The organism is Providencia sp. PROV141 (assembly GCF_028481645.1).
GTDB lineage: Bacteria > Pseudomonadota > Gammaproteobacteria > Enterobacterales > Enterobacteriaceae > Providencia > Providencia rettgeri.
In genome coordinates, this window is record NZ_JAMPPR010000008.1 from 1 (window position 1) to 57,671 (window position 57,671).

The 57,671-nt window shown below is 39.3% G+C and carries 53 protein-coding genes (1 of these 53 running past the window's edge); 38 read left to right on the forward strand and 15 right to left on the reverse strand.

The window, feature by feature from the left end:
* The first annotated feature begins 269 nt into the window (after positions 1 to 269).
* Both rimJ and murJ read left to right on the forward strand, forming a co-directional pair.
* Positions 270 to 857: a ribosomal protein S5-alanine N-acetyltransferase gene (rimJ, locus tag PSF09_RS06375; RefSeq protein ID WP_272664990.1), complete on the forward strand. Its 588-nt coding sequence runs from the start codon at positions 270 to 272 to the stop codon at positions 855 to 857.
* Between the two features lie 83 nt (positions 858 to 940).
* Positions 941 to 2,479, forward strand: a complete 1,539-nt coding sequence (gene murJ / locus PSF09_RS06380; RefSeq protein ID WP_272683635.1) for a murein biosynthesis integral membrane protein MurJ — start codon at positions 941 to 943, stop codon at positions 2,477 to 2,479.
* 233 nt (positions 2,480 to 2,712) lie between these two features.
* Here murJ and argS read toward each other — a convergent pair whose 3' ends face one another.
* Positions 2,713 to 4,443, reverse strand: coding sequence for an arginine--tRNA ligase (gene argS / locus PSF09_RS06385; protein WP_272683636.1), 1,731 nt, complete (start codon positions 4,441 to 4,443; stop codon positions 2,713 to 2,715).
* Between the two features lie 166 nt (positions 4,444 to 4,609).
* On the opposite strand from argS, the gene PSF09_RS06390 reads away from it, so the two are divergent.
* From PSF09_RS06390 to PSF09_RS06410, 5 genes are all read left to right on the forward strand, one after another.
* Complete coding sequence (locus tag PSF09_RS06390; RefSeq protein ID WP_272664987.1) at positions 4,610 to 5,164, forward strand: VOC family protein; 555 nt, start codon at positions 4,610 to 4,612, stop codon at positions 5,162 to 5,164.
* A 190-nt stretch (positions 5,165 to 5,354) separates the two neighbouring features.
* Positions 5,355 to 6,116 carry a copper homeostasis protein CutC gene (gene cutC / locus PSF09_RS06395; protein ID WP_210835595.1) on the forward strand — a complete coding sequence of 254 codons (762 nt, stop codon included), beginning with the start codon at positions 5,355 to 5,357 and terminating at the stop codon, positions 6,114 to 6,116.
* A 291-nt stretch (positions 6,117 to 6,407) separates the two neighbouring features.
* On the forward strand, positions 6,408 to 8,831 hold the full coding sequence (locus PSF09_RS06400) for a DMSO/selenate family reductase complex A subunit (RefSeq protein ID WP_272664985.1): 2,424 nt from the start codon (positions 6,408 to 6,410) through the stop codon (positions 8,829 to 8,831).
* 10 nt (positions 8,832 to 8,841) lie between these two features.
* Entirely contained in the window at positions 8,842 to 9,459 is a 618-nt protein-coding gene (locus PSF09_RS06405; RefSeq protein WP_272683637.1) for a DMSO/selenate family reductase complex B subunit, read from the forward strand.
* A gap of 1 nt (position 9,460) precedes the next feature.
* On the forward strand, positions 9,461 to 10,237 hold the full coding sequence (locus PSF09_RS06410) for a dimethyl sulfoxide reductase anchor subunit family protein (RefSeq protein ID WP_272683638.1): 777 nt from the start codon (positions 9,461 to 9,463) through the stop codon (positions 10,235 to 10,237).
* Positions 10,238 to 10,298: 61 nt separating this feature from the next.
* Here the strand turns inward: PSF09_RS06410 and cmoB are convergent, their stop codons facing one another.
* The 5 genes from cmoB to PSF09_RS06435 all read right to left on the reverse strand — a co-directional run bounded on the left by cmoB (position 10,299) and on the right by PSF09_RS06435 (position 13,540).
* Entirely contained in the window at positions 10,299 to 11,270 is a 972-nt protein-coding gene (cmoB, locus tag PSF09_RS06415; RefSeq protein WP_210835603.1) for a tRNA 5-methoxyuridine(34)/uridine 5-oxyacetic acid(34) synthase CmoB, read from the reverse strand.
* A 2-nt stretch (positions 11,271 to 11,272) separates the two neighbouring features.
* Positions 11,273 to 12,022 carry a carboxy-S-adenosyl-L-methionine synthase CmoA gene (gene cmoA / locus PSF09_RS06420; protein ID WP_210835605.1) on the reverse strand — a complete coding sequence of 250 codons (750 nt, stop codon included), beginning with the start codon at positions 12,020 to 12,022 and terminating at the stop codon, positions 11,273 to 11,275.
* 131 nt (positions 12,023 to 12,153) lie between these two features.
* A complete protein-coding gene (locus PSF09_RS06425; RefSeq protein ID WP_004255048.1) occupies positions 12,154 to 12,552 on the reverse strand; it encodes an MAPEG family protein in 399 nt (132 codons plus the stop codon).
* Between the two features lie 151 nt (positions 12,553 to 12,703).
* Positions 12,704 to 13,108: an NUDIX hydrolase gene (locus PSF09_RS06430; RefSeq protein ID WP_272664982.1), complete on the reverse strand. Its 405-nt coding sequence runs from the start codon at positions 13,106 to 13,108 to the stop codon at positions 12,704 to 12,706.
* Positions 13,109 to 13,216: 108 nt separating this feature from the next.
* Positions 13,217 to 13,540: a DUF4377 domain-containing protein gene (locus tag PSF09_RS06435; RefSeq protein WP_210835609.1), complete on the reverse strand. Its 324-nt coding sequence runs from the start codon at positions 13,538 to 13,540 to the stop codon at positions 13,217 to 13,219.
* 494 nt (positions 13,541 to 14,034) lie between these two features.
* Between PSF09_RS06435 and aspS the strand changes: the two genes are divergently transcribed.
* The 6 genes from aspS to ruvB all read left to right on the forward strand — a co-directional run bounded on the left by aspS (position 14,035) and on the right by ruvB (position 19,593).
* The gene (aspS, locus tag PSF09_RS06440; RefSeq protein ID WP_210835611.1) at positions 14,035 to 15,804 is read left to right on the forward strand and encodes an aspartate--tRNA ligase; all 1,770 of its coding nucleotides are present in this window, start codon (positions 14,035 to 14,037) and stop codon (positions 15,802 to 15,804) included.
* 5 nt (positions 15,805 to 15,809) lie between these two features.
* A complete protein-coding gene (nudB, locus tag PSF09_RS06445; RefSeq protein ID WP_272664979.1) occupies positions 15,810 to 16,241 on the forward strand; it encodes a dihydroneopterin triphosphate diphosphatase in 432 nt (143 codons plus the stop codon).
* 30 nt (positions 16,242 to 16,271) lie between these two features.
* Entirely contained in the window at positions 16,272 to 17,015 is a 744-nt protein-coding gene (locus tag PSF09_RS06450) for a YebC/PmpR family DNA-binding transcriptional regulator (RefSeq protein WP_210835615.1), read from the forward strand.
* Positions 17,016 to 17,284: 269 nt separating this feature from the next.
* Entirely contained in the window at positions 17,285 to 17,806 is a 522-nt protein-coding gene (ruvC, locus tag PSF09_RS06455) for a crossover junction endodeoxyribonuclease RuvC (RefSeq protein WP_102140267.1), read from the forward strand.
* Positions 17,807 to 17,948: 142 nt separating this feature from the next.
* Entirely contained in the window at positions 17,949 to 18,566 is a 618-nt protein-coding gene (gene ruvA, locus PSF09_RS06460) for a Holliday junction branch migration protein RuvA (RefSeq protein ID WP_210835616.1), read from the forward strand.
* Positions 18,567 to 18,582: 16 nt separating this feature from the next.
* Positions 18,583 to 19,593 (forward strand): Holliday junction branch migration DNA helicase RuvB, encoded by a 1,011-nt coding sequence (gene ruvB / locus PSF09_RS06465; RefSeq protein WP_272664977.1) that lies wholly within the window; start codon positions 18,583 to 18,585, stop codon positions 19,591 to 19,593.
* Positions 19,594 to 19,698: 105 nt separating this feature from the next.
* On the opposite strand, the gene znuB is transcribed toward ruvB, so the two are convergent.
* Together znuB and znuC are read right to left on the reverse strand one after the other, a co-directional pair.
* On the reverse strand, positions 19,699 to 20,484 hold the full coding sequence (gene znuB / locus PSF09_RS06470; protein ID WP_115167306.1) for a zinc ABC transporter permease subunit ZnuB: 786 nt from the start codon (positions 20,482 to 20,484) through the stop codon (positions 19,699 to 19,701).
* A complete protein-coding gene (znuC, locus tag PSF09_RS06475) occupies positions 20,477 to 21,244 on the reverse strand; it encodes a zinc ABC transporter ATP-binding protein ZnuC (RefSeq protein WP_272683639.1) in 768 nt (255 codons plus the stop codon). The genes znuB and znuC overlap by 8 nt, the downstream gene beginning before the upstream one ends.
* A gap of 76 nt (positions 21,245 to 21,320) precedes the next feature.
* Here znuC and znuA point away from each other — a divergent pair, with 76 nt between their 5' ends.
* The 9 genes from znuA (at position 21,321) to PSF09_RS06520 (ending at position 32,339) form a co-directional block, all read left to right on the forward strand.
* Entirely contained in the window at positions 21,321 to 22,280 is a 960-nt protein-coding gene (gene znuA / locus PSF09_RS06480) for a zinc ABC transporter substrate-binding protein ZnuA (RefSeq protein WP_210840342.1), read from the forward strand.
* Between the two features lie 19 nt (positions 22,281 to 22,299).
* Complete coding sequence (gene mepM, locus PSF09_RS06485; RefSeq protein WP_272683640.1) at positions 22,300 to 23,640, forward strand: murein DD-endopeptidase MepM; 1,341 nt, start codon at positions 22,300 to 22,302, stop codon at positions 23,638 to 23,640.
* Between the two features lie 118 nt (positions 23,641 to 23,758).
* Positions 23,759 to 24,733 carry a lauroyl-Kdo(2)-lipid IV(A) myristoyltransferase gene (gene lpxM, locus PSF09_RS06490; RefSeq protein ID WP_272664976.1) on the forward strand — a complete coding sequence of 325 codons (975 nt, stop codon included), beginning with the start codon at positions 23,759 to 23,761 and terminating at the stop codon, positions 24,731 to 24,733.
* 1,205 nt (positions 24,734 to 25,938) lie between these two features.
* Entirely contained in the window at positions 25,939 to 26,796 is an 858-nt protein-coding gene (locus PSF09_RS06495; RefSeq protein WP_272664974.1) for a LysR family transcriptional regulator, read from the forward strand.
* Positions 26,797 to 26,985: 189 nt separating this feature from the next.
* Positions 26,986 to 27,507: a fimbrial protein gene (locus PSF09_RS06500; protein ID WP_272664973.1), complete on the forward strand. Its 522-nt coding sequence runs from the start codon at positions 26,986 to 26,988 to the stop codon at positions 27,505 to 27,507.
* 57 nt (positions 27,508 to 27,564) lie between these two features.
* Positions 27,565 to 28,227 (forward strand): fimbrial biogenesis chaperone, encoded by a 663-nt coding sequence (locus PSF09_RS06505; protein WP_272664972.1) that lies wholly within the window; start codon positions 27,565 to 27,567, stop codon positions 28,225 to 28,227.
* An 11-nt stretch (positions 28,228 to 28,238) separates the two neighbouring features.
* Positions 28,239 to 30,725 carry a fimbria/pilus outer membrane usher protein gene (locus PSF09_RS06510; protein WP_272683641.1) on the forward strand — a complete coding sequence of 829 codons (2,487 nt, stop codon included), beginning with the start codon at positions 28,239 to 28,241 and terminating at the stop codon, positions 30,723 to 30,725.
* 8 nt (positions 30,726 to 30,733) lie between these two features.
* Complete coding sequence (locus tag PSF09_RS06515) at positions 30,734 to 31,750, forward strand: fimbrial protein (protein WP_272664969.1); 1,017 nt, start codon at positions 30,734 to 30,736, stop codon at positions 31,748 to 31,750.
* 160 nt (positions 31,751 to 31,910) lie between these two features.
* On the forward strand, positions 31,911 to 32,339 hold the full coding sequence (locus PSF09_RS06520; RefSeq protein WP_272664968.1) for a DUF7832 domain-containing protein: 429 nt from the start codon (positions 31,911 to 31,913) through the stop codon (positions 32,337 to 32,339).
* A 52-nt stretch (positions 32,340 to 32,391) separates the two neighbouring features.
* Here PSF09_RS06520 and pyk read toward each other — a convergent pair whose 3' ends face one another.
* Complete coding sequence (pyk, locus tag PSF09_RS06525; RefSeq protein ID WP_109913282.1) at positions 32,392 to 33,834, reverse strand: pyruvate kinase; 1,443 nt, start codon at positions 33,832 to 33,834, stop codon at positions 32,392 to 32,394.
* Between the two features lie 200 nt (positions 33,835 to 34,034).
* Positions 34,035 to 34,880, reverse strand: coding sequence for a MurR/RpiR family transcriptional regulator (locus tag PSF09_RS06530; RefSeq protein WP_210839284.1), 846 nt, complete (start codon positions 34,878 to 34,880; stop codon positions 34,035 to 34,037).
* A gap of 472 nt (positions 34,881 to 35,352) precedes the next feature.
* On the opposite strand from PSF09_RS06530, the gene zwf reads away from it, so the two are divergent.
* Positions 35,353 to 36,828 (forward strand): glucose-6-phosphate dehydrogenase, encoded by a 1,476-nt coding sequence (gene zwf, locus PSF09_RS06535; protein WP_004910705.1) that lies wholly within the window; start codon positions 35,353 to 35,355, stop codon positions 36,826 to 36,828.
* A gap of 88 nt (positions 36,829 to 36,916) precedes the next feature.
* Here zwf and pdxK read toward each other — a convergent pair whose 3' ends face one another.
* Positions 36,917 to 37,765 (reverse strand): pyridoxine/pyridoxal/pyridoxamine kinase, encoded by an 849-nt coding sequence (gene pdxK / locus PSF09_RS06540; RefSeq protein WP_272683642.1) that lies wholly within the window; start codon positions 37,763 to 37,765, stop codon positions 36,917 to 36,919.
* A 634-nt stretch (positions 37,766 to 38,399) separates the two neighbouring features.
* On the opposite strand from pdxK, the gene mdtJ reads away from it, so the two are divergent.
* Entirely contained in the window at positions 38,400 to 38,828 is a 429-nt protein-coding gene (gene mdtJ / locus PSF09_RS06545; RefSeq protein ID WP_272683643.1) for a multidrug/spermidine efflux SMR transporter subunit MdtJ, read from the forward strand.
* A gap of 1 nt (position 38,829) precedes the next feature.
* Positions 38,830 to 39,162, forward strand: coding sequence for a multidrug/spermidine efflux SMR transporter subunit MdtI (gene mdtI, locus PSF09_RS06550; protein ID WP_112307026.1), 333 nt, complete (start codon positions 38,830 to 38,832; stop codon positions 39,160 to 39,162).
* A 115-nt stretch (positions 39,163 to 39,277) separates the two neighbouring features.
* Here the strand turns inward: mdtI and PSF09_RS06555 are convergent, their stop codons facing one another.
* Positions 39,278 to 39,625, reverse strand: a complete 348-nt coding sequence (locus PSF09_RS06555) for a RidA family protein (RefSeq protein WP_004254978.1) — start codon at positions 39,623 to 39,625, stop codon at positions 39,278 to 39,280.
* A 149-nt stretch (positions 39,626 to 39,774) separates the two neighbouring features.
* Between PSF09_RS06555 and PSF09_RS06560 the strand changes: the two genes are divergently transcribed.
* The 9 genes from PSF09_RS06560 to PSF09_RS06600 all read left to right on the forward strand — a co-directional run bounded on the left by PSF09_RS06560 (position 39,775) and on the right by PSF09_RS06600 (position 53,215).
* Positions 39,775 to 41,700 carry an ATP-dependent DNA helicase gene (locus tag PSF09_RS06560; RefSeq protein ID WP_272683644.1) on the forward strand — a complete coding sequence of 642 codons (1,926 nt, stop codon included), beginning with the start codon at positions 39,775 to 39,777 and terminating at the stop codon, positions 41,698 to 41,700.
* A 94-nt stretch (positions 41,701 to 41,794) separates the two neighbouring features.
* The gene (gene tsaB / locus PSF09_RS06565; RefSeq protein ID WP_272683645.1) at positions 41,795 to 42,493 is read left to right on the forward strand and encodes a tRNA (adenosine(37)-N6)-threonylcarbamoyltransferase complex dimerization subunit type 1 TsaB; all 699 of its coding nucleotides are present in this window, start codon (positions 41,795 to 41,797) and stop codon (positions 42,491 to 42,493) included.
* Positions 42,494 to 42,738: 245 nt separating this feature from the next.
* On the forward strand, positions 42,739 to 43,341 hold the full coding sequence (locus PSF09_RS06570; RefSeq protein ID WP_272683646.1) for a Slp family lipoprotein: 603 nt from the start codon (positions 42,739 to 42,741) through the stop codon (positions 43,339 to 43,341).
* Between the two features lie 430 nt (positions 43,342 to 43,771).
* Positions 43,772 to 45,460 (forward strand): long-chain-fatty-acid--CoA ligase FadD, encoded by a 1,689-nt coding sequence (gene fadD / locus PSF09_RS06575; RefSeq protein ID WP_210839219.1) that lies wholly within the window; start codon positions 43,772 to 43,774, stop codon positions 45,458 to 45,460.
* Positions 45,461 to 45,544: 84 nt separating this feature from the next.
* Positions 45,545 to 46,666: a ribonuclease D gene (gene rnd, locus PSF09_RS06580; protein ID WP_272664963.1), complete on the forward strand. Its 1,122-nt coding sequence runs from the start codon at positions 45,545 to 45,547 to the stop codon at positions 46,664 to 46,666.
* A gap of 437 nt (positions 46,667 to 47,103) precedes the next feature.
* The gene (locus tag PSF09_RS06585) at positions 47,104 to 47,847 is read left to right on the forward strand and encodes a Slam-dependent surface lipoprotein (protein WP_272664962.1); all 744 of its coding nucleotides are present in this window, start codon (positions 47,104 to 47,106) and stop codon (positions 47,845 to 47,847) included.
* Between the two features lie 87 nt (positions 47,848 to 47,934).
* The gene (locus tag PSF09_RS06590) at positions 47,935 to 49,347 is read left to right on the forward strand and encodes a surface lipoprotein assembly modifier (RefSeq protein ID WP_272683647.1); all 1,413 of its coding nucleotides are present in this window, start codon (positions 47,935 to 47,937) and stop codon (positions 49,345 to 49,347) included.
* An 18-nt stretch (positions 49,348 to 49,365) separates the two neighbouring features.
* Entirely contained in the window at positions 49,366 to 52,374 is a 3,009-nt protein-coding gene (locus tag PSF09_RS06595) for a TonB-dependent receptor domain-containing protein (RefSeq protein WP_272683648.1), read from the forward strand.
* A 67-nt stretch (positions 52,375 to 52,441) separates the two neighbouring features.
* On the forward strand, positions 52,442 to 53,215 hold the full coding sequence (locus PSF09_RS06600; RefSeq protein ID WP_272664959.1) for an energy transducer TonB: 774 nt from the start codon (positions 52,442 to 52,444) through the stop codon (positions 53,213 to 53,215).
* A 151-nt stretch (positions 53,216 to 53,366) separates the two neighbouring features.
* Here the strand turns inward: PSF09_RS06600 and minE are convergent, their stop codons facing one another.
* Genes minE through minC form a run of 3 tightly spaced genes read right to left on the reverse strand, consistent with a single transcriptional unit; the run spans position 53,367 to position 55,195 of the window.
* Positions 53,367 to 53,651 carry a cell division topological specificity factor MinE gene (gene minE / locus PSF09_RS06605; RefSeq protein ID WP_004910733.1) on the reverse strand — a complete coding sequence of 95 codons (285 nt, stop codon included), beginning with the start codon at positions 53,649 to 53,651 and terminating at the stop codon, positions 53,367 to 53,369.
* 3 nt (positions 53,652 to 53,654) lie between these two features.
* Positions 53,655 to 54,470: a septum site-determining protein MinD gene (minD, locus tag PSF09_RS06610; protein ID WP_004910734.1), complete on the reverse strand. Its 816-nt coding sequence runs from the start codon at positions 54,468 to 54,470 to the stop codon at positions 53,655 to 53,657.
* A 23-nt stretch (positions 54,471 to 54,493) separates the two neighbouring features.
* Positions 54,494 to 55,195 carry a septum site-determining protein MinC gene (minC, locus tag PSF09_RS06615; protein ID WP_210839209.1) on the reverse strand — a complete coding sequence of 234 codons (702 nt, stop codon included), beginning with the start codon at positions 55,193 to 55,195 and terminating at the stop codon, positions 54,494 to 54,496.
* A 129-nt stretch (positions 55,196 to 55,324) separates the two neighbouring features.
* Between minC and PSF09_RS06620 the strand changes: the two genes are divergently transcribed.
* The 4 genes in view from PSF09_RS06620 to PSF09_RS06635 are tightly spaced (at most 48 nt apart) and all read left to right on the forward strand, a layout consistent with a single transcriptional unit that may run on beyond the window.
* A complete protein-coding gene (locus PSF09_RS06620) occupies positions 55,325 to 55,594 on the forward strand; it encodes a YcgL domain-containing protein (protein ID WP_210839207.1) in 270 nt (89 codons plus the stop codon).
* Positions 55,595 to 55,642: 48 nt separating this feature from the next.
* Positions 55,643 to 56,731 (forward strand): lytic murein transglycosylase, encoded by a 1,089-nt coding sequence (locus PSF09_RS06625; protein ID WP_272683649.1) that lies wholly within the window; start codon positions 55,643 to 55,645, stop codon positions 56,729 to 56,731.
* A 19-nt stretch (positions 56,732 to 56,750) separates the two neighbouring features.
* A complete protein-coding gene (locus tag PSF09_RS06630) occupies positions 56,751 to 57,407 on the forward strand; it encodes a fumarylacetoacetate hydrolase family protein (RefSeq protein WP_272679718.1) in 657 nt (218 codons plus the stop codon).
* A 20-nt stretch (positions 57,408 to 57,427) separates the two neighbouring features.
* On the forward strand, positions 57,428 to 57,671 hold the 5' portion of the coding sequence (locus tag PSF09_RS06635) for a YcgN family cysteine cluster protein (protein ID WP_210839203.1). It continues 197 nt past the right edge of the window; 244 of the gene's 441 nt are visible here — the first part of the coding sequence; the start codon lies at positions 57,428 to 57,430; its stop codon lies beyond the right edge, outside the window.

Sequence of the window (57,671 nt, forward strand, 5' to 3'; positions counted from 1 at the left end):
ATGACGGTGTTGACTGCGTTCGGCTAGTTGGGGCACATACTCATGTATGCTCCCCAATTATCCTCGCTGGTCGCCTAGCCACAGAGCGAATTATTTAGAATATTATTAATTATCAAAACATATACTGTTGGCGATTTTAGCGATGTATTCACATTTTAATTTTCAGAACATATTTTTCGTCAGCGCATTGTAAGCTACACTTTAACTTTCTAAGTTATTGGCTTGGAACTAGAGAAAATATCTGGCTTTTTATTAATTAAGGGTTAACGATGTTTGGTTATCGTTCAAATGTACCGAAAGTGCGCCTTGTCACTGATAGAATGGTTATTCGTTTGACTTATGAGCGTGATAATTATCGACTAGCTGATTATTACAGCCTGAACAAAGACTTTTTAATTCCGTGGGAACCCATCAGGGATAACTCACATTACCAGCCTGCGGGCTGGCAGAATCGGTTACAAGTCATGAATGAAATGCATCGAGAAGGAAGTGCCTTCCATTTCTTACTATTAGACAAAGAAGAAAACGAAGTCATGGGGGTAGCGAACTTTAGTAATGTATTGCGTGGCTCATTTCATGCATGCTATCTAGGTTATTCACTGGGTCAAAAATGGCAAGGCCAAGGCCTAATGCACGAGGCGTTAACTCAAGCTATCCGTTATATGCAGCAACACCAAAAAATGCACCGAATTATGGCAAATTATATGCCTCATAATATGCGTAGTGGTAATTTATTGACTAAGCTTGGCTTTGAACGAGAAGGCTATGCAAAGCAATACTTACAAATCAACGGTGAATGGCGTGACCATGTATTGACGGCACTGACAGATAACACGTGGGTGCTGAATAAAGCCTAAATTCCTAATTTACTTTTCAATCGTAGTCAGTTGCAGTGCACACTGTTAAACTGATGCGATTGTATTCTTTTAGTCTATCAATCATGAATTTATTAAAATCATTGGCGGCAGTAAGCTCCATGACCATGATGTCTCGTGTGCTTGGCTTTATTCGTGACGCCATTATCGCTCGGGTTTTTGGTGCAGGAGCGGCTGCAGACGCCTTTTTTGTCGCATTTAAATTACCGAATCTTTTACGTCGAATTTTTGCCGAGGGGGCGTTTTCACAGGCGTTTGTTCCCATACTTGCGGAATACAAGAACCAACAGGGAGAGGAAGCTACCCGTACATTTGTCGCCTATATTGCTGGGATGCTAACCCTTGCTTTGGCGATTGTGACTATCCTTGGCATGATAGCTGCTCCTTGGATCATTTATGTCACCGCTCCTGGATTTACCGACGACGCTGATAAATTTGCGCTGACTACTGACCTTTTACGGGTCACATTCCCTTATATTTTTCTGATTTCACTGGTCTCCCTCGCTGGGGCAATTCTCAATACTTGGAACCGTTTTTCGGTTCCGGCATTCGCGCCGACATTGCTCAATGTCAGTATGATCATTTTTGCCGCTTTTGCCGCCCCATACTTTAATCCACCCATTATGTCATTGGCATGGGCGGTGCTGGTTGGTGGTGTTTTACAGCTAGTCTATCAGCTCCCGTACCTTAAAAAGGTGGGTATGTTAGTGTTACCGCGCTTGTCATTTCGTGATAGTGGGGTTTGGCGTGTAATGAAAATGATGGGGCCTGCCATTATTGGGGTCTCTGTTGCTCAAATTTCTTTAATTATCAATACAATATTCGCCTCTTTTTTGCAATCTGGTTCAGTATCATGGATGTATTACGCCGATAGGCTAATGGAATTGCCATCTGGAGTACTTGGTGTGGCTCTCGGAACGATTTTATTGCCTTCACTCGCGAAAAGCTTCACGAGCGGTAATCAAAATGAGTATCGCCAATTGATGGACTGGGGGTTACGCCTTTGTTTGTTATTAGCCTTACCATGTGCGTTAGGGTTGGCAATACTCTCTGAAGCATTAACGGTGTCTTTATTCCAATACGGTAATTTTACCGCGCATGACTCATTAATGACGCAATATGCTTTAATTGCCTATTGTGTCGGTTTAACGGGGATGATTTTGGTGAAAATTTTGGCACCGGGCTTTTATTCACGCCAAGATATTCGTACGCCTGTGAAAATTGCGATTGTCACTTTAATATTAACGCAATTGATGAACTTAGCTTTTATTGGCCCATTGCAACATGCTGGCTTAGCCTTGTCTATTGGGTTAGCGGCCTGTTTTAATGCAGGAGTCCTTTATTGGCAATTGCGCAAGCAAGATATTTTTCAGCCTTTAGCGGGTTGGAAAGGGTTTATATTTAAATTATTGATAGCCTTAATTGTAATGGGAGTCGTGCTATTTGGTGTCTTACATTTTATGCCATCTTGGCAAGAAGGTAATATGCTGATGCGTATGCTACGTTTGATAGGTGTCGTAATTGTTGGTGCGGGAAGCTATTTCGTTGCTTTATACGTGCTTGGGTTCCGCCCTCGTGACTTTATGAAACGTAGTATTGCGTAACGAATAATAAGCACATCAATAAACATTAAGCCCAAAATTTTGGGCTTTTTTTGTCTCTCAGATCTATTCATTTAAGTTATTGATGGCGGTTGATTTATTTGGAATTTGCTTCTGGGTGATCTTGCAATGAAAAGTTAGGTGAAGGGTGGAAATTGGCGTTAATACTTGCTTTGTAGCACAAACAAAAACGGCTCACCGAAGTGAACCGTTAACAGACAACCTATTGATTTGAACTACATTCTTTCAACGGTTTCAATACCCAGTGTGTCTAAGCCCGTTTTTAACGTTCTTTGGGTTAATGCAGCCAATTTCAAGCGGCTTTGGCGCTGTGCTTCGTCATCAGCTGACAAGATAGGGCAGTGCTCATAGAAACCAGAGAATAAACCTGCTAATTCATATAAATAAGCACACATAACATGAGGTGTACCATCACGAGCGACAGTTAGAATGGTTTCTTCAAACTGTAATAAACGTGTCGCAAGTGCAATTTCACGAGGGTCTTGTAATGAAATAGGCAGAGTTAAGTCTGCATGGGTTAAATTGGCTTTCTTGAAAATAGAAGCCACACGAGTATACGCATATTGCATATACGGAGCGGTATTTCCTTCGAAAGCTAACATGTTGTCCCAATCAAAAATATAATCCGTCGTTCTGTTTTTGGATAAATCAGCGTACTTAACCGCACCAATACCGACCACATTTGCGATGTTAAGTAATTCATCTTCAGGCATATCCGGGTTTTTCTCACGGATCAATGCTTGAGCGCGTTCAACCGCTTCATCAAGCAAGTCTGATAAACGAACAGTACCACCAGTACGAGTCTTAAACGGTTTGCCATCTTTACCTAGCATCATACCGAACATATGGTGCTCAAGCGCCATTGATTCAGGGATATAACCTGCTTTACGGACGATGGTCCATGCTTGCATCAAATGTTGATGTTGGCGTGAGTCAATATAGTAAAGTGAGCGGTCAGCATGTAAGGTTTCATAACGGTATTTAGCACAGGCAATATCGGTTGTTGTATACAAGAAGCCACCATCTTTTTTCTGGACGATCACGCCCATAGGTTCGCCTTCTTTATTTTTAAATTCATCAAGGAAAACAACCGTTGCGCCTTCACTCTCAACCGCTAAACCTTTAGCTTTTAAATCTGCAACAATACCCGGTAGCATGCTGTTATATAAGCTTTCACCCATCACGTCATCTTCAGTTAAGGTGACGTTTAAGCGGCGGTAGGTTTCTTGGTTTTGTTGCATGGTGATATCAACCAATTTACGCCACATTTGGCGGCAATACTCATCACCGGATTGCAATTTCACCACATAACCACGTGCGCGTACCGCGAACTCTTCATCTTCGTCGTAGTGCTTTTTGGCTTCACGGTAAAATTCTTCGAGGTCTGCAAGTGCCATATCCGTGGCATCTTCATTTTGTACTTTTTCGAGATAGGCAATTAACATACCAAATTGCGTACCCCAATCACCGACGTGATTGGCTCGAATGACTTTATGACCAATAAATTCTTGAGTACGTGCCGCAGCATCACCAATAATGGTTGAACGCAAGTGACCCACGTGCATTTGTTTTGCGACATTAGGCGCTGAATAGTCAATAACAATCGTTTCAGACTCGACTGGCGCGATGCCTAAGCGCTGTGAAGCTAATGCTTCTTCAACATGCTTTTCAACCCAAGTTGGCTCAAGGAAGATATTAATAAAGCCAGGGCCTGCAATTTCAACTTTGCTGGCAATCCCTTCTAAATCTAAGTGATTAACAAGCTGTTCTGCCAGTTGTCGCGGAGCTAGCCCCATCTTTTTAGCCGCGCCCATCACTCCATTAGCTTGGTAGTCACCAAACTGAGCTTTAGCGGATTGACGCACAAGTGCATCGCTGCCTTCTGGAGCACCCGCTGCTAACATCGCAGCACTAATTTTATCTGAAAGAATCGCCTGAATATTCACCGAATTACCTTAAATTACGAACATAGTTACCGCATTGTGCCATCACATGCGCATAACTAAAAGGTGGAAGAGAAAAATCGGCAGGTTTTATACCACATTTTGGGGCTCTCATGCTACAGTCTGCGTCATTGTTTAGCAGATAAGTTTTTGTAAAGGGGGGCTTTAAGTGCCACAGTTTAGCAAAATTTCGCAATTACAAGATTTATGGGATGACCTACCTGTATTTATTCGTAAATTACAACAGATGGCGCAGGAGATAAACCTATCATTGTCATCCTTTCCGATAGACCATATTTCAGTGCGCTGTCATCATCTTGCAACTGCAGAACGTTGGCACCAAGGATTACTGCAATGTGCGCAACTTTTATCTGACAATGTAATTAATGGTCGGCCGATTCGTTTATATGAGCTAAGCGAGCCGTTAAACATCGTAGGTCAAGATGTATTTATGATTGAATTACCTTTCCCAAAAGACAAAATTTACCCGAAAGAAAGCTGGGAACATATTGAAATGGTAATTGATGTTGAGCCAAGTGAGCTAGAAACCGCGGCATTCCAGTTGCTGCTTGATCCTTTACCCCAAGGATACCGACTGAAGATGAGCCAGCCTAAAGGGCAGCAAGAAAGGTTGCCAAATCCAACATTAGCAGTGTCAAATGGTGAAATAACCGTAAAATACCATCCATTCCCGCTAAAAAAGATAATTGAAAGTGAAAAATAAGTGATGTAATTAACGTTATTGATCAATAGTTCTCGTTAACTTTTGGCGGTGTGATATCCATCCGATAACATTTTTTAATAAATGGCATTATTAGCCGAATTGTTAACGTTTAACATTAAATCTTTTCATTATTTTTGGGCACATTGGGCACATAAAGTAGGTGTTTTATTGCTCTATTTCGGAGGTTGTGATGGCAAAACTGGAAATCTGTTGTTTTGGAATTGAATGCGCCCAAGTGGCCCAAGAGTATGGTGCAGATCGTATCGAGCTTTGCTCTGGCGCCGCTGATGGTGGCTTAACACCCAGTTATGGCTACCTGAAACTGGCAAAAGAAAAACTGCATATTCCAGTTCATCCTATTATTCGTCCTCGTGGTGGTGATTTTTGCTATAACATCAGTGAATTTGACGTGATCCGTGAAGATTTAATTATGATTAAGGAAATGGGTTTTCCAGGCGCTGTTATCGGTATATTGGATAGCGAAGGGCGCATTGATATCAACAGGATGCACACGTTGATGGAAATAGCACAGGGGATGAATATTACCTTCCACCGTGCATTTGATATGTGTATTAACCCATTGTTAGCTTTAGAACAATTAAAGGAACTCGGCGTAGCTCGCATTTTAACCTCTGGGCAGCAACAAAGCGCGGAGCTAGGTTTACCGCTCTTGAAAGAGCTACATGAAAAAAGCCAGCAAATTAATGGCCCACAAATAATGGCGGGTGCGGGCGTACGTTTGGCCAATTTAAGTAAATTTATGGAAATCGGCTTATCTGAGGTACACAGTTCCGCAGGGAAAACGGTACCATCAACCATGAGTTACCGCAAAGTGGGCGTGACAATGGCCTCTAATAGTGAATCAGATGAATTTACTCATTATTGTGTGGATGGTCCTACGGTCGAAGCGATGAAGGACTTTATTTCTATTACAGAAAAAGTTTCTGTTTAATTGCTGCTGGCCTCAATACACGGCTTTGATATAGAAATTTTACATAGCTTGTTATTCTTTAAGGAAAATCAATTCGTTGGTTTTCCTTATTGTTTTTTAGTCATCAATTAGTTTAATGTCATTAAAATAGCCAATAAGAAGACTAAAAATATGATTTATTTATCATTAATGGTTTAATTATTGCTTGTGTTGATACATGTCAATTAACCCTTATTTTTATAAGGCTACTATCTAATTACTATAAGAATACTAAGTAATTCAATTTATAATAATTAATAAGGTAGCAATGTAATGATCAATAAAATCAGGGAAAAAGCGCTGAGTCGGCGACAGTTTATTCAGGCTTCTGCCTCTGTCGCTACGACAACGGCTATCGTCAGCTCCATCTCACTACCTTTTTCCGCTCAAGCAACACCAACCATCACAATCCAACCCGATGAAGTCAGCGAAAAAATCAAATACAGCGCATGCTTAGTCAATTGTGGCAGTCGCTGCCCACTCAAAGTACATGTAAAAGATGATGTCATTACTCGTATATCGAATGAAACCATGTATGACGACACACAGTTTGGTTTGCACCAAATACGCCCTTGTTTAAGAGGGCGTTCTGTTCGCTGGAAAACCTATAACCCAGACCGCTTGAAATACCCGTTATTGCGTACAGGTAAACGGGGAGAAGGAAAATTTAAACGGATCAGTTGGGATGAAGCCACGACGATTGTGGCACAAAAACTGCGCTCAACCATTGATACATATGGCAATGAAGCGATTTATTATCAGTATGGTTCAGGATCTACCGGTGCTAATTTACAAGGGCGTAATGCCTGTAAGCGGTTACTAAGCCAACTCGGAGGGTTTCTTGACCAACATGGAACCTACTCGACTGCACAAATAAACGGCGTTATTCCATATGTTTATGGCAAGTTGGATGATTCACTGTTGTCTGAAATAGCCAATAGCGATTTAGTGGTGATGTTTGGCCATAATATCGCGGAAACACGGATGTCCGGTGGCGGCCAATTCTACGAAACCCTAAAAGCATTAGAAAAAAGCCAAGCTAAAGTCATTATTATTGACCCGCGTCGCACCGATAGCGTGACAACGCTAGGCGCTGAATGGATCCCGATTTATCCGGGTACTGACGGTGCGCTTGTGGCTGCGATTATCCATACATTGATTAAAGAACAATTAACAGATGAAGACTTTCTAGCGAAATACTGTGTGGGTTGGGATAACCAGACACTCCCTGAGTCCGCAGCCAAAAATGGCTCATATAAGGATTATATTTTAGGGCTAGGTGATGATGGTATTGAAAAAACACCGCAGTGGGCTAGCCAAATTACAGGCGTCTCACCAGTTCGAATTATTCAACTGGCTCGTGAGTTAGGTAATGCGAAAGCCGCGTGGATTTCTCAAGGTTGGGGATTACAAAGGACGGCATCGGGTGAACAAGCTGCACGGGCTGTGATGATGTTACCGATTGTCACGGGGCACATTGGACGTCCAGGAACGAATGCCGGAGGATGGGGAGGAAACGTGGCGTATTCTGTGCCAGGTTTTGCTATTCCAAACCCAGTTAAAACCAAGATTCCGTGTTTTATGTGGACAGATGCGATTGTGCGTGGAACCGAAATGACTGCGACAAATTCAACTCTGTTGGGTAAAGAACGTCTTGAAACGAATGTGAAATTTTTATGGCACTATGCGAGTAATGTCACGGGTAACCAACATTCTGACCTAAACAAAACCCACAAAATTCTAACAGATGAGTCTTTATGCGAATTTATTTTGGTGTGGGATACGCATATGACGGCATCGACTAAATATGCGGATTTAATTTTACCTGATGTGACCAGTGTTGAATCAAATGATTTAATTAATAACTCATATGCCAGCGGTGCTTATCACTATGCTATTCGCCTACAAAATGCGATTACCCCATTATGGGAGTGTCGCCAATCTTATGATGTTTTAACTGATATTGCTGAAAAACTGGGTATTAAAGACCAATTTACCGAAGGTCGTACTCATGAGCAGTGGATAGAACATTGCTATAACCTGATGCGAGAAAAAAATCCCCATTTGCCCTCGTTCGAAGAAACGAATGACATGGGAATTGTTGATAGAAAATTGGCAAACAGTGCAGATTATATAGCATTAAAACCATTCAGAGATTCACCTGAAACCGCGCCATTGCCAACACCATCGGGTAAAATTGAAATTTATTCAGAAAGGCTCGCTAAGATAGCGAAAGAGTGGGAATACCCTGCTGACCAGCGGATCCCTGCTGTACCTGAATATTGTGTAAATACTGAAGGCGTTGAAAATAAGCAAGCTAAACAAAAATATCCACTGCAAATGACAGGCTATCATGATAAAGGCCATGCGCATTCTTCATATTTTAATATTGCAATGCTGCGCGAAGCCGTTCCTCACCAGTATTGGATTAACCCAATTGATGCGTCGGCTCGTGGTATTCAGGATGGTGATATTACTGAAATTTTCAATGACCGTGGGCGTATGCATATTAAAGCAAAAGTGACGGAGCGCGTATTACCTGGTGTGATTGCAGTCCCGCAAGGTGCTTGGCGAGAAGTCAATGAGGAGGGGGTCGATATTGGTGGTTGTATTAATACACTAACGACACAACAGCCTTCCGCTCTTGTTAAAGGAAATCCACAACATACTAACTTAGTTGACGTGAAACGTGCATAAGGAGTGACGAATGAAACAGTATGGTTTTTATTTTGACTCAACAAAATGCACAGGGTGTAAAACGTGTCAGGTGAGTTGTAAGGATGAAAAAGACCTTGATTTAGGGCCTAAATTTCGTCGGGTATACGAGTTTGGTGGTGGAGCATGGCAACAACAAGAGGGGATATGGCAACAGAATGTTTATAACTACTATCTATCGATTTCCTGTAATCATTGTTCTAACCCAACCTGTGTTGCGGGATGCCCAACTGGTGCGATGCACAAACGTGAACAAGACGGACTAGTGGTGGTCGACCAAACCATTTGTGTGGGATGTCGCTACTGCGAGTTACGTTGCCCATACGGTGCACCACAGTATGACGAAAAGAAAAAATTGATGAGTAAATGCGATGGATGCTATGAACGCGTCGAAAAAGGGATGAAACCCGTTTGTGTTGAATCTTGCCCACAACGCGCATTGGACTTTGATGATATCAACATCCTTCGCGAGCGCCATGGCAATATTAGTGGGATTGCTCCCATGCCAAACCCATCTCTTACTAATCCTAATATTGTCATTAAGCCGCATAAAGATGCTAAACCTTGTGGTGACAAGAGCGGGAAATTACAAAACCCAGCAGAGGTATAACATGCACGAACTTCCACTCGTTTTTTTCACCGTATTGGGGCAATCGGCAGCAGGTTTATATTTATTGGCGTATGCGAGCCGAAAACTGGGGATGTTGAGCGAGAACCAATTGCGTCATACCAATATAGCGGCATTTGTCATCATGATCATTGCGCTAGTCATTGGTGGATTACACGTTGGGCAGCCTCTACGCTTCTTTAATATGCTTTTAGGCGTAGGCCGCTCACCAATGAGTAATGAAGCTTTACTCAGTGGTATTTTTGTCGCTTTTGGGGCTGCAACTTTATTATTCACCTTATTGATTAAAAATAAAGTGTTGAGTGAACTGTGTAATATTGCCACGGTGATTTTTGGTTTGGCATTCGTATGGTCAATTCCTCAAGTTTATAATATTGCCACAGTAGCCAATTGGTTTACTGTTTTCACGACATTACAAATGTGGATGACACTGTTAGTGGCTGGTGGCGCGTTAGCCATTCTATTCGGCGTTCAGCGGTTAGGGGCGATGGCATTTTTGATTGGTTCAATTATTATTTTTGCTACTCGCGCGGCTTATGTATCATTTTTAGGGGAGACAGGGCCAGAGATTAGCGCCGAGCAAGCTGGTTTTTGGAGTTTCCAATTAGTCGTCTTAGCGGTGATGCTGTTTGTTTATCCGGCTCTGCTATATCGAGGAAGAAATTCATCCGTACTATTAGGCCTATGTGCGCTAGCGGTTATTTTAGCCGAGTTATCTGGCCGAATTGCCTTCTATAATTTATGGCAAATAACAATGTAATCGCTTGTTAACTACCATGATAATAAATGCCTATGACTTGATTGCCATAGGCATTTTATCTTTATGGCTTACGCGCAACTAAAATTGCACGTAGTGGTGCGGGGTAACCTTCGATAGTTTTAGTTTTATCATTGGGGTCTAAAAATTCAGCTAATGAATCTGTTTTCATCCATTGTGTGCGGCGTTGCTCTTCCAAAGAAGTTACTTCTTGGTCAACAATTCGGACATCGACAAAACCACATTTCTCTAACCAAACTTTGAGCATTTTAGCGGAAGGAATAAAATAGACATTACGCATTTGGGCATAGCGCTCACCGGGGATCAAACACTGAAACTCATCCCCCTCAATAACCAGGCTCTCTAAAACCAATTCTCCTTCGCTGACTAATTGGTTTTTAAGTTGCCATAAATGGTCGAGTGGTGAACGGCGGTGGTAAAGTACACCCATTGAGAACACAGTATCAAATGCTTTCAATTCAGGTAGTTGTTCAATACCTAAAGGTAACAAGTGGGCACGTTGGTCATCGCCTAATAGCTTTCTTACTGCTTCAAATTGGCATAAAAATAATTCCGTTGGGTCTATCCCAACGACAAATTTGGCCTCTTGCCCTAACATACGCCACATATGATAACCGCTGCCACAACCGACATCTAAGATATAACGGTCTTTTAGTGATGAAATATGGGGGAGTACGCGATCCCATTTCCAATCGGAGCGCCATTCAGTATCAATATTGACACCATAGAGAGAAAATGGACCTTTGCGCCATGGCATTAATTGTTGAAGAATATTATTTAAGCGCCGAGTTTCGCCTGCAGTGAGCTCGGGTTCACGTGTCGCTGTCACGCTATGACGTAAATCCAAATCAGTAGGAACCATAATTGGCAGGTTATCTAGCATTTTTTCCCATGAAGAAAAGCCACCATGTAACCCTTGTTTTTTCCATTCTGAAAGTTGTGCTGGAAGCGTTTCAAGCCAATGACTTAGCGGGCCAACGGCAATTTGTTGGTAAAAACGACCAAAATCAATCATGCCTAGACCTCTTTGATGGCTAACAGTGAACCAAAATTAAAGCACTGGAACCAAACTTCACAGTGAGTAAAACCGGCACTTTTTAAACGAGCTTTATGTGCATCAACAGAATCTGTGAGCATTACGTTTTCTAACATGCTACGTTTTTGGCTGATTTCTAATTCGCTATAGCCATTTGCTCGTTTAAAATCGTGGTGCATATTGAATAATAACTCACCGATTTCTTTGTCTTCGAAGTTAAACTTCTCGGAAAGGACTAAAATACCGCCGGGTTGTAGCCCTTGATATATTTTACTGAGTAATAATTGGCGATCATCTGGGTTGAGAAATTGTAAAGTAAAATTGAGCACAACCATGGAAGCATTTTCGATATTTACATCACGAATATCACCTTCTATAACGTCAACCGGTGTATCCGCCCGATAGGCATCAATATGGCGTCGGCAACGTTCAACCATAGCAGGAGAGTTATCAACAGCAATAATTTTGCTTTTTTCTACTGTAATATTACGCCTTATAGATAAGGTTGCTGCACCTAAAGAGCAGCCTAAATCGTAAACATGGCTGTTGGGTTTGACAAAACGACCCGCTAGCATGCCAATCATCGTAATAATATTAGAGTACCCTGGAACGGAGCGTTGAATCATATCAGGGAATACTTCAGCCACTTTTTCATCGAATTGCCAGTCACCAAGGTTAGCGATAGGCGCAGAGAAAAGGCGATCTTTTGAGGTTGGATCTGAGTTTGACATAAGTTCTGTATTAAGCAAAAACAAAAGTAGTAAAGGATTGTATCAGAAAGGCTGTCTACTGAAAATCAATCCATAAGCAATGAAATAATGAGCGGCACATTAATAACACGTGCCGTTACAGAGAGTAAAAACTATAGATTAAATGAAACGATTTGCAGCCAAGGTAGGTAATACGTATTGGCGATAACCATCAGTGCCATTGCAAGGTAAGTTGCGACCATGCCTGAACGGCGATATGAGTAATCGTGATTTTTCAAACCATAAGAGTGCAGTATTCGACCAGCAATTAAGATCAGGCCACAAATATGAATCATCCACACTTGTGCGCCATTCATTTCCATTAAAAGCAGTAAAATTAATGAGATGGGAATGTATTCGATGGCATTACCATGAACGCGGATTGCGGTTTGCAACTCATAAAAACCGCCATCACCATAAGCTATACGGTATTGATTACGCAGCTTCACAACATTTAAGGATAATCTAAGCAGCAGTAAGGCACCCAGTACAGCATACAAAGAGCTGACCATTTTTTACTCCACCATAAAACGAATCAAACTATGAAAACACCTAAAAATATAAGTTATAGTAATGGGTATTAACAATATTTTGTGAATTGTAAATCCTAAAAAGCCGTTAGACAAATGAAATCACAACTTTTTTTTGGGTAATCCTAACGCGCTATTTGATCAAACCTTCTTTCTTTAAGCGAGTTAAAATAGTCACCGCCGTGGTTGAGCAGCGTGGTAAATCGTCAATACTAAACCAATCTAGTTCAGCAATCTCAGCGGCAGGGTGTGGCTCACCTTGATAGTCTGCAAAGTAACAACGAATGCGGACTTGCGTTCCATCTGTTTTTCCATCAGCAGGGCCAATAAACTCACCATAAAACCGGATAGAAGCGACATCTAGCTCAAGTTTTAATTCTTCGGTAATCTCACGGCAGAGTGCTTGTTCATCAGTCTCACCTTGCTCACGTTTTCCGCCGGGGATGTAAAACAAACTTTTATTATGGGAACGTACCATCGCAATTTTGTGATCTGATAAGGTAATTAACCCCAGTTTATCAATGATTTTAGCACTCATAATATGGTCACTCTGTTATTTAACGATGATAAGAGAATTATTGCTGTAAGTGAGTCATTAAGTAAAATGATAAAATTACTTAATGACTTAAATTATATTGTTTAAAAATTATTTTTTCTCAACGATTTTTACCAATTCATAACGAATACTTGGCGCATCAGCGGGTGGGTTTGGTACATCAAATTGCTTCACTTGCAAGGTATAAGAGAAGCCTGGTTGGTATTCGAAGCCTTGAATTGAACTATAAAAAAGTTGCCAGTCATCACTTGGGTTTTCTTTCACTTTCATGCACTTCATTGGGGCAACTCCCATACAATCAGCAAGTGAAGAATCAATGTAAAAAGTTTTTGTATTATCAGTCTCTGCGGGTTTCATGTTTTGGCATCCAGCGAGTAGTACGAACATGGAAGTGGCAAGTAAAAATTTTTTCATGGGCAATCCTTAAACTGCAGATGGTGATTAATTCAGCGTTGTATCTGTATGTTGTGATTATAGCAAACTGAAAAAGGTAACGATTCTGAAATAGAAAGATTTATAATTAAAGAGGTATTTATTAATCAATAGTTGAATTGGAAAACATTAAGTGATGTTACTTTGCTCAAAAAGACATCGAACTAATAAAATAAACCTCTGCTGCAATATGTACATGGTGCGGATAGTCCCTTAAAATCGATAGGATCATCGTGATAGACGTCTATCTCGCCATTCAATTTTATTATTGTTGATTAGCACGACAATAATTGATGAAAATATGATTAAAAACAAAATGGTTTACGTGTTATGTAGAATACGTAACTATTTGTCTAACAGAATTTCCTGTATAATGTCTGCCTTTTTGACATTCTGAATTTTCAGCTCAATGTTCAGCAAAATGCCAAATTTCCGCAGCAAGCAAATGCACAACAAGCTGAGTAAAAGGATATTGTATGCGTACTAATTATTGTGGGCAGTTAAACATCGCTCACGAAGGCCAAAAGGTCACTCTTAGTGGATGGGTAAACCGCCGCCGCGATCTAGGTGGTTTGATTTTTATCGATATGCGTGACCGTGAAGGTATCGTGCAAGTTTTCTTCGATCCCGATCGTAAAGACATATTTGAAAAAGCGTCAGAGCTGCGTAATGAGTTCTGTATCCAAATCACAGGGACAGTACGCGCACGTCCAGATAGCCAAAAAAATAAAGATATGGCAACGGGCGAAATTGAAGTATTTGCTGAAGAACTGAATGTTTTCAATAAGTCAGAGCCGCTGCCATTAGATAGCAACCAAACGAATACAGAAGAGCGTCGTTTAAAATATCGTTATTTAGATTTACGCCGCCCTGAGATGTCTGAGCGTCTGCGCACGCGCGCCAAAATCACCAGTTTTGTTCGTAATTTTATGGATAACGAAGGGTTCTTGGACGTTGAGACGCCAATGCTAACCAAAGCAACACCGGAAGGTGCTCGTGACTACTTAGTACCAAGCCGTGTTCATAAAGGTAAATTCTACGCATTACCGCAATCACCACAATTGTTTAAACAATTACTGATGATGTCTGGTATTGACCGTTATTACCAAATCGTAAAATGCTTCCGTGATGAAGATTTACGTGCAGACCGCCAACCTGAATTTACCCAAATCGATGTTGAAACCTCATTCATGACCGCAGAGCAAGTGCGTGAAATTATGGAACGTATGATCCGTAATTTATGGTTAGAGGTAAAAGGGGTTGATTTAGGTAACTTCCCAATCATGACCTTTGCAGAAGCTATGCGTCGTTATGGTTCAGATAAACCAGACCTACGTAACCCAATGGAGTTAGTGGATGTTGCGGATATCGTAAAAGATGTTGAATTTGCGGTGTTCTCAGGCCCAGCGAACGACCCGAAAGGCCGTGTTGCGGCTCTGAAAGTCCCAGGTGGCGCTGCTATGACGCGTAAGCAAATCGACGAATATGGTCAATTTGTTGGTATTTATGGTGCGAAAGGTTTGGCTTGGATGAAAGTCAACGAACGCGCTCAAGGCCTTGAAGGTATTCAAAGCCCTGTCGCAAAATTCTTGAGCGAAGACGTGATTAACCAATTACTAGACCGCACAGGAGCAGTTGATGGCGATATCTTGTTATTCGGTGCGGGGGCAAAAAATGTCGTAACCGATTCAATGGGTGCGTTACGTTTGAAAGTCGGCCGTGATTTTGAGTTAACCAATTTAAATAGCTGGCAGCCACTGTGGGTGATTGATTTCCCAATGTTTGAAGATAATGGTGAGGGCGGGTTAACTGCGATGCACCATCCATTTACTTCCCCTAAAGATTTTTCACCTGAAGAATTGGCAAGTAAACCTGAAGAAGCCGTTGCTAATGCGTATGATATGGTTATCAATGGTTACGAAGTTGGCGGTGGTTCAGTACGTATTCACCGCAATGAAATGCAACAAACGGTATTTAGTATTTTAGGCATTAATGAAGAAGACCAACGCGAAAAATTTGGCTTCTTATTAGATGCATTGAAATATGGTACGCCACCACATGCAGGTTTAGCATTTGGTCTTGACCGTTTAGTGATGCTGTTAACAGGAACCGATAATATTCGTGATGTCATTGCTTTCCCGAAAACAACAGCGGCAGCGTGTTTAATGACGAATGCTCCAAGCCATGCGAACCCTGATGCATTGACGGAGCTCGCTATCGCCGTGGTTGCGAAAGACGAAGAGTAAGCTCAATGAAAAAATATAAGCGCCCGGAATCGGTATTAGTCATTATAGTGGCTCAAAGTAGTGGACGGGTGCTTATGTTACGACGTAAAGACGACCCAGACTTCTGGCAATCAGTGACTGGAAGTTTGGAGCCTGATGAAACGCCGTATGAAACGGCATGTCGTGAAATTAAAGAAGAAACAGGTTTTGAGGTTGAACAAAACCAGCTGCAAGATTTATCGCACAGTATCATCTTTGAAATTTTCCCGCATTTCAGGCATCGTTATGCACCTGATGTGAGCCATTGCAAAGAGCATTGGTTTAAATTGGTGCTAAGCGAAGAACAAATACCATTACTGACGGAACACAGTGAATATCATTGGTTAGCCCCTGAGGAAGCGGCTAAGTTAACGAAATCATGGAGTAACGGTCAGGCTATTTTAGAATTTGCTAATTAATTATTGTATTGACGTTTTTGGAGATATTTCATGGCAGGTCATAGTAAATGGGCCAATACCAAACACCGTAAAGCAGCCCAAGATTCTAAGCGCGGTAAGATTTTCACAAAAATTATTCGTGAGCTGGTCACCGCCGCACGTTTAGGTGGTGGTGATACCGGTACTAACCCACGTTTACGTGCCGCAGTGGATAAAGCATTATCAAATAACATGACTCGTGACACCTTAAACCGTGCAATTGCACGCGGTGTGGGTAATGATGAAAATGATAATATGGAAACCATCATTTATGAAGGTTATGGTCCTGGTGGCACAGCCGTGATGGTTGAGTGCTTAAGTGACAACCGTAACCGTACCGTATCTGAAGTACGCCATGCATTCACTAAAACTGGCGGTAACTTAGGAACAGATGGTTCAGTATCCTATTTATTCACCAAACGTGGTGTTATTACTTATGCACCGGGTGTCGATGAAGATGCATTGATGGAAGCAGCACTTGAAGCCGGTGCTGATGATGTTGAGACTTATGACGATGGTGCTATTGATGTTTACACCACGTTTGAAACGTTTGGTACGGTAAAAGATGCATTAGACGCAGCTGGCTTTACCAGTGAGGCGGCTGAAGTTTCGATGATCCCATCGATTACCGCAGAGCTTGATGCAGAAACCGCACCAAAATTAATGCGTCTTATCGATATGTTAGAGGATTCAGACGACGTTCAAGAAGTTTATCACAACGGTGATATTTCTGACGAAGTCGCTGCCACACTGTAAATAGTGAGGCACTAAATGACAGCATAGTCATTTAGCATAATCCGCGTAGAGAAAGCGGGCTGGCGCAGCCTGTTTTCTCTAACGCCTTCTACTCTTTCCTTTCCCTTATCCGCTATACTTTATTTTATATCAATGAGCTAACTCGCTTTTAGTTTTTATCAGTGATTCAAATAGCTATTTAGTTGAAATTGATAGTATTATGAAATGGATAGTATTATGAAGCTTATTAGAACAACTTGATCAATATAAAGAGGTATAGATAAATTTATATGGCGATTATTTTAGGTATTGACCCCGGTTCTCGTGTTACGGGATACGGTGTTATTCGCCAGCAAGGCCGGCAACTACTGTATTTAGGTAGTGGGTGTATTCGTACACAAGTTGATGATTTACCAAGTCGTCTGCAACGAATTTACGCGGGTGTCTCGGAAATTATCACACAATATCAACCGGATGTATTATCCATTGAACAAGTATTTATGGCGAAGAATGCGGATTCAGCATTAAAACTTGGGCAAGCTCGAGGCGCAGCTATTGTTGCTGCTGCAAACATGAATATACCCGTATTTGAATATGCAGCTCGTCAGGTCAAACAAACGGTTGTAGGTACGGGGGCCGCAGAAAAAAGCCAAGTACAGCATATGGTTAAATCAATTCTAAAATTGTCAGCGAGCCCACAGTCTGACGCAGCAGATGCTTTGGCAATTGCGATTACACATTGCCATTTCAATCAAAATCTTTTAAAAGTTGGCGATCCACGGTTAGTTTTAACTCGTGGACGTTTAAGATAGAGAGTTTATCTTAAACAGAATTGCTTATTAATAAATAGCGTGTGGCTGGATATGCATCCAGCATTTTTTGTGGTATAAACAACAGTATTGATGATAATAAACCAACCTGCTCAAGGTTTAGTTAGTAATAGAGGGCTTCAATGTGATAGGTCGTTTACGTGGTATTGTTTTAGAAAAGCAACCTCCAATCGTATTATTAGAACTACAAGGTGTCGGTTATGAAGTCCATATGCCAATGACTTGTTTCTATGAATTGCCCGAAATTGGTCAAGAAGCGATTGTTTTTACTCACTTTGTTGTTCGTGAAGATGCCCAGTTACTATATGGTTTTAACGATAAGCAAGAAAGGGCGTTATTTAAAGAGCTGATCAAAGTAAATGGTGTTGGCCCCAAATTAGCTCTTGCGATTTTATCCGGTATGTCTGCTCAACAATTTGTTTCCGCGATTGAACAAGAAGCGATTGCATCATTGGTTAAATTACCTGGAATTGGCAAGAAAACCGCAGAACGCTTAGTGGTCGAAATGAAAGACCGATTTAAAGGACTCAATGGGGATTTATTTAATCCAAACAGCGACATTAATCTGCCAAATGTAAACAGTAAAGTTCCCAATATGGCAGATATTGAAGCAGAAGCTGCCGCTGCATTGATTGCTTTAGGGTATAAACCACAAGAAGCAAGCCGAATGGTAAGTAAAGTTGCAAAACCGGATAGCGATTCTGAAACATTGATCCGTGATGCCCTTCGTGCCGCACTTTGATTGAGAGAATTTTAATATGATTGAAGCTGATCGCCTAATAACTGCTGAAGTATTACAGTCAGATGAAGAAGCTATTGACCGTGCGATCAGGCCAAAGCTATTGAATGAGTACATTGGTCAGCCTCAGGTTAAAGACCAAATGGAAATATTTATTCAAGCAGCGAAAATGCGAGGCGATGCGCTTGACCATCTGCTCATCTTTGGTCCTCCAGGGTTAGGAAAAACCACTCTAGCAGGGATTGTTGCAAATGAACTCGGTGTTAATCTGCGTACCACTTCAGGGCCCGTATTAGAAAAAGCAGGCGATTTAGCTGCCATGCTAACTAATTTAGAGCCCCATGATGTCCTATTTATTGATGAAATCCATCGATTATCTCCAGTTGTTGAGGAAATACTTTATCCTGCAATGGAAGATTACCAACTCGATATCATGATAGGTGAAGGGCCTGCGGCGCGCTCGATTAAAATTGATCTTCCGCCTTTCACATTAATTGGCGCAACGACTCGTGCAGGGTCGCTCACATCACCATTACGTGATCGCTTTGGTATTGTGCAACGCCTAGAATTTTATCAAGTTGATGATTTACAACATATTGTCAAGCGTAGTGCCCAATATATGGGGTTAGATATCACCGAAGAAGGGGCGCTACAAGTTGCGATGCGTTCAAGGGGAACTCCACGTATCACCAACCGTTTGTTACGTCGTGTACGGGATTTTGCTCAAGTGAAAGGTGATGGTTCGATTAATGGGCTAATTGCTAACCAAGCTTTGGACATGCTAAATGTCGATGCTGCAGGTTTTGATTATTTAGATAGAAAGCTTCTAGTTGCTATCATTGATAAATTTATGGGTGGTCCTGTTGGTGTTGATAACCTCGCCGCAGCCATTGGAGAGGAGCGCGAAACTATAGAGGATGTTTTAGAGCCTTATCTTATCCAGCAAGGTTTTATTCAGCGTACCCCTCGAGGTCGAATGGCGACGGTTCATGCATATAACCACTTTGGTTTAACGCCTAAAGAAATTTAATTATATTAAATGAATAAATATGGCCCCAACATTGTTTTCAATGTTGGGGCCATTTGCATTAAAAATAGTATGTAATAACTGAAATTATGTATCTTAAAGCTTAAATTAATTTTTCGCTTTTATTGCTAAGCTAAGTACAAATAGAATAGCCGATACCAACACAACTGACGGCCCAGCTGGGGTATCGTAGAAAGCAGAGAGAGTGAGCCCCCCGGTTACAGCAATCATACCAATTAAGACAGCGATGAAGGCCATTTGCTCAGGTGTTCGAGCAAAACGCCGAGCCGTTGCTGCTGGTATAATCAATAAAGATGTAATAATTAATGCCCCGACAAACTTCATTGCGATACCAATTGTTAGTGCGGTAACTAACATCAGTAATAAGCGCAGTCGTTGAATATTAATCCCATCAACAAAAGCAAGTTCAGGGCTAACCGTTATCGACAAAAGTGCCCGCCAACGATAAAAAAGCAACCCGCAAACGACAATAACGCCAATAAAAATCGTTATAATGTCTTCATAGCTTACTGAGAGTAAGTCACCAAATAAGTAAGCCATTAGGTCAACGCGAACATTAGCCATTAAGCTAACAACGACTAAACCTAAAGACAGCGAACTGTGTGCCATAATTCCCAGTAAAGTATCAACGGCAAGTTGTGGGCGCTTTTCTAGCCAAACTAAAATTAAGGCTAGTAGCAAGGTTACAGCAATAACGGCATAGAATGGGTTGATATTTAATAGAAGCCCAAATGCAACTCCTAATAATGAAGCATGAGCTAGCGTATCGCCAAAATAGGACATTCGGCGCCACACTACAAAAGAGCCTAGAGGACCTGCCGCAATGGCAAGTAGCATGCCTGCTATCCAGCCAGGTAATAGTAACTCAATCATGTTTGCAGTCCTTGCTGTGTTGGTGACCAACAATAATATTACCTTCTAAATCATGTTGATGATTATGTTGATGGCGGTATACACCAAGTTGTTGAGCACCGCGATAACCAAACATTGCGACAAATTCTGGGTGGTTTGAAACAACATCGGGCGCACCAGAACAGCAAATATGGCCGTTAATGCAAAGTACTTTATCTGTTTTTGCCATCACGAGATGCAAGTCATGGGAAACCATTAATACAGCGCAGTTAAGCTCAGTTCTTAATTGGTTGATTAAGTCATATAGTGCAACTTGGCCTGTAATATCAACGCCTTGAGCTGGTTCATCAAGTATGAGGAGATCCGGTTTATTGAGTAGGGCACGAGCCAGTAAAACACGTTGTGTTTCACCGCCTGATAACTTTTGCATCGGTTGTTCAAGTAAATGCGTTGCTTTGACTCTTTCGAGTGCAGGTAATAAATGCTCTTTACGAACACCAAGTTTTAATAACATAAAACGTTTAACAGTGAGGGGTAGCGTCGTATCCAAATGAAGTTTTTGTGGAACATAGCCAATAGCGAGAGAAGAAGGACGCGTAATAGTACCTGATGTAGGGGCAAGTAGCCCGAGTACAACACGTACAATTGTTGATTTTCCAGCTCCATTCGGGCCTAAAAGGGTTACGATATCACCTTTATTCAGTTCAAAGGTAACATCATTGAGAACCTGTTTTTCGCCAAATGAAACAGAAATCTTATTTAAAGTCAGTAATGGTTGCATGTGAAAAACATCTTGCAGAATTCATGTTGTGTTATATTATAACATTTCAAAATCAAAATCACGGAAAAAGACTGCTATGATACATAAATCGAAAAACATTGCCTGCAAATTTCTTTTTGGGGCGGTGGCGAGCTCCGTATTAAGTGCAACAATGGTATCAGCTGCGAATGCTGATGTTGTGGCTTCAATTCGCCCACTGGCCTTTATTGCCGCGGGAATTGCTGATGGTGTCACTGAGACACAAGTTTTATTACCAGACGGTGCTTCGCCCCATGATTATGCACTTAAACCTTCTGATTTGAAAAAAATTAAACAGGCTGATTTATTCGTATGGGTTGGTCCTGATATGGAAATGTTTTTACAGAAGCCAATCAATACATTACCGCAGAATAAACGCCTAGCATTGGCTGAACAGAAAAATATTAAGCCACTTCTTATGGCAGAGTCCCATGAAGATGAACACGACCATGAACATGGAGATGAAGCTAATCATGACAAGGATCACGAACATCATCACCACGGTGAGTATAATATGCACATCTGGTTGTCTCCAGAAATTGCAAATTTTGCTGCGCAAGACATTTATGAACGTTTAGTAGAGCTTTATCCTGATCAAAAAGATAAGCTAGACGTAAACCTTCGTAAATTCAAAGAAAATATGACGCAAAATGATCAGAAAATTGCTAGTATTTTGCAGCCAGCTAAAAACAAGGGTTATTTTGTTTTTCACGACGCTTATGGCTACTTTGAAAAACACTATCAATTAGCTCCATTGGGGCACTTTACGATAAACCCAGAAATACAACCTGGCGCGCAGAAATTACATCAAATACGAACACAATTGGTTGAGCATAAAGCGCAATGTGTTTTTGCTGAGCCGCAATTCAGGCCTGCTGTGATTGAAAGTGTAGCACGTAATACGGGGGTGAAAATGGGAACTCTCGACCCACTAGGAATTGGGCTGGCAATAGGGCCGGATAGCTACATGCAGTTTTTGACTCAATTATCAGAGCAATATGCCAGCTGCCTGGATTAAAAATAGAAGGAATTGTTTAGTGCAGCAAATGGCCAAAAGTCTGGCTCAGGTATACGGTAGCCTGTCTAGAACACACAAAATTGTATTAAGTACGCTCACTGTAGCGACTATGGCCGTCGCAATTTGGCGGCCAGTTCATGTACCAACAACTGCTGAATATGATGGTACACCGGATACCATCATTCCGCTCTCATTATTACCTGCAAGTGATGCTACCGACGATATAATTCAAGACAGTAGTGAGCAGCTACCCGATGAAGGCCTCGCTGATACCGAAGCAGAAGCCGTAGAGACGGGGGGCGTGGCTGCGCCTCTCGTCCATGAATATGTGGTTGCAAGTGGTGATAACTTAACGACTATTTTAACTCAATTCGGTATTGAAGCTGGTGATGTTGCAACACTATCTAATCAACATAAATCACTGAGAAATCTGAAGATAGGCCAGTCATTAAATTGGTCGTTAAGTGATCAGGGTGAGTTAGAGTCATTAACATGGGAAGTTTCTCGCCGTGAGACCCGCGTATTTACCCGTGTTGGGACGACAAACAAATTTGAAGAAGCTAAGCAGATTCGCGAAGGTGAATGGACTAACAGTGTTTTAAAAGGTACGGTTGACGGTACATTTGCACAAAGCACAAATAAAGCGGGCTTAACACGCAATGAAGGCCGTGAGGTAATTAAAGCCTTACAATGGCAGGTTGATTTCAAAAAATTGAAAAAAGGCGATAAGTTCAGTGTATTAATGAGCAGGGAAATGCTTAATGGTCGCAGTGAACAGAGCCAACTTATTGGTGTTCACCTACAAACGAATGGGAAAAGCTATTATGCTTTTCGTGCTGAAGATGGGCGCTATTATGACAGCGAAGGAAACGGGTTAGAACGTGGTTTCTTACGTTTTCCAACTGCTAAGCAGTTTAGAGTCTCTTCACAATTCAACCCTCGACGAGTTAACCCAGTTACTGGGCGCGTAGCACCGCATAAAGGTGTGGATTTCGCAATGCCTGTTGGCACACCCGTACTTGCTGTTGGTGATGGCGAAGTGATTGTTTCAAAATACAGCGGCGCTGCAGGTAACTTTATTGCAATCCGTCATGGTCGCCAATATACAACTCGTTACATGCACTTACGTCAATTATTAGTTAAGCCAGGCCAGAAAGTTAAGCGTGGTGATCGCATTGCGTTATCGGGCAATACTGGGCGTTCGACTGGTCCTCATCTACATTTTGAAATGTGGGTAAATCAACAAGCGGTAAATCCACTCACCGCAAAATTACCGAGTTCTGGTGGTTTAACAGGAAAAGAGCGTAAAGAATATTTAGCGCTAGTGAAAGAAACGAAACCACAACTCAAGCTACAGTAATTTAAGTTTCTATTTTTATCGCTGGCAGGTACTTGTATCTGCCAGTTTTCTTTGTAATGCTCCCGTAAACTATTATTATAAGCTATAGAAAGATGGCTATTATTCACTTGAGTACAGCATGAATAAAGATCAAGACACTGATAATAAAAAAGGCTATGTGCCAACTTTTCACCGTTCTTACCTGTTACCTAAGTATTGGGGGGTGTGGCTAGGAGCTGGTGTTTTAGCGGGGTTGGCTTTCATTCCGGTTAAGATCCGTGACCCTTTACTTGCTAAAATAGGAAAATGGGTTGGGCGACTTGCTAAAAGTGGCCGTCGTCGTGCCAAAATTAACTTACTCTATTGTTTTCCGGAATTGACAGAACATCAACGAGAAGAGTTAGTTGACCGCATGTTTGAAACCGCACCACAGTCCTTTGTTATGTTGGCAGAGTTATGTCTTCGTGGTGCGAGTAAAACGCTAGCTAGGACACATTGGCATAATCAAGAAATTTTAGAGCGCTTAAAACAGCAGCAAAGTAATGTTATCTTTATGGTTCCTCATGGCTGGGCTGTTGATGCGCCAGCCATGCTATTAGCAGCAAAAGGCCAGAAAATGGCTGCAATGTTTCATCACCAAAAGAACCCTGTTGCCGATTATTTATGGAATAAAGCAAGATACCACTTCGGTGGGCGCTTGCATTCAAGAGAGGCGGGGATTAAGCCTTTTATCGCTTCTGTTAGGCAAGGTTATTGGGGCTTTTATCTTCCTGACCAAGATCATGGTGAAGAGCATAGTGAATTTGTTGATTTTTTTGGCACATATAAGGCGACATTACCTGCTATTGGTAGGCTAATGAAAGTTTGCAAGGCGAAAGTTGTACCGCTATTTCCCGTTTATGATCATAAAACGCACCAATTGCATATTTATATCCGCGAACCAATGGATGATATCGATGGGAAGGATGATAAGTACATCGCACGAAGAATGAATGAGGAACTGGAATATTTGGTTTCTCCGAATTTAGAACAATACACATGGATATTAAAGCTATTAAAAACGCGAAAAGAGGGGGAGATAGAGCCTTATCAGCGTAAAGATCTCTACCGTTAGTGTTTAGTTTTACAGAATAGTGTTTAAGCCATTACTTTTTAAGTAATGGCTTTTTTTATTTAAAAGTGTGTATTTATAGAAATATACGCTTGATGACGGGGGATTTTAAAAAACGGTACACGATTATTCATAACAAAAATTTAGGATAGTACATTAGTAATTTATAGATGTTTCATTCATTTTTTGAGCTGTATCTAATTTTTGTAAAGTCTTGATAAAAATGAGAAGAACAAAATTCAAATTAACTTATTGATTTACATGTTAATTATAAATTTTGCATTAGATGTTCATAACTTACATGACAGAAAGTTAAGTACAATATAAGGAAGATATGCTTAATAAACATGATAAAAGAGCAAAAAAACTTATGTATTCGTTTAATTAACAATAATTAAGTTGAGGTATGCTAAAATGTTTTGGACGGTAGAGTTTAATCTTAAGCTCGGAGGTCAATTTGATACATGAGTAAGGAAATGAGAACAATTTGATAATTTTTTTTTTAGAAAAAGTGGTGGTCGCTATCCTAAGCATTAATTATAGAATGAACGAGGGTTCATATTATTACTTACCTAACATCTGATAAACTAGAACTGATAAATATCAAACCGTATCGTTTTAAGTAATTATTAGCAGTAATTAGTCTGCGTTACATCAATCATGAAATTAAGTCTTAGTATATATACTAAATTGACTTTATTTCAATATCTGTATTGTGATATTCCTTTTTATTTATCCAATGTAAAGCCAACTATGCAGTAGATAATATTATAAAGTCATCGTTAAATGACTAGCTAATTATGGTTATTATTTGTATGCATTATAAAAATTATTTTTGTTTAATATTTATGAGGTTGTTAATTTTTTATTTAATAATAATAATTTATTTTTATTTGAAATTAAATATGCTAGGGGTGATTTTTTTATTTACATTCTTACTTTGTTGTTTTTTTTAAATTTAAACTTAAATTATTTATTGATTATTTCTATTCATGATGTAGTAAGTGTAAAAACTATATTTTAAATATAAAATTAATCTTTATATTAAAAATCATTCCTTACATACTAAAAAAAAGAACTTAAATAATTTTAAACATATGGGTAAATACTAAGCATTATGTATAATCACTTATTAACGATTATAAAATATATTGCTATATTTTAATTATATAATAAAAATGACTCCCAGATTAATACTTGGAGACTCTATGGAAAAAACTCGAACAACGTTAGATCAATGGATAACTCTACAGGCAGTAGTTGACTACGGTGGTTTTGCTCAAGCAGCTGAAATTTTGCATAGGACACAGTCATCAATTAGCTACACCATTAGTAAATTAGAGCAAACATTGGAAATTGAAATATTTTCTTTAGAAAAACGCCGTGCAGTATTAACTAAACAAGGAGAGCAGCTATTAGCGCTATCGAGAGAGGTAACAAATAAAGCAATTTCATTAGAAGAGGTTGCTAAATCATTAAATTATGAAGGAAATAATAAAATTAATATTGTTATTGATTCACTATATCAAAGTGATGAAATACTGAAAAAAATTGGGAATTTAAGTCGCTCCAAAAAGGATTATGATATTGATTTAAAAAGCATTTTATTAAAAAAAACAGATGTTTTCGGAGTTAAAAATTATGATTTATTAATTACTCACCATTACGTTGAGTCGTTAAACCCTATATTCCTCGAGCAAGTTGAGGCGGTGTTTGTAACCAATCCAAATCATAAGCTTCAACATTGCCATGCTGATAATAAATTGAAATTAATGGAAAAAACAACATTGATTGCTTTGGAATCTACAGAGATGGATGGGATAAAAAACATCCAAACTATTCATGTTCCTAATGTGGATTTAGCAATTCAATTAGCTGAGAATTCGATTGGATATTTATGGTTACCAAAAAATTTAGTCCAGAAGGAATTGAATAATAATTCATTAAAAGAGCTGAAAACAGCAAATAACAAATCCTTCTATAATTTCTACATGTATATGAATAAAAATTCAATGGCTAATGAAATTTTAAGATACTACCTAATTGATAATGAAAAAAATAAATGAATGAGTCAATTAATGAATAATCAAAATCAAACATAAATATTTTAGATGTCATTTTAAAAAATTCAATGTATCCATTAGTTAACTTAACTAAAGGTAAATGGTATATTTCTTTCGCACACCTAATATGAGTAATTGATTTATTCATATAGTAGTAATTAATAATTAAAAATTTATATTATAGGAACTATTATGAGTATTCTAAAAAAATCCCTAGCAGTAATAGGGGTTGCTTTAGCTGTAACATCTGCGCCAACTGTTTTTGCTTCAGGTACAATTAATTTTACCGGGGAAATAACTGACATAGCTTGTACAGTTGATAGCAACTCAAAAAACTTAAATGTTGACCTTGGAAAGGTATCAGCTAAAAGTTTATCTTCACAGGGTGAAGTGGCAGGATTGAAAGACTTCACGATTAAACTTGTTGATTGTCCAGCAAACTCAAAAGTTACTGTACGCTTTGGTGGTACACGTGATACTGCAGACCGGGATATTCTTGCCATTAACCAAGGTGCAGGTGTTGCAAATAATGTCGGTATTGCTTTATTTGAAAAAGACGCAACAACACAAATCAAATTATTTGATGATTCAAAACAAATTGAATTCGATGGTGCAACAGTAGATTTAGATTACGTAGCTCGTTATAAAGCAACTGGCGTAGCAACTGCAGGCCCTGCTAATAGCAGCGCAGTGTATAGTATTCAATATCATTAATTAATTGGAGGGTGACAATAGTTGCCCTCTTTTTCACATCAATATCATGGCTGTTTTATGAAAAAAATATTTTTTTCAATCTGTATATATTTATTTTCTATTTCTAACATCTCTCATGCGTCAGGTATTAGTGTAGGTGGAACGCGTTTTGTCTATGAAGAAAACAAACGTGAAATTGACATCCCGATTTTTAATAGTGATAAAGAAAAACCATTTTTAATTCAAAGTTGGGTTTCTCCATTTAATGGTGAGGGTAAAGCACCATTTATTGCTACACCACCATTGTTCCGTATTGAACCAGATACAAATGGTTCAGCGAGGATCTCATACATAGGTGAACCTATAGGTTCAAATGAAGAAAAAATTTATTTGCTTAATATTAAATCAATACCTCCGAAAGATAATAGTATTGAAAATGAGTTACAAATAATTATAAATTCACAATTTAAATTATTTTTAAGGTCGAAGGATATTGAACCCTTTGATTTTGAAAAGGTTAATTTAGTTGAAAAACCAGATGGAATTATGATTGATAACCAAACACCATATCATTTATCAATCAAAAATATCCTCATCAATGGCGTGGTCATTGATGGTGCTAGCTTAATATACCCATTTAAAAATGACTACATCCTTAAGAAAAAAACAAATAATGGCGATTCAATAGTTATTCAGTTTATTAATGACTATGGCGCTATCATAGAGAAAAAAACCAAGTAAGAGTATCTAAGATGTCAGTTCTCTATACCAAAAATAGGCTTATGTATTCTAAAATTTTTACTACGATCAGCTTAATATTGTATGCCAATAATACAATTGCTGAAGATATATTTGATATTAATGCCATCAACACAGGGATTGAAAGTCAAGTTGCCGATGTGAATAGCTTGGGCTATTTGTCTTCCGCAGGTGGGCAATTGCCAGGTGATTATTTTGTTGATATTTATATTAATGATCAACTGGTAGATAATAAGAATATTACATTTTTATTTGATGATAAAACTAAGAGGTTACTCCCTGAAATAACAAAAAAAATGCTACTAGAGTGGGGAGTGAAAAACACAGCAAGCGAAAAATTCTCAGTAATTGAAAATGATGAATACTTGAAAGATATTGCTCAAATTATTCCTAGCGCTAATTATCAATACAAATTCGAAATCCAACAATTACAAATAAGTATTCCTCAAATTGGATTAGAAAATACTAGCCGAGGTTACGTTGAACCAAAAGAATGGGATGATGGAATTAATGCGGCATTTGTTAATTACACTGCAAGATTTAATAAGCATTGGTACCAAAATAGAGACAACAGAGATAACACATTCTTAGGTTTAAGAAGTGGTATTAATATAAATGCTTGGCGTTTACGTAGCTATAGCACATATAGTAATACAACAAATGAAACAAATTGGAATAATTTACAAACCTATATAGAACGAGATATCAGAAGTTTAAAAAGCCGATTAACGATTGGTGAAACATCCTCTGATAATGGTGTGATGGAAAGCAATCCTTATCGTGGAATAAGGTTAGCTTCCGATGAAAGTATGTTGCCCCAAAGTGAAAGGGGTTTTGCACCGACAGTGACAGGAATTGCACAATCAAATGCGATTGTTACTATCAGGCAAAATGGTAATGTGATTTATCAAACAACTGTACCACCTGGTGAGTTTTCAATTAATGATCTATATCCAACTTCATACAGTGGTGACCTTGAGGTCTCCATTGAAGAAGCTAATGGAACCATCCGATCTTTTATTCAGCCGTTTTCAGCAGTCCCCATGATGCAAAGAGCAGATGCATTAAAATATAGTGTGGATATTGGTAAATATAATGTTGATAGTGCACGACGTAAACCAAATTTTGCGCAAGTATCAGCAATTTATGGGTTACCATATAACTTATCCGCTTATGGAGGTTTTTTAGTTTCCCAAGACTATCAAGCTTACACAGTAGGTACTGGAATAAATTTAGGTAATATTGGTGCGATATCGGCAGATATTACACAAGCATCAACACAATTGATTGATAAAAAGAAGGCAGAAGGCCAATCGTACCGAATTCAGTATTCAAAATATATTCCAGATACAGGCACTTCTTTTTCTTTAGCATCATATCGCTATTCAACAAAGAATTATTATGACTTCTCTGATTCGAATAATTACTTTTATAACATCGGTCGGAAAAAACAACAGTTTCAAGCATCAGTATCCCAATCACTTAACGGAATAGGTTATTTATCAGTGAATGGTTACCAGCAATATTACTGGGATAAAAGTGGTTCAGATAAAAATTTAACAATGAGTTTTAGTTCTAATTATAATTCGATGAATTACAGTGTTGCTTATTCTTATACAAAGCAAGATTATTTAAATACCAATGACCAGATGCTGTCATTAAATTTAAGTATTCCTTTTGATTTAGGGCGGAGAAATAATTGGATCAATTATAGCTATAATACCAGTAAAAATGGCGACTCTATTAGCTCATTGAGTTTTAATGGTACGCAATTAGAAGATAATAATTTGCAGTATGACCTTACGCAAAGATATAACCACAGCCATGATGAATATAGTAGTTCCGTTAGTGCAAACTATATCGTTTCATCAGGGGAATACAGTGCAGGTTATAATTATGACCCTAAATATCATTCTGTCGATCTCGGTGCAACAGGAGCGTTATTACTGCATTCTGGAGGGTTAACGACATCACGTACTATTCATGATTCTGCAGTGCTGGTAAAAGCTGAAGATATTGATAATTTAAAAGTGAATAATGCGCAGTCGCTCTATACTAATTCTTCAGGATTTGCCGTAATCCCTACGGTTACACGCTATGAACGAAATAAAATTAGTGTCGATACTGCAACATTAAGTGGTAATAATGATGTTGCTATTAATACAACAACCGTCGTTCCTACTCAAGGAGCTATTGTATTAGCTAATTTTCAAGCAAAACGCGGTGCTAGAGTATTACTAAAACTGCAGTATGCAGGCAAACCCATTGCATTTGGCACACAAGTTTCTGTTATAGAAAATGAAGAGCAAGTGACAGGGGGGATTGTTGCAAATGATGGGGAAGTTTATTTAAGCGGTGTTCCAGCGCAAAGTACCGTCATTGTAAAATGGGGTAATAGTCATAATCAACAATGTACAGTTCCACTTTCATTATCGTTAGAAAATGAAAAAATTCAGTTTATAGAACGAACTTGTGAATAGGAGTCGTCATGAATAACTTAGGATTAAAAATCGGCATTCCATTACTTTTATATTCACAATTTGGTGTTGCAGAATTTAGGGCTGAATTTACTAACCAACTTGTTAATTCGAATAAAACACTTTATGTCTCACGCACATTACCAGTAGGTACTTTTATTGGCTCGGTTGATTTAGGAACCCATTCCCCTTGGGTGTGGTGGAATGTAACTGGTAATACAGAAGTGGGCATATATTTACCAAGCGGATCTGGGAATTCAAGGTACATTTCTGGTGTAGGTTATGTGAGAGAAGTGAATAGTTCAGGTGTTGGTTATGCTTTGCATGGAACAGTAATGAGCCCTTGCTCTGGTTCTGCATATGTTGATGGAGTAAATACGAAAGATGGAAATATTAGTAATAGGTTAATTTGTGGTTCTAATGCATCATCAGCAACATACACTGTAAAGTTAAGAGCAGATTTTTATAAAGTTGGTAATAATGTTAAAAGCCAAACGTTGCCAGCCACTAATGCTGCGATGTTAATTTTATTCCATAATGGCTTTATTACGTCAGATTTATATGGAAGAGTCGAACCCAAAGTGGCTATGGGACCAATTAATGTTATTTCGAGTGGTTGTGAAGTTAAAAATAAGTCAATAGATGTGCCGTTCGGTAAAGTCAGCAAATCGTCGTTTACAGGTGTTGGTTCAACGAGCCCCGAGAGCAAGAAAAATTTTCAAATTCAATTAGACTGTGACCCTATATCACCGATAAAAATTACGTTTATTGGATCCCAAGATGCAAGTCAAACACCAGGGACAATCGCACTCAATAATTTAGCCGATGAAAATACAGCGAAGGGCTATGCAATCCAAGTAAAATATAAAGGAGCACCAATTAAGCTTAATCAGCTAATGCCTATCGTTGAACAAAATAATGTAGGGCAATATAACATTCCATTGGAAGCTGCTTATATCCAAACTCAATCTACAACAACTGCCGGGAAAGCAAACGGTACGTTACAATTTAATCTACAATATCACTAAATTCTATTTGCTCTGTACATAACATGCAGAGCTTTACTATCTAGCTTTACTATCTAGCATTACTTCTTGTTTAACCATCATTTTGCACTTTATCTTAATTCATCACTAACCTGAAGTAAGTTATAGTTAGCTTTTATTGATGAATAGATTGAGGACGACTATGGCATTTGATCGTATGGATTGGCATTACGGTGGTGATTATCCATCAGACTTACCAAATGAGAATGGAGGCACCCATATTGGCTTTTATTTAACATGGATTATTCATAATAATTTAGTAGGAGAATTTCATACTGAAGAATCAGAGGAAGAACTCGCATTAGTTAAAGCCCGAAAACTGGATGGCCGTGAATTTTTGATGACAATGTGTGATGAAAAATTTATAGATGAAGATTTGAGTGATGAAGGTAATGCTTTTACTCAGTTTTACTATGCAGCGGAAGAGAAGGGCTATTTTGAAGATTACGAACGTGTCCTGAAAGGTGATTTACCAACAACTTACCATATAGAAAATTCATGGGAAAATTATGATAAAATTGCCCCTGTAATTAGCGAAGCATATACCAAATGGAAACAAGCTCAAGGTTAGATAGAGCACCAATATAAAAGAAAGCCCCCACCCATAGGCGAGGGCTAAAAGATTATTCGACTTCTAGAATACGACAAGTATTCGTGCTACCTACGGTGCCCATTAAGTCGCCCTGAGTGACAAGAACCACGTCACCACTCATTAAATAGCCGTTATCACGTAAACGCGTCACTGCTTCATTAGCAGCCGCAATACCATCTGTGTGGGTGCTACAGAAAACAGGGGTAACACCACGGTATAGAGAACATTGGTTGAGCGTTTTTTCATGACGAGACATTGCAAAAATAGGTAAGCCAGAACTGATACGAGACATCATACGAGCAGTACGACCAGATTCAGTCATTGCAATGATAGCTTTAACCCCTTTAAGGTGGTTAGCAGCATACATTGTTGACATAGCAATTGCTTCTTCTGGGCTGCTAAATTCTGCATCTAAACGGTGTTTAGATACATTCAGGCCAGGCATTTTTTCTGCACCAAAGCAAACTTGTGCCATTGCAGCTACCGTTTCTGCAGGGTACTGACCTGCGGCTGTTTCAGCGGAAAGCATAACGGCATCGGTACCATCCAACACCGCATTTGCAACGTCCATGACTTCGGCTCGTGTTGGCATTGGGTTAGTGATCATCGATTCCATCATTTGTGTTGCAGTGATAACAACGCGATTTAATTGACGTGAACGACGGATTAATTTTTTCTGAACAGCAACTAACTCAGGATCGCCAATTTCTACACCGAGGTCACCACGAGCAACCATGACGACATCAGAAGCGAGAATAACCTCATCCATAACTTCATCATTGGCAACGGCTTCAGCACGCTCGACTTTAGCAACAATTTGACATTCACAACCCGCATCACGAGCCAATCGGCGCGCATAATCTAAATCTTCACCAGAGCGAGGGAATGAAACGGCTAAATAGTCGACATTAATTTTGGCTGCGGTTTTTATATCTTCTTTGTCTTTGTCTGTTAATGCTTCAGCAGAAAGACCACCACCGAGTTTATTAATACCTTTATTGTTAGATAATTGGCCACCAACAGTAACTTCTGTAAAGACTTGTAATCCTTGGACTTCTCGGACTTTTAATTGAACACGCCCATCATCAAGAAGTAAAATATCGCCTGGAACGACATCGGCAGGTAAGCCTTTATAGTCGATACCCACTTTTTCTTGGCAACCTTCACCTTTACCTAAATTGGCATCAAGAATGAATTTATCACCAATATTGAGGAAAACTTTACCATCTTTAAACGTAGAAACACGAATTTTAGGGCCTTGTAAATCACCGAGGATCGCAACGTGACGTCCTAAACGAGCGGCAATCTCACGTACTTTATTAGCACGTAATAGATGGTCTTCTGGAGTTCCGTGGGAGAAGTTAAGGCGAACAACGTTGGCGCCAGCATTGATAATTTTTTCAAGATTATTATCGCGATCAGTAGCTGGACCAAGAGTTGTAACAATTTTAGTTCTTCTAAGCCGTCTAGACATGTATTACTCCGTTGACCTGTAATGGTGTTGATAAAAGAGTGAAACCATTTCACTCCATTTCGAAACCTGTTTACTGCAAATAGGGATGCTGACACGAGCACAGCTATTATATACAGCCAATTTCTTAATGCTATCAGGTCTGTAAAACTATTAAAGCCTGAAAAGCAAAGAAAAGCGTTTATCTTGTCAATTTATTGCCTTTAGATGCTATCAAACCGCGAATCCCGTAATGCTTCTTTGACGCGCTTCAAGTTATCTCTAAATTTTTCACCTCTTCTTAACGTAAAACCCGTTGTTAATACGTCAATTACTGCGAGCTGAGCCATTCTTGATACCATCGGCATATAGATATCTGTATCTTCAGGCACATCAATAATGATAGATAGGGAAGCGGCTTGGGATAGCGGAGAGTTTTCTGAGGTAATTGCTATGACGGTGGCATCGTTTTCCCGTGCTAAACGTGCCATGTCAACTAATGCCTTAGTTCTTCCCGTATGGGAAATGAGCACAATAACGTCCCCCTCAGCACTATTGATACAGCTCATACGTTGCATGACAATATCATCGAAGTATATGACAGGAATATTAAAGCGGAAAAATTTATTCATTGCGTCGTGGGCGACAGCAGCAGAGGCACCAAAGCCAAAAAAACTGATTTTTCGTGCTTGGGTTAATAAATCAACAGCACGGTTAATTGCACTAATATCGAGTGTATGTTTCACATTATCTAATCCGGCCATAGCCGATTCAAAAATTTTGTGAGTATAGGTATTTACTGTGTCAGTTTCTTCTATATGGCGATTGATGTAAGGGGTGCCATTGGCTAAGTTTTGCGCTAATCGTAGTTTAAAATCAGGGAATCCTTTCGTGCCCATTTTCCGACAAAAGCGGTTTACTGTTGGTTCGCTAACATCTGCTAATTGCGCTAGTGTGGCGATACTGAGATGAATGGCATTTTGTGGCATACCTAAAATAACGTCAGCCACCTTTTTTTCTGATTTACTTAAAAAATCGAGACTTGTTTTCATTTGTTCTAAAATATTCATATAGCAAAAGCGCCTATTTCATCGAAAGGAGAAATTTGTGAGTCATCACGTTATCCTATTGTTGATTTTTAATTTCTTGTCGTGATGCTGTAATAGAGAGTGAAAATATACTATGTATGATATGTAAGCTATCTGAATGCAGGTGATAATTAGCAGCTTTTTGTGAAACTTTGACCCGTATCTAATTTTCAGATTAGTAAACATCCTACATATTTTGTTATTTTTTTACGCAAGCTGTCTCCATTCAGTTAAATCGCATCTTTTTAATACACTAAAAATTATTCAGTGTGTAACATAAGAGTAAACAGGGAATATGTTGTTTTTTTCATCATAAAAACTGTGATCGGTATCATGAACATTTACTGGGCACTAGCAACAGGGTACATTAGCGGAATTAGGGCTAATTTTAACAAAATTACAATAAGGCCTATCCTAGTTAGGTCTTACATTCCGCAAATTGAGGAGAACCAATATGGCGGTACATAATGCTGCTCAAGCTTGTGACTTAATTATTTTTGGCACCAAGGGAGACCTCGCTCGTCGTAAGCTGCTGCCATCGCTTTATCAATTAGAGAAAGCGGGTTACATTCATCCAGACACGCGTATTATTGGCGTCGGTCGGGCTGAATGGAGTCAAGATGATTATGTCCACTTTGTCAAAGAAGCGTTAGATAAGTTCTTAAAAGAAGATCTCGATTCAGCATTGTGGGAAAAACTGAGCTCTCGCTTGGATTTTTGTAACTTAGACGTTAACCAGACTGAAAGTTTTGTGCGTTTAGCTGAAATGTTAAAACAAGATGCACAACCGGCTATCCATTACTTTGCCATGCCACCGAGTACCTTTGGTGCAATGTGCCAAGGGCTGGGTCATGCTAAATTAAATAAAAAGCCAAATCGTGTTGTCATGGAAAAACCACTGGGAACGGATTTAGCGTCGTCACAAGAAATTAATAATGAAGTGGCCAAGTATTTTGATGAAAGCCAAGTTTATCGTATTGACCACTATCTTGGTAAAGAAACCGTTTTAAACTTACTCGCATTACGTTTTGCAAACTCGTTATTTATCAATAACTGGGACAACCGCACTATCGATCATGTCCAGATCACGGTTGCAGAAGAAGTGGGAATCGAAGGTCGTTGGGGCTATTTCGATCAAGCTGGCCAAATGCGTGATATGGTGCAAAACCACTTATTGCAAATCTTAACGATGATTGCGATGTCACCACCGGCAGATTTAACCACAGACCGTATTCGTGATGAAAAAGTGAAAGTCTTACGTTCTTTACGTCGCATTGACCATACTAATGTGCGTGAAAAGGCAGTACGTGGGCAATATACCTCTGGTTTTGTTCAAGGCAAAAAAGTCCCAGGATATTTAGAGGAAGAAGGGGCGAACAAGCAAAGTATGACTGAGTCATTCGTTGCTTTGCGTGTTGATATTGATGACTGGCGTTGGGCGGGTGTGCCTTTCTATTTACGTACGGGGAAACGTCTACCGGCTAAATGTTCAGAAGTTGTGGTTTATTTTAAAAAGCCCGCGTTGAATATTTTCTCGGAAAGTTATCAAGATCTGCCTCAGAATAAACTAACCATTCGTTTGCAGCCAGACGAAGGGATTGATATTGAAATTATGAATAAGGCACCAGGCCTTGATCATAAACACCGTTTACAAACCACTAAATTGGATTTAAGTTTCTCCGAAACTTTCAACCAAACTCACCTTGCAGACGCTTATGAACGTTTATTGCTTGAAGCAATGCGTGGCATTCAAGCACTGTTTGTTCGTCGTGATGAAGTAGAAGAAGCATGGAAATTTGTTGACTCTATTATAGATGCATGGGCAATGGACAATGAAGCGCCTAAGCCATACCAAGCAGGGACTTGGGGGCCGATTGCATCTGTAGCAATGATTGCTCGTGATGGTCGTTCGTGGAATGAGTTTGAATAAAATTATCAATACTTGAAATATTAGACAGTGTATTGACTAAAATGGCGGGATTATCCCGCCATTTCTCTATGCTTCTTATATCGTGGTATTAAAGAATTAATTCACTACGCCCAGTAGCGGCCATGTGAATAATTGCTTGTTCGATACGTAAACACGCCATTTTAGCGGCATCAGGAACGGATAACCCAGCTAATAATTGTGCAGTGAGTTCTGCACCAAATAAATCCCCCGTTCCTTTTGGCGTGACAGGGTAACGTTTGTGGCGGATAACAGCCACGTTATCTTTGGTAACACAGACTACTTCGATATTATCATCATCAGGCTGGAAAGCACTTGTGATGATTACCCACTGGGTATTTCCTTTTAATAAGCTGCGGGCTGCAGCTGTCGCATCATCCAAATTATTAACTTGTCTGCCACTTAAGGTCATGAGCTCGAATTTGTTTGGAATAATGCCTGTTGCTAAAGGTATGACTTTATCACGGTAGACCTCGGCAATTTCAGGGGGAATATAAAAACCACTGTCCTCATCCCCCATGACTGGGTCAACAATAACCGGTAGTTCTGCTCGTTCTTTGCGGACGAGGGTTAACCAGTCAGCTAAGTCTTGAGCTTTTTCGGGGGAGCCTAGATAACCAGTCAAAATAGATCTTACAGAATCTAAACTACCACGTTCAACAAAACCGTTTAAATAACCACGAAACCACTCTCCAGGTAACTCCCCACCATAGCAAGTGGTATAATGAGGCGTATTACTCAGTACCACGGTAGGGACTGCCGCTACGCGTAAACCTTGTTTTGTCAACGCTGGAACGGCAATGCTATTCCCAACGCTGCCATAAATAACTTGCGATTGAATTGATACGACATCATAAGGTAATGGTGTTGCATCTGCGGCATTTTGGAAACTATTGGAGGTAAGGCTAAAGGTATTCATGGCTCTCTCTTCGGCATATTACAATCATATGGTTACTATAAGAAGCTTGTTCAATCAGGTTGTCAATGTTAAAAATCGAATAGCCTATTTTAGGTGTGATGAGAGTATAAAAAGTGGAATAAAGAGATTTTTTTATAAAATAATTCCAATGAAAAATTTATTGTTGTCGCTTGTTTATTCGTATAATTATTGATAGTTCAAGGGTTAATTAGCATATTAATGAATAGTTATGCATATTTCCATTCATTGCAAAAAATGTTTATATTCATTGACTTAATAAAATTGGCATGCTAAAAATAAGCTGAAATTAACTATCAACATGAGGGTTCGGAGTAAATTGGGTAGATGTCTACCTGATGAAAAGAATAAGATATCATGCTTAGCTCAACTAGCGGCAAGATCAGCAAGTCCCAAAAAAGAACGACACACAGGCTTTTCCTTTCAGCTATCCTTTCCAGTGAACACTACTGGTGTGGTGCATTATAGCGTCTCTCTCGATTATTCATTTCGCTGAATAAACTCAGCAACACGTTGTTATTTATTTGAATTTTCAACAACCACGCAATAGTAATTTATCTATTTGTTCTGTACAAAAAACAGGCTGTTACGTGGCTGTACATAGAGAGATATTATAATGATTTACTGGATATTTTTAGTATTAGCTATCGTTGCCGAGGTTATCGGTACATTATCAATGAAACATGCCAGCGTAAGTGGTGATTTGACCGGTATGGTGGTGATGTATGTCATGATAGCAACATCATACATTTTACTTGCCATTGCAGTTAAAAAAGTGGCATTAGGTGTCGCCTATGCACTCTGGGAAGGGATCGGTATTCTTTTTATCACAACATTTAGTGTCATGTGGTTTGGAGAATCACTATCACCGATGAAAATAGGTGGATTAGTATTACTGATCACTGGTATTGGGCTGATTAAATCAGGCACCAAAAAAGCCACCGTTCGTCAATCTGCGCAGAAAGTAAAACAAGTTACACAAAACGCGGTCAATGCAGCCAAAACAAATGCTTTGGTTGGGCGCGAAGCTAAGTCGGAGGCGTAATATGGCGAGTCATTTTGAATGGTGGCATGCTGCGTTTTTGGTCCTAGCAGTAATATTAGAAATCGCAGCCAACATTTTATTAAAAATGTCGAATGGATTTAAACGGTATTGGATAGGTATTCTCTCCCTAATTGCGGTACTCGGAGCCTTCAGTGCATTAGCGCAAGCGGTAAAAGGAATCGAGCTTTCAATTGCTTATGCGTTATGGGGAGCATTCGGTATTATCGCGACAGTAGCAGCAGGTTGGATTCTTTTCAATCAACGGCTAAATTATAAAGGTTGGGGGGGAATTGTGTTACTGTTGCTGGGAATGGTGCTTATTAAGATGTCATAATGCTCGTCATATTTTGCACTGTCACGTTGTTGGCTAGATTCTCAAAATATAACGGTTCAAAATAAAATGGGCGCTCATCATTGGCGTCCATTTTAATCAAAGAAAAGCTGTCTAATCAATCAATTGCTGCAACAATCTTAATTTCAACTTTATATTCAGGCTTCATCAACAATGCTTGGACAGTACAACGGACAGGCGCACTTCCTGCAACAACCCAAGCATCCCATGCCTGGTTCATACCAGCAAAATCGGCTTTATCAGCAAGAAAAATGGTGGCATCAAGAATTTTACTTTTGTCTGAACCAACACGTTCAAGCATCACATCAATTGCCGCGAGCGTGTTTGCTGTTTGAGCAACAATATCAGCGTCAAGGTTTTCAGGCACACTGGTGTAGTAAATTACATTATTGTGAATAACAGCTTCAGACCAACGATTATCCGGGTCAATACGTTTGATAGTCATAATTATTCCTTATTATACATGTGGCTCAAGAATAACAGTTTGTTGGCTGGATGAAAATCAGTTGTTCAAGAGGACAATAATTACCTCAGCAGGGTTAATAAACTCATGGTAAAGTGTGCCCTCATTATTACTAATAAATAGGTCTTGTAGTGCACGACGATTTTTCTGCGGATGGCTTTTTAGCCAGAACAATTCCCGGTTTTCAGCCTCGAGAAGCACAAGTTACAATGTCGAACGCAGTCACTGAGTCGATTGAGCAACAGCATGTGCTGGTGGCGGAAGCAGGTACTGGAACAGGGAAAACTTATGCTTATTTAGTTCCTGCATTGCGTAGTGGAAAAAAAGTCATTGTTTCAACGGGGTCAAAAGCCTTACAAGATCAACTGTATCACCGGGATTTACCGACAATTATTGATGCCATGAATTACACTGGGCGTACAGCCTTGTTAAAGGGGCGATCAAATTATTTATGCTTAGAGCGATTAGACCAACAGTCCCTCGGTGGTGGTAGCCTTGAACCTGAAATATTATCAGCGGTGGTTAGGCTACGCAGTTGGTCAATCGAATCTGAGCTAGGTGATACGAGTACCTGCCATGATATCGCTGAAGACAGCCCAGTTTGGCCGTTAGTGACGAGTACTAATGATAATTGTCTCGGCAGCGATTGCCCACGTTACCAAGATTGTTTTGTCTTAAAAGCACGACGTAAAGCCTTAGAAGCAGATATTGTTGTTGTAAATCATCATTTATTTATGGCTGATAGAGTCGTGAAAGACACGGGTTTTGGTGAGCTAATTCCCCAAGCAGAAGTCATGATTTTTGATGAAGCGCACCAAATTCCTGATATAGCTAGCCAATATTTTGGTCAGCAGCTTAGCAGTCGTCAACTGCTTGATCTTGCTCGCGATATGATTATGACTTATCGAACTGAGTTAAAAGACCAAGTACAACTACAAAAAAGTGCAGATAGGCTCACTCAAAGTACACTGGATTTCCGGCTCAATTTGGGGGAAAACAGCTTTCGTGGCAATTTACGTGATTTACTAAAACGCCCTGAAGTACAAAGAGCATTGACACTACTTGATGATTCTCTTGAACTTTGTTACGAAGTGATCAAAACCACTTTAGGCCGATCACAGAGCTTAGACTCTATTTTTGAGCGCGTCACTATTTACCGAAATCGTTTGAATCGTTTAAAAGATGTGACGATTGCGGGTTATAGTTATTGGTTTGAAAGTTATGGTCGTCATTTTCTATTGGCGCTTACCCCCTTAACGGTTGCAGATAAATTCAGTGAAATGATTGCAAATACGCCAGCCAGTTGGGTCTTCACATCAGCAACTTTGTCGGTAAATGAAAAATTAAGCCACTTCACTGACCGTTTAGGTTTAGTCACAGCAAAAACGTTACTATTAGCCAGTCCATTTGATTATCAAAGCCAAACCTTATTATGTGTTCCGCGTTTTTTACCCGAACTCAATCAACGAGGTCTAGCGCAAAAATTGGCAACAATGCTACGGCCTATGATTGAAAAAAATCAAGGGCGCTGTTTCTTTTTATGTACATCGCATCTCATGATGCGTGAATTGGCCGAAGAGTTTAAATCCACATTGACATTACCCGTCTTAATGCAAGGGGAAAGCAGTAAAAATAAACTGTTATCCCAATTCATCTCAGCAGGGAATGCCGTGTTAGTTGCGACCAGTAGTTTTTGGGAAGGGGTTGATGTGCGAGGTGATGAACTGACTTGTGTGATTATCGATAAACTCCCATTTACTGCTCCGGATGACCCGTTATTAAGAGCGCGTATCGAAGATTGTGAATTACGGGGCGGAGACCCTTTTTCTGATGTTCAATTACCAGATGCAGTGATTACCTTAAAACAAGGTGTCGGGCGGTTAATTCGTGATACCAGTGATTATGGGGTTATCGTTATTTGTGATAACCGTTTAGTGACGCGTCCTTATGGTGAAGTTTTTTTACGCAGCCTTCCGCCATCACCACGAACAAGAAGTATACAAAAAGCAATTGCATTTCTTGAAGATAAAAGGCAAGAAGCCAATAGAACAAGGTAAATCTTAGCTTGTTTTTCTGCTATTCCTACAGCCGTTTGTGCTAATATAAACGGCATCTTTTAATCAAAATCTATTTATTTGCCGGAGTTTAGGCATGTCGAGTCGTATTCTTGCTGTTGATACAGCAACAGAAGCCTGTTCAGTCGCACTTTGGTGTGAGGGTGATATTATTTCGCGTTTTGCGATTTCTCCTCGCGAGCACACACAAAAAATTTTACCCATGGTAGAGGAAGTTCTTGCAGAAGCAGGAATGGGGTTGAACCAGCTAGATGCATTAGCTTTCGGGCGTGGTCCAGGCAGCTTTACGGGGGTTCGTATTGGTGTTGGTATCGCACAAGGGTTAGCATTAGGGGCTAATTTGCCCATGATTGGCGTGTCCTCTTTGATGACTCTTGCCGAAGGCGCTTTTCGCACTGCAGGGCATGAGCACGTGCTAGTGGCTATTGATGCACGGATGTCAGAAATCTATTGTGCCCAATATCAGCGAACATCCGAAGGCCTCTGGTTAGGTGAAGAAACCGAAGCTGTTCTACTTCCCGATGATTTTAAAAATAAATTTACTGAGCTTTCAGGGGCTTGGGGTTATGCAGGTACCGGATGGGAAGCGTATCCTTCATTGCTGAATGACTCAGCGTCATTGTCTAACAGTCATATTACGCTGCCTGATGCGCAAGATATGTTACCCATTGCGGCTCAATTATGGCAACAGGGAAAAGTGGTTGCCGTTGAAAACGTCGAACCTACTTACCTACGTAATGAAGTTACATGGAAAAAATTGCCTGGTCGTGAATAGTACGCAGGAAATTAATTGATTTTGCATTGGCTATACCCTGTGGTATAGCCAATTTTTTATAGTAAACAGAAAACAAATCAAATATTGAATAATAAAAATACAAATCGAATCATTCAATAATTTAGGATATTATTAGGGTGTAATGAAATTTTTATGGCTGCTTTTAACATATCGTGTTTTGTTTGCTAAATGCTATTTAAAACTGTATTACCTGAATTTATAATATCGCTAATCGGAGGTGGTCTATGAACATTGAATTAAACTACCGTAATGCACTTAAAAGCCTTTTTGTTGCAAGCGTATTAGCACTGACAGGGTGTGTTTCGATACCTGCTTCAATTCAAGGTTCGGTGCAAAACCCAACAGATAACTTAATTTCCGTACAAAATGCCCCTGAAATGTATATTGGTCAGGAAGCACGTTTTGGTGGGAAAGTCCTTGCAGTTGAAAATGAAGCAGCAAGAACACGGTTAGAAATTGCGGTGATGGCATTAAATAAATATGATGCCGCGCCAGAACTCAATGCCCCTTCTATTGGGCGTATTTATGCATACCTAAATGGTTTTCGTGAACCAAGTGATTTTACTAACCGTTATATCACTGTGGTGGGGAAAATCACTGGTGAGCAACAAGGGAAAGTAGGGCAAGTTCCTTATAAGTATGTCACGTTAGATGTGACAGGTTTCCAACGCTGGAATGTCGCTCAAAGTGTCATGCTTCCGCCGTCTGGCCCGTGGGGGTATGGTTATTATGGCGACCCGTATTTTTATAACCACCCATGGGGCTATGGTTATGGATACGGTTATCCTGGAGGCCCAGTCCCCGTACAAACGTATCTAACAGAATAATGATTATTTTTCTTTATTTGAAAGCCCTGCTTATAGTAGGGCTTTTTTGTTGGTATAGATAAATTATCTAAATATGTGCTAACAGATGAAAGTACGTAATAAAAACATTAACTAAAATTTAGTTCCAATAAAAATGACTTTAGTTAACGTAATAGGTTAAATCCCTTCTTAAGTGACTAGATAAGCTCTCCAAAAACAACGTAACATCATGTATAATTGCGCAATCTTGTACGGATTTATATCTGTTTAACTAATTTAAGATAAACAAGGCGGCTTAGTCCGCCTTGTTTTTTCTTGAAGGAACAAAATTTATTTAGTGATAGACCTCTCAACCTTGACATTGTCTGTTTTTCAAACTGGTACGCTGAGTTAATAATTTGTTAAAAGAGATGTTGAGTATAATAACTTCACTAAATTCAGGAGTAACATTTTGGAAAAAATCTGGCTAAAAAATTACCCTGCTGATGTGCCGGAAGAAATCAATCCTGATAACTTCGCTTCTCTAGCAGAGTTACTTGAAAATGCGGTTTCTCAATTTGCCGACCAACCTGCTTTCATTAACATGGGGGCGGTGATGACTTATCGGAAGCTTGAAGAGAGAAGTCGCGCTTTTGCTGCCTACTTACAAAATGGACTTGGCCTTAAAAAAGGGGATCGTGTCGCATTAATGATGCCAAACCTATTACAATATCCGATTGCTTTGTTTGGGGTATTACGAGCAGGAATGGTTGTAGTAAATGTTAATCCACTCTATACCCCAAGAGAATTAGAGCATCAATTGAATGATAGCGGTGCAACAGCGATTGTGATTGTATCGAATTTTGCGCATACGCTGGAAAAAATTGTTTTCAATACCAAAGTGAAACACGTCATTTTAACGCGGATGGGTGACCAACTTTCACGTCCTAAAGCCACGATTGTTGATTTTGTAGTTAAGTATGTCAAACGCTTAGTTCCTAAATATCATTTACCAGATGCTATTTCCTTTCGCCGTGCTATGCATTATGGCTATCGTATGCAGTATATTAAACCTAACATTACCGGTGATGACTTGGCCTTTTTGCAATACACGGGTGGAACAACCGGTGTTGCTAAAGGGGCGATGTTAACTCATCGCAACATGTTAGCAAATATTGAGCAAGCAAGAGCGGCTTACGGGCCTGTACTGAAATTTGGGGCTGAATTTGTTGTCACTGCTTTACCGCTGTATCACGTTTTCGCTTTGACGGTTAACTGCTTATTGTTTATTACAGTAGGGGGAGTTAACTTATTGATTACCAACCCTAGAGATGTACCTGATACCGTAAAACAACTAGGACGTTATCCCGTTACGTCAATCACCGGTGTTAACACGTTATTTAATGCGTGGCTGCATAATGAAGAGTTCAAAAAATTAGATTTTTCACGTTTACGTCTTTCAGTTGGAGGCGGAATGCCTGTTCAAAAAGCCGTTGCAGAAAAATGGCAGAAGCTGACTGGGAAACATTTGCTCGAAGGGTATGGGTTAACAGAATGTGCACCACTAGTAACGGGTAATCCTTATAATTTAACCAGTTATAGTGGAAGCATTGGTTTACCTGTTCCGTCAACAGATGTTAAATTCCTTGATGACGATGGCAATGAAGTCGCTATTGGTGAGCCTGGCGAAATGTGGGTAAAAGGTCCACAAGTCATGAAAGGGTATTGGAACCGGCCTGATTCCACCGCGGACACGATAGTGGATGGTTGGTTAGCGACGGGGGATATCGCAGAAATAGATAGCGAAGGTTATATTCGTATTGTTGATCGTAAAAAAGATATGATCATCGTTTCAGGTTTTAACGTCTATCCAAATGAAATTGAAGATGTTATTTCTGCACATCCAGACGTTATAGAATGTGCCGCAATTGGCGTACCAAGTGAAAGTACAGGAGAAGCGGTTAAAGTTTTTGTTGTAACGAAAAATGCGAATTTAACGGGGGATGAGCTAAAAACCTTTTGCCGTCGTTCATTAACCGCGTATAAAGTACCTAAGATATTTGAATTTCGTGATGAATTACCAAAATCTAATGTGGGTAAAATTTTGCGTAAAGACCTACGTGATGAAGAAAAATTGCAAAGAGAAAAATCACCAGTATGATTGTGGTTTAGTCTTAAACAAAGAATAGATGACGCCGGTTTTAACCGGCGTCATTGTGATGAAAATAAAAAAGAGAAACTTGTTTTGAATTATCGTTTAGTAACTACAGATAGTGAATTAGCCCAAGTATGCCAAGAGGCTAGTAATGCACCATGGCTCGCTTTGGATACCGAGTTTGTTCGTACCCGAACATATTACCCACAACTAGGTTTGCTACAGCTATATGATGGAAAGCAAGTTTCGTTAATTGACCCATTATTAATGACGGATTTTAGCCCATTCAAAACGCTTTTAACTAACCCTGAACAACTGAAATTTTTACATGCGGGGAGTGAAGACCTCGAAGTGTTTATGCATGATTTCGATTGTGTACCTGAGCCAATGGTCGACACACAAGTTGTGGCTGCATTTTTAGGTTACCCAATTTCTTGTGGTTTCGCGTCATTGGTTGCTGAACATTTAGGTATTGAGCTAGACAAAAGTGAATCACGGACAGACTGGCTCGCGCGTCCGCTAAGCGAAAAACAATGTGATTATGCAGCGGCGGATGTACTGTATTTGCTACCATTAGCTGAAATTTTAATGGGAAAAGTGACTGAAGCAGGCTATTTGGAAGATGTAAAAGATGAGTGCCAACGTGTTGTCGCTCGTCGGCAAAAAACACTAAAGCCAGAAAAAGCCTACATGAATATCCATAATGCGTGGCAACTACGTGATGAACAGCTCGCTTGCCTACAGTTATTAGCACAATGGCGTTTAAACCAAGCTAAAGCACGTGATATGGCGGTCAATTTTGTGGTGAAAGAAGAGCACCTGTGGAAAGTAGCCCGCTATTTACCAGGCTCTCTTGGTGAACTTGATGCACTTGGTTTAACGGGGCAAGAAATTCGTTGCCATGGTAAGCGTTTATTAGCGATTGTCGAACAAGCAAAACAACTTGATGAAAGCCAATACCCAACACCGGTGGCGAATATTACTGAACAGAGCCAGTACAAAAGCGTATTTAAAGAAATTAAAGCGCTGGTTAAAGATATTGCTGAAAACGAAAAATTTAATGCAGAATTATTGGCCTCTAGACGGCAAATTAACCAATTACTATCGATTCATTGGGGGTTAAAGTCTTCGGTTACACCTCCTGAGCTATTGGCTGGTTGGCGAGGGCGGTTACTCGCTGAGCCCATAGCAAAGCTCTTAGCAAGCATATAGCGTATTATTAGGTACAAGAAGAGTACTTCTTGTACCTAATTTAAATAACCTAACCTAGCCTACTTTCTCCACCTGTATTTCATTTATATTTATTATTTATTAATAAAATTATAAAAACATACGTTTTATTTATTAATATATTTATTCTGCGTTAAATCAATAATTGTAATTACTCTTAAAAATAAAATTAATTCTTAATGAAAACCCTAATAAATAAAATTAGATATTATAGGGTTTTTAATTAACCATTTAAAAAATAAAAGGTTATTTTTTCATGTTTTCCAATAATAAAAAATTGAATTATATTCCTCTCATTTGTAAATAAAAATCATTTGCATATACTCAATCTCGAACATTAAAGGAAAGTATAAACTTTTATTTAATGTATCTTTTTAAAAAACTACCTAATTAAAACTTCTATTGAAAAGGACGCGAAAATGAAGAAATTATCATTAATTACAGTTGCTGTATCTTTCTCTATATTTTCTGTTGGTGTTATGGCAGAAACGGTATCAAAGCAAAGCTTAGATTATGGATATAATCAAACAAATATTATTGTCGATAAAACTCAATCAACCATGGGGCCACACGGGGGGAGTATCGGTGCACCGGGAATTGGTTCTCGCTTTATGAAGGAAGGCAAAACCATATCATTTTCTGGCTTAAAATATATGGTAACACAAAAGCCAGACAACGTGTATGTTTTGGAAAGTGGCGGTAGCCCGCACGGTGGCATGGGAAAGTTCCAATTTAGTCAAGTTGCAGATGCCGAGGTATATTTCGGTGATTGGTCACAAACTGGCTTAGCCGATGATGCAATGCACACGGTTTATTTCTCCGGTGCAAATGCAACAACAGAAGTCCCAACCAGTGGCCAAGCAACTTATTCTATAGCGGGTATTAACCAGTTCGCTGGTGAAGCAAAACAGACGGGTTGGTTTAATGCAAATTTTGCGGATAAATCATATACAGGTGCATTAGAAGGAACGAATAGCCACTCCATGGCGGGGAACATTGAAGAGGATGGTAAATTTAGTGGTACTGCTATTGCCAATGAAACACATTATGGTAACAGCATGGGACAACTATTTGGTAATAATGCAGAACAAGTGGCCGGTATTCTTTCTTATGATAACAATCGTGAGTTAGACACGGCATTTGGTGGGCAGAAAGACGAATAATTACTGAAAATATAATTGGATAAAAAAAGTAGGCAAAAGAAAACTTGTCTACTTTTTTATTTGTATTATTAAAATGGTAGCCTTAACATGTCTATTTTTAATAAAAAAACAAAGTTAATATATGTAATTTTATTATTACTTTTACCTATACATTCAATACAGGCCGTTCAATATTTAAAAATGGAGGTAACTAATATTCTAAATGGTTATAGTAACAAAAAACATCAATCAGAAATAAATAATGTAAAATATAGTAAAAAAAACATCGACGAACTTGGCTTTATTCTTTATGATCTAATTCAGAAGAGAAATTTTGACGCAATAAATAAAATCATTGATAACTATGTTAGTCATAAAGACCATGATAAAGAATTGGTTAAATATATTTACTCTGAAAGGGCGATATTAAATAATGAATATGACTTGGCAATTAGGTTATATAATGAAATTTTAATTCACAAGCCTAATATGCTTTTGGTTGAGTTAAAACTTGCACGAGCACTAACTTATGTTAAACATTATGAGACAGCATTATCGATATATCAGAATATAAAAACAAAACATAGCGGGGGAATATCAAGTAAGTTAGCTGAATATATTGAAAATAAAAAAATATATTTAGAGAATAAAAATCGCTGGCAAGGAATGGTTAAGCTAGGTTCAAGTTATGATTTTAATTTAAATGAAGCATCAAATAGCCGTGAAATGTACTGTTTTCGTAGTAAATGTATGAATAGCAGCAATCAGTCTATCGCAGGTGGAAAATGGCATTATTATATTAAATCAACAAAGCGGTTTCCTCTCGTTGGTAACCATTCAGGGCTATTATCATTCGGTGCGTTTGGGTTAGAACCGATGAAAACAGTTACGGCTAGAAAAATAAATATATTTGTTAGCGGGGGTTATCAATTTGAAAATGCGAATACAAAAATCGGCATATTGCCAATATTTGAAGCCAAATGGCATGATAACCAATATTATAATTTAAGCCTAGGAGGAAAAATAGCAACAGAATATACGTTAAATCATCGAGTAACTATTTTAGGCGATTTTGAATATAAAAATAAAACGTATCCTCATGAGTATAGTTTTAATGATGGTGATAAATGGATCTATTCACTATTTGGAACTTATTTAGTTGATTCTCAGTTAGTCGCTTTTGGGGGAATACATGGAGCCAATCGGGAAAAACAACGCAATAGTGATAGTTATTCACAGTATGGGATTAGAGCCGGTTTTTTAAAGGTCACCGAGTTGTGTGATTTTCTTGTTGCGGTAGGTTACAAGCAAACAAATTTCGAACAGTTTGATGTGTATTTAAATGTAAAAAGAAAAGATCATAATAAATATTTAAATGCCCAAATAACATTTGATAAAAATAAAATATTAACCTTTACACCTTCTATTTATTTTAATAGCCAAGTTAATAAAAGCACGGCAGATATTATTTATTCTTTTAAGCAAAGTGAAGTCGGTGTCAATTTCACCAAGAAATTTTAATTTTCACCGGAACAGATAATGAAAATCAAAACAGTGATAGCCATTAATATCGCAACAGGGTTATCTATTAGCAGTATTACAAGTTTAGTCTACGCCCAACAAAGCGAAAACATCGGCTCTATTGTGGTAAATGATAAAGCGACCACTATCAAAGAGCGTGATAGAAAAGGGGCGGACGACCAATATGATAAAGATGAATCAAATATTTATATCAGTAAAGAAGAAATTGATCGTTATAAAGGCACTAACCCCGCAGACACCATTAACCATGCTGTAGGGGTATATAGTGGGGATGCCCGTAATAGTGGGGCGATAGACCCCAATGTACGAGGGATACAGGGGCAAGGGCGTGTTCCGGTGACTGTGGATGGTACAGAACAGGCTATCACTGTGTGGCGTGGCTATAACGGGGCGAATAACCGCAATTATATCGACCCGAATATGATTAGCAGTATTAAAGTAATGAAAAGCGCAACGCTAGACCGCAATGTGCGTACATCGACAGGCGGTGGAGTTGCCATAACAACGCTAGGCATTGATGACGTTGTGGATAAATACGGCAAGTTTGGTTTTGATATTAAATTAGAAACATCGAGTAACTCTACAAAGCCGCGGATTAACCATTTAAACCACGGTATCGATTACCGTGATGATAAGCGCCTAATGAGTTCATTAGAGATCCAGAAGTTTCGTGGAATTTATTTTCAAGATCACGAAATGCTGGTTGATGCTCGTAGTAAAGGTAACGCCAAATTCTTTAATCTGAAAGATAACGCAGCGCGCATTGCCATTGGGACACGGCAAGAAAAGTTTGATTTGATGTTGGCATACAGCTACCGCAACCAAGGCAACTATTTTGCAGGGCGCCGTGGGGCGGATAAATTTTATGATGATATCATTACCTATGACCCTAATAACCCGAATAAGGCGATAGACCCCTATATACCCTTTGTAGCTAGAATTTACGGGCCAAATACAGAGGTGGCGAATACCTCGAATGAAATGTCGACGTTGTTGACTAAATTAAATTTGATGTTACCGAATGCGCAAGATTTATCTCTGGGTTATATGCGTACAGTGAGTCATTATGGCGAAATCATGCCATCACAAATTCGTTACTATGATCTTGAGGGGAAAATTCCGCAATGGCCCTTGGCTAACTTAGCCTTAAATACGTTTTATGCCAATTACTCGTTCAAACCCGAGTCCATTGGTTGGATTGATTTTCGCTTAGGTTATTGGTTAACAAAGACCGATTTAAATTCAAATACCGCAGGGGGGCAACCAAGGGAACCATTAGAAAGGGATTGGAATTATGAACTCAACCGAGATAATGGTGTGGGTAAAAACCCTGCTATCAATGGCACCTTAGTTGATGGCATTAAATTAAACCAACTTAACGATCGCTATGGTGTCTCATTATCCAATAAATTTCAAATTACACCTGAATTTAAAGTGACTTTAATGGGAAGCTTAATTGATGAAACCATTGGTAGCCGTGAAGATATTTTTAATTCGGATTCTAGCCCCAAGGGGAACATGTTCCGTGCTATCCCAAGGGAAGGTAAGCGTCGGGAATATAATGGTACTGTTCGGTTTGATTGGCAGCCAACTGATTGGTTAAGCCTGAATGCAGGGGCGCAATATATTAGTTACTGGTCAAGGGATTTATTAAAAGAGAGACGCATTGCGGCCAAAGATGTAAATTATGCGCCCTATAGCCATATAACCGCTCGAAACTATAGGTTATCCCGTTTATTAAGTGCAGAAGAATACCAAACAATACAGCAGTATGTTGATGATAAAGGGAAGACATTTAAAGATACAGTAGAAAGATCTTATGAAAGGCGAATTTTTATCGAGAAAGCGCTAAAAATGAAAAAGAATGCTTTAGGATATACAGGCTTTAATCAACGCAATAGGAAAAATTTAGAATTTAGAATCACAGAAATGGACCATATAGTGAAATGGAAGGTCGATGAAAATAACCGATTTATACGCAAAAATAACCCATTCTATAATGGGGAAGTTGATTTAAAAGAAGAAGCAATAGACCCTGTAACTGGCTTAAAAGCCAAAAAACATCGATTGGGGCATAGTAATACTTATGGATCAGATGAAGTGTTCTATACAGATGACCAAAAATTTAAAGCGCCGAAAAGAAATGAAGAATCAGCTTGGGCTCCGGCATTAGGGGCAACAATTTATTTAACAGAGAACGACCGAATATTTGGGCGTTATTTAGAAACCGTTAGAATGCCTAGTATCTTTGAAGACACTATTGGTTTTTCGGGGGGAAGAGAGCCGAATTACACACCACCGGTTTATTTGCCAGAACGCAGCCATACGATAGAACTGGGATATGTGCGTAATTTCCAAGAACTGGTTGCGGCAGAAAATCATGCTGACTTACGTATAAATTACTACAACACCGTAGTCACAAATGCCTTTGATAGGAACGACAGGTTAGTCTTTACGCAGGTTGATAAACATAATACGGCTGGTTTGGAGCTATTGGCACGTTATGATAATGGCTGGGTATTTGGTGACTTAGGGGTAGATTACCGCTTAAAAAATGAAGTTTGTGATGAAGTCTCATTGATGGTGATGGACCCCTATAACAAGTTTGGGGGCTCAGAGTGTACAACAGCAGGGTTCCCCAATGGCTATTTACGTACTCAATTGCAACCCAAATACAGTATTCATGCCAATCTAGGTCTACGCTTCTTAGATGAAAGCTTGGAAGTGGGTAGCCGTATGCGTTATCACAGTAAAGCAAAAAATGAGGATGAGGCAGAAATGATAGATAAATATCCATTCTCATATGCACCATTAAATAATAGCCCAATGAGCTGGAATGCGGTTTTTACTGCTGATGCTTATGTTAATTACCAGTTTAATAAAGACCTATCGTTTGAATTATTAGCCACGAATTTATTTGATGAATATTATATTGATCCTCTAACCCGCAGTATGATGCCGGCACCGGGTAGAACTATACGCTTCAATGTAACAAGTCGCTTCTAAAAGGAATTCCCCTTCGTTGATGTAGTTATGTTTTGGCATTAGCGAAGGGGCTATTAGGGATATTAAAATGCTTACTCTACGTTTTAATTTTGCTGTTATGGTTTCGCTATTATTTCATTTTGGTATCGTTTTTTATTGCTTAAGTGCTGAAAAAACACGTCATGCACAAATTTATACGCCAATAAAGGCGGCGATTATCTCTATTGCATTGACGCAAAATGTAATTGAAAGGCAAATAAATGATGTCACATTAAATAATAAGCGAACTGGCGGTTTACTTTCTGAGTCGCAACAAAATGAAAATGCGGTAATCAAAGTTGCTGATAAAAAAAGTACGCATAGTGATGAAAATAAAGTTTCGGATGTACAGAAAAAAGTTATCGAGAAAAAAGAACAAAAACAACCAAATAAGAAAATAATTAAGCAGAAAGAAGAACAACAACAAAACAAAAAAAACGATGATGTAAAACAAGAACAACAAGCAGGCCAAAATAGTGCTTTGTCAAATGCCGCTGGGGAACAGGGTGCGCAAAATACGAGGGCAGTAGGGGATAATATAAGTGCGAATTATCAATCTTATATTGATAAATTACGTAGAGAAATAGAGCGCCATAAACGTTACCCAAGAAAAGCAAGAAATACCCATACCCAAGGAAAGGTTTTGGTGAATTTTACGCTTACGTCATCGGGGGAGATAACAAGAGTGAGTATTGCTAAGTCTTCTATGCATACACAACTCGACCAAGCTGCGTTAACGGCTATAGCAAAGAGTCGCTCTGTTGGTATACCACCAGAGGGTTTAAAGAAACAGATAACATTGTCAATTGAATTCGAGTTATAAATTGCCAAATAGAGGGTGGCTTTCAATCTGAATAGATGTTTGAAATTAGCGCCCGAGGGGGGGGCTTTATTTATTTTTATATTAATAAGATAAAAGCAAGCCGCGACCTATTGAATTAATCCTAAAATTAGACAGCGGCTTTCTTTGCAAATTACTTTTCTTCTGTTGTTGTTTTTATTTCGTCACCTTCAGGTAGCGTAACGTTTAGTTCAAGAACAGAAATATCATCCCCTTTTTGCTCAAATTGCACTGATAACATCTCAGGGTCAACTTGGACATACTTACAGATAACCTGCAAAATATCTCTTTTCATATCTGCAAGATATGGGGGCTCGCTATCACCGCGGCGGCGTTCTGCGACGATGATTTGTAATCGCTCTTTTGCGATATTCGCTGTCGTTTTTTTTCTCGACAGAAAGAAATCCAATAAAGCCATTATTTATCCCCCAAATAGGCGTTTTAAGAAACCTTTTTTCTCTTCTTCAATGAAACGGATAGGGCGATCTTCACCTAAAATACGAGCAACACAATCATCATAGGCTTGGCCTGCATCAGATTCTGTATCCAAAATGACCGGTTCACCTTGGTTAGAAGAGCGCAGTACAGATTGGTCTTCCGGAATAACACCAATCAAAGGAATACATAAGATTTCCAGAACATCTTCCATGCTTAGCATATCGCCACGGGTTACACGGCCAGGGTTATAGCGTGTTAACAATAAGTGTTCTTTAATCGGTTCTTCACCTTTTTCTGCACGACGTGATTTTGACGCTAAAATACCTAAAATACGGTCAGAGTCACGGACAGAAGACACTTCCGGGTTGGTAGTGATAATGGCTTCGTCAGCAAAATAGAGCGCCATTAAAGCGCCACTTTCGATACCAGCGGGGGAATCACAAACAATAAAATCAAAACCAAGGTCGTCGCTCAATTCGTCAAGAATTTTGCCTACTCCTTCTCGAGTTAATGCGTCTTTATCGCGTGTTTGTGAAGCAGGTAAAATAAATAAATTTTCGGTGCGCTTATCTTTGATTAAAGCCTGATTCAGGGTCGCATCACCTTGGATAACGTTTACGAAGTCATAGACTACTCGACGTTCACACCCCATGATGAGGTCAAGGTTACGTAGGCCGATATCAAAATCGATCACTACTGTTTTATTCCCTTTTTGTGCCAGGCCAGTAGCTATGGCCGCGCTTGAAGTGGTTTTACCAACGCCACCTTTACCTGAAGTCACTACAATTATGCGTGCCATGAATAATTCCTTGTAAATAAGGTCTAATTTAAATATTCGATATTAAGTTTGTTATCAACTAAACAAAGTTTAGCTGCTTTGGCGAGAAATTCAGCAGGGATTTGATCGCTCAGCCAATATTCACCTGCAATTGAGACCAGCTCAGCTTGCAAATGAGTACAATAAATCTGACTTTCAATATCGCCGGAGGCCCCTGCTAATGCACGGCCTCGCATCACGCCATAAATATGGATATTACCATCTGCTAATAGTTCTGCACCTGCACTAACATTACTTGTGACGATCAGATCACTATTTGGTGCATAAATACGTTGTCCAGAGCGAACAGGGGTATTGATAATACGAGTTTTACGATATAAAGGCTCAGTTTGAACTGTAGCAGCCTGAGGCTCAGGCTGAATCTCAACAGGTTTTTGACTTTTACCTTCGCTTAATATCGGTAAACCAGCATCGTTTGCTTTTTGTCGCATTTGCGGGTTAGTACACCCACTGACCCCAACAATACGTAATCCCGCAGAAACAACAGAACGATGAATGCTCTGTAAATCTGCATTTGGGGATAATTCAGCAATGTTAATTACGACAGGAGCATTTTTAAAGAAATCAGGAGCTTGATTTACTTTATCTTGCAGCGCTTTTTTGATGAGTTTAGGCTCTTCACTGTATAAGTGAATAACTGAAAGAGTAAAACTGCTGCCTTTAAGTTCTATTGGCGATTGTGGCATCTATCCAGACTCAGCAAATTAAAATTTCCGAAACAATCCTCGGGTGAAGATATTCTGTAAAACAATAGCATGTTATAGTTACTATATACTTCAAGCAAGCTAATGAACTAAGAAAAAGAGTTAAATATAATGATTTGTGCAATTTATAGAAGCCCTAAACGTGACCAAACTTATCTTTATATTGAGAAGAAAGATGATTTTTCACGTGTTCCTGATGAATTATTAGCCCAATTTGGCACACCTCAGTTTGCTATGCTTATCTCATTAGATAAGCGTGAAAAGCTTGCCAATGCTGACTTGGCAAAGGTTAAATCTGACCTCTTAGAAGTTGGTTATTATTTACAATTCCCACCTCCGGTGGAAAATTTGCTTTCAGAACACAAAGAACTGAATAACTAGAGCAAATTAAGAAAATCCTGAAAAGCAATGACAGTCTGGAGGAGACAAATGAAACCAACGTTATTATATACATTAGTCGCTGGTTTGTTTTTAACAAGTTGCTCTGCAACACATAACGAATCAATTGTTACTCAACCGATTACAGCAGAACAAAATGCGGCGATAGCCCAAGAAGTCGTTGCTTTAGATCAAGCATTTCCTATTGAACAACGTGAACCATCACAATTTCCGGCTTATGTGGAATTACTGAAAGAACATGCTATTGAACAGGGAATTAAGCCTGCAACCATTGAACGTGCTTTTGCTAATATCCATTTTATTGAGCGTGTAGTGAAAGCAGATAAAGGCCAACCAGAGAAAAGGGCGACGGTGACGTTAGCAAGCTATTTAAAAAACGTATTACCACAATCGCGCATCAATGCAGGCTATGACAAATATTTAGAAAATAGATCCACTCTAGATGCTATCAGTGATAAATATGGCGTTCCACCTCAGTTTATTGTTTCATTATGGGGATTAGAAAGCGGTTTTGGGCGCTCACAGGGTAAAGAGGATGTTATCTCGGCACTTGCGACATTATCTTTTGAAGGACGAAGAGAAGCGCTTTTTAGCAAACAACTTTTAGCCGCGCTTGAGATAATGGATAAAGGTTATATCCCAGAAGATCAACAGCTCAAAGGTTCATGGGCTGGTGCCATGGGCCAGAGTCAATTTATGCCAACCTCTTATTTGTCTTATGCAGCAGATGGTGATGGTGATGGCAAAATGGATATTTGGAATAATAAATCGGATGTTTTTGCATCCATCGCTAATTATTTATCAACAGAAGGTTGGCAAGCTAAATTACCATGGGGTTACCAAGTTAACTTACCTGTAGATTTTAATAAAACGTTGGAAGGCGTAAAAGCGGAACAAGGGAAAACTGTTAGTGAATGGCAAGAATTGGGCGTTACATTACCTGCATTTGCTCAGTTACCTTCAGGCGTAAAAACGTGGGTGGTTATTCCAGATGACCCTGAAGGCAGGGCATTTTTAGTGACCGAAAATTTTCGAACCATAATGCATTGGAACCGCTCGTATTATTTTGCATTGAGTGTATGCATGATGGCAGATGGCATCGCTAATAAAATACAATAACGATAATAGGAGTACTATTATGTATCAACATCGTGACTGGCAAGGTGCGTTACTGGATTTCCCTGCAAATAAAGTTGTTTGTGTTGGTAGTAATTATGCAAAGCATATAAAAGAGATGGGCTCTGCTACACCGGAAGAACCTGTTATTTTTATAAAACCAGAGACTGCCTTGTGTGATATTACTCAATCCATTGTTATTCCAAAAGATTTTGGCGCTGTTCATCATGAAATTGAGATGGCAATTTTAATTGGTATGCCATTAAAAAATGCAGATGAAGATCGTGTATCGCGTTCTATCGCCGGTTATGCAGTTGCATTAGATTTAACCTTACGTGATTTGCAAGCTAAATTTAAAAAAGCAGGCCAGCCATGGGAAAAAAGCAAATCATTTGATGGCTCTTGTCCAATTTCTGGTTTTATTCCTGTTAGTAGCCCGAATGACTTACAAAATGTTCAGCTTTCTCTGGAAATTAATGGTGAGGTTCGCCAAGAGGGCTCGACGCGTGATATGATCACACCGATTTTACCTCTGATTAGCTATATGTCCCGCTTTTTCACATTACGTGCAGGGGACGTCATCTTAACGGGAACACCTGAAGGTGTTGGCCCATTAGTTTCTGGTGATATGCTGAAATTATCAATTAATGATCACTCGCTGACTACACGGGTTATTTAAGTATAGGATTAATAAGTATTATGTCGCAGTTCTGGCAAGTTAAAACGTTAGATGAAATGACGGATGAAGAATGGGAATCTCTCTGTGATGGTTGCGGGCAATGCTGCTTGCACAAATTAATGGATGAGGATACAGATGAAATCTATTTTACTAATGTCGCTTGCAATCAGCTAAATCTAAAAACTTGCCAGTGTAAGCATTACGAAGACCGCTTCAGTTATGAAGCGGATTGCATAAAACTTAATCGCTATAACTTAGAAACAT

Excerpts from the sequence above, each read along its gene's own strand:
- rimJ (WP_272664990.1), top strand. The coding sequence starts at position 270 with ATGTTTGGTTATCGTTCAAATGTACCGAAAGTGCGCCTTGTCACTGAT.
- murJ (WP_272683635.1), top strand. The coding sequence starts at position 941 with ATGAATTTATTAAAATCATTGGCGGCAGTAAGCTCCATGACCATGATG.
- cutC (WP_210835595.1), top strand. The coding sequence starts at position 5,355 with ATGGCAAAACTGGAAATCTGTTGTTTTGGAATTGAATGCGCCCAAGTG.
- PSF09_RS06400 (WP_272664985.1), top strand. The coding sequence starts at position 6,408 with ATGATCAATAAAATCAGGGAAAAAGCGCTGAGTCGGCGACAGTTTATT.
- PSF09_RS06405 (WP_272683637.1), top strand. The coding sequence starts at position 8,842 with ATGAAACAGTATGGTTTTTATTTTGACTCAACAAAATGCACAGGGTGT.
- PSF09_RS06410 (WP_272683638.1), top strand. The coding sequence starts at position 9,461 with ATGCACGAACTTCCACTCGTTTTTTTCACCGTATTGGGGCAATCGGCA.
- cmoB (WP_210835603.1), bottom strand. The coding sequence starts at position 11,270 with ATGATTGATTTTGGTCGTTTTTACCAACAAATTGCCGTTGGCCCGCTA.
- cmoA (WP_210835605.1), bottom strand. The coding sequence starts at position 12,022 with ATGTCAAACTCAGATCCAACCTCAAAAGATCGCCTTTTCTCTGCGCCT.
- PSF09_RS06425 (WP_004255048.1), bottom strand. The coding sequence starts at position 12,552 with ATGGTCAGCTCTTTGTATGCTGTACTGGGTGCCTTACTGCTGCTTAGA.
- PSF09_RS06430 (WP_272664982.1), bottom strand. The coding sequence starts at position 13,108 with ATGAGTGCTAAAATCATTGATAAACTGGGGTTAATTACCTTATCAGAT.
- PSF09_RS06435 (WP_210835609.1), bottom strand. The coding sequence starts at position 13,540 with ATGAAAAAATTTTTACTTGCCACTTCCATGTTCGTACTACTCGCTGGA.
- aspS (WP_210835611.1), top strand. The coding sequence starts at position 14,035 with ATGCGTACTAATTATTGTGGGCAGTTAAACATCGCTCACGAAGGCCAA.
- nudB (WP_272664979.1), top strand. The coding sequence starts at position 15,810 with ATGAAAAAATATAAGCGCCCGGAATCGGTATTAGTCATTATAGTGGCT.
- PSF09_RS06450 (WP_210835615.1), top strand. The coding sequence starts at position 16,272 with ATGGCAGGTCATAGTAAATGGGCCAATACCAAACACCGTAAAGCAGCC.
- ruvC (WP_102140267.1), top strand. The coding sequence starts at position 17,285 with ATGGCGATTATTTTAGGTATTGACCCCGGTTCTCGTGTTACGGGATAC.
- ruvB (WP_272664977.1), top strand. The coding sequence starts at position 18,583 with ATGATTGAAGCTGATCGCCTAATAACTGCTGAAGTATTACAGTCAGAT.
- znuB (WP_115167306.1), bottom strand. The coding sequence starts at position 20,484 with ATGATTGAGTTACTATTACCTGGCTGGATAGCAGGCATGCTACTTGCC.
- znuC (WP_272683639.1), bottom strand. The coding sequence starts at position 21,244 with ATGCAACCATTACTGACTTTAAATAAGATTTCTGTTTCATTTGGCGAA.
- znuA (WP_210840342.1), top strand. The coding sequence starts at position 21,321 with ATGATACATAAATCGAAAAACATTGCCTGCAAATTTCTTTTTGGGGCG.
- lpxM (WP_272664976.1), top strand. The coding sequence starts at position 23,759 with ATGAATAAAGATCAAGACACTGATAATAAAAAAGGCTATGTGCCAACT.
- PSF09_RS06495 (WP_272664974.1), top strand. The coding sequence starts at position 25,939 with ATGGAAAAAACTCGAACAACGTTAGATCAATGGATAACTCTACAGGCA.
- PSF09_RS06500 (WP_272664973.1), top strand. The coding sequence starts at position 26,986 with ATGAGTATTCTAAAAAAATCCCTAGCAGTAATAGGGGTTGCTTTAGCT.
- PSF09_RS06505 (WP_272664972.1), top strand. The coding sequence starts at position 27,565 with ATGAAAAAAATATTTTTTTCAATCTGTATATATTTATTTTCTATTTCT.
- PSF09_RS06510 (WP_272683641.1), top strand. The coding sequence starts at position 28,239 with ATGTCAGTTCTCTATACCAAAAATAGGCTTATGTATTCTAAAATTTTT.
- PSF09_RS06515 (WP_272664969.1), top strand. The coding sequence starts at position 30,734 with ATGAATAACTTAGGATTAAAAATCGGCATTCCATTACTTTTATATTCA.
- PSF09_RS06520 (WP_272664968.1), top strand. The coding sequence starts at position 31,911 with ATGGCATTTGATCGTATGGATTGGCATTACGGTGGTGATTATCCATCA.
- pyk (WP_109913282.1), bottom strand. The coding sequence starts at position 33,834 with ATGTCTAGACGGCTTAGAAGAACTAAAATTGTTACAACTCTTGGTCCA.
- PSF09_RS06530 (WP_210839284.1), bottom strand. The coding sequence starts at position 34,880 with ATGAATATTTTAGAACAAATGAAAACAAGTCTCGATTTTTTAAGTAAA.
- zwf (WP_004910705.1), top strand. The coding sequence starts at position 35,353 with ATGGCGGTACATAATGCTGCTCAAGCTTGTGACTTAATTATTTTTGGC.
- pdxK (WP_272683642.1), bottom strand. The coding sequence starts at position 37,765 with ATGAATACCTTTAGCCTTACCTCCAATAGTTTCCAAAATGCCGCAGAT.
- mdtJ (WP_272683643.1), top strand. The coding sequence starts at position 38,400 with ATGATTTACTGGATATTTTTAGTATTAGCTATCGTTGCCGAGGTTATC.
- mdtI (WP_112307026.1), top strand. The coding sequence starts at position 38,830 with ATGGCGAGTCATTTTGAATGGTGGCATGCTGCGTTTTTGGTCCTAGCA.
- PSF09_RS06555 (WP_004254978.1), bottom strand. The coding sequence starts at position 39,625 with ATGACTATCAAACGTATTGACCCGGATAATCGTTGGTCTGAAGCTGTT.
- tsaB (WP_272683645.1), top strand. The coding sequence starts at position 41,795 with ATGTCGAGTCGTATTCTTGCTGTTGATACAGCAACAGAAGCCTGTTCA.
- PSF09_RS06570 (WP_272683646.1), top strand. The coding sequence starts at position 42,739 with ATGAACATTGAATTAAACTACCGTAATGCACTTAAAAGCCTTTTTGTT.
- PSF09_RS06585 (WP_272664962.1), top strand. The coding sequence starts at position 47,104 with ATGAAGAAATTATCATTAATTACAGTTGCTGTATCTTTCTCTATATTT.
- PSF09_RS06590 (WP_272683647.1), top strand. The coding sequence starts at position 47,935 with ATGTCTATTTTTAATAAAAAAACAAAGTTAATATATGTAATTTTATTA.
- PSF09_RS06595 (WP_272683648.1), top strand. The coding sequence starts at position 49,366 with ATGAAAATCAAAACAGTGATAGCCATTAATATCGCAACAGGGTTATCT.
- PSF09_RS06600 (WP_272664959.1), top strand. The coding sequence starts at position 52,442 with ATGCTTACTCTACGTTTTAATTTTGCTGTTATGGTTTCGCTATTATTT.
- minE (WP_004910733.1), bottom strand. The coding sequence starts at position 53,651 with ATGGCTTTATTGGATTTCTTTCTGTCGAGAAAAAAAACGACAGCGAAT.
- minD (WP_004910734.1), bottom strand. The coding sequence starts at position 54,470 with ATGGCACGCATAATTGTAGTGACTTCAGGTAAAGGTGGCGTTGGTAAA.
- minC (WP_210839209.1), bottom strand. The coding sequence starts at position 55,195 with ATGCCACAATCGCCAATAGAACTTAAAGGCAGCAGTTTTACTCTTTCA.
- PSF09_RS06620 (WP_210839207.1), top strand. The coding sequence starts at position 55,325 with ATGATTTGTGCAATTTATAGAAGCCCTAAACGTGACCAAACTTATCTT.
- PSF09_RS06625 (WP_272683649.1), top strand. The coding sequence starts at position 55,643 with ATGAAACCAACGTTATTATATACATTAGTCGCTGGTTTGTTTTTAACA.
- PSF09_RS06630 (WP_272679718.1), top strand. The coding sequence starts at position 56,751 with ATGTATCAACATCGTGACTGGCAAGGTGCGTTACTGGATTTCCCTGCA.